This is a genomic window from Lichenibacterium ramalinae (assembly GCF_004137085.1).
Taxonomy (GTDB): domain Bacteria; phylum Pseudomonadota; class Alphaproteobacteria; order Rhizobiales; family Beijerinckiaceae; genus Lichenihabitans; species Lichenihabitans ramalinae.
The window spans coordinates 57,672-98,955 of record NZ_QYBC01000022.1; the positions used below are offsets into that span (position 1 = coordinate 57,672).

Here is a 41,284-nt window from a genome sequence, read left to right on the forward strand (position 1 = left end):
GAGCCAATTTGTTCAGATACAGCTATCACTTTACGTGTCTAGGACGACCGATCATACAATATCCGCAGGACATTGTGGCCATTCAGGAGTTATTATGGAGCACCAAACCTGACATTGTCGTAGAAACTGGGATCGCGCATGGCGGATCCCTGCTTCTCAGTGCGTCAATGCTGGCCCTACTCGACTGCGCGGAATCGCTCGCTGTTGGTGGCCAATTGGACTTGCACGCCAGCCGGCGACGGGTCATTGGCGTAGATGTCGACATTCGCAAGCACAACCGGAGCGCGATCGAGGCGAACCCATTCAGTCGCTACATAGAAATGATCGAGGGTTCCAGCATCGCTTCGGATATCATCGAGAGCGTCAAGAGCAGGATCGAGCCCGGCAGCAAGGTCCTCGTGATCCTGGACTCCAATCATACGCACGACCACGTCCTTGAAGAGTTACGCGCTTATGCCCCCCTTGTGTCACGCGACAGCTACTGTGTTGTGTTCGACACTGTGATTGAGGACATGCCGGCTGACAGCTTCCCTAACAGGTCCTGGGGCGTCGGCAACAATCCGAAGACTGCGGTGCGCGCCTACCTCAAGGAGCTTCAGGCTCAGGCTATAGGTTCGTCGACACCTCCCCTCCGCTTTGAGGTGGATCGGTCCATTGAAGACAAGCTCCTCGTTACGGTCGCGCCCGAGGGTTTCCTGCGGCGCGTCGGCTGACGATCGCCCGAGACGCTGGAATGGGAGACGCTGTGAACAAGCACCGCCTCCTTGTTTGGGGAGGATCGGGGCATGCAAAGATGCTGCGGCCGACCTTTGCCGCGGCTGGACTCGATGTAGTGGCGCTCGTCGAGCGTGATCCCGCCCTGGCTCCGTTGTTCTCGTCGGCTGTGCGTTTCTTTGGTTGGGACGACCTCGCTCCCTGGCTTGCTGCCGGTAACGCACTCGAACTTAGCTTCATCCTTGCCATCGGCGGGCACAACGGTTCCGTGCGATGCGAGTTGGCTGACCGACTCACGTCTTGGGGCCTCAAGCCGTTCGAGGCGATACACGAGCGCGCCTGGGTCGCCTCCACTGCAACCATGGGTGAAGGGTGTCATGTTTTGCCGATGGCGGCTGTTGGTGAGGACGCTAAACTTGGACGTCAATGTATCGTGAATACGAATGCTTCTGTTGATCATGAATGTATACTTGATGAAGGTGTGCACATTATGCCCGGCGCGACTTTAGCGGGTTGCGTAAGGGTAGGCGCTCACGCGACGGTCGGCGCGAACGCGACCGTTCTGCCCCATGTGAACATAGGTCGAGGTGCGATAGTGGGGGCGGGCGCCGTTGTTGTGCATGACGTTCCTGCCGGATCCGTCGTGGTCGGCGTTCCGGCAAGAGCTAAACATTGATCGCGAGTCGTGCTGCGAGTGACGCTGAACTTAAACGGCACCATAGATCATATTACCAGCTGATCCATATGGGGCTCTGCCCAGGCGTCGGCGTCGATCCCATCATCTTGTGTCCAACCGATGCGAGGCGTATCCGGTGCTCGATGATCCGCTGACACGAACCACGTGTGACCGTGTTCATTCAAAAGTGTGGCGAATGACCGCGGGAACGGCCCAACGAGGTGGGCGGCACGGTTCATCATCGTTGGATGCTCGCGCCGCATACATGTTTCGATTGACGCTGCAACAAGCAGCGCACGATGCAACCCGACCGGTACCTCCTCCGGCAGGTGCACTTTGATACGCAGCGCGAGGTAATAAGCGTCGACGTAGGAGCCTCGCTTGCAGCTCGCCCGCATTGCGACCAACTGCCTATGAGCCACGAATTCATCAACCTTGAGAAGGTATTTAACCAAATCTGAACGCTTTGCATTGCCTCGATCTTGAGCCGCGCCAATAAATACCTCGATGCCGCCGCGGTATGTATCCCAAGATGTCATCGCTTCAACATTGCCAGCCTGTTCTTGGCTACGCCGCCCGGTGGGATGATCGAGAAAGCTTGTATAAAAACAATTGTCCTTGCTTGCAATTACAATATCCCAGCGGCTCAATATTTTTGGCAATGAAACGAAATACCAGAATGCCGTTTTGGTGTGAGGAGGCAGTCCTGCAAGAGCTGATGTGCGATAGATAGCAATTTCAGGAAATAGATTGTTGTCTAATATCGTTTCCAACGCCCTTTGCAGTTCACCCTTTCGAAATCTTGTCGTCGGGATCGTATTAAAATATGAGAGTAGACGCTGTCCGGTTGAACCTCTCTCAAGCATCCAAGGGCTGTACACAGCCCCGACCGTATCGTCTAATTCCATCTGATCGACGATTCTCACGACCATCTTAAGGTCTATCTTATCATCATCGGCACAGTATACTACGAATGGGGTACGAGCAGATCGATAACAGTACAGCACATTGCTATACCCCCCTATATTGTGTTCCTGCCGAATGCTCTCAACGGGTATCGATCCGCTATAAGCCGCTAAAACAGTCTGGGTATTATCTTCCGAACAGTTGTCAGATACGAGTATTTTGAAGTACCCTTCCGGCAACATAGTCGCTTGTCGGCTTAGATCATCGAGTAGAAAAGACAACATACCGGCCCTGTTGAAGGTCGGCACACAAATCGTCACCTTGGAGTTCATGGTGATACCAGTCCTCAAGCTTGATTATCGACTAGCAACTTTGGGCGCGACTAGTCATCGGAAACCCAGACATGATACTGAGCCGGCGGTGTCAGTGTCGGCTCTTCCACCCCCCACCAGGACATGGCCGCGAGTGCCAGCACTACCGTGCCGCTCCCCAGCACGACCGCCCCGAAGTTGCTACCATCGAAAAACCGCGCCGTCGCGTAGCTCCCCACCGGGTAGGCGTAGAGGTAAATCCCATAGGACAGGTCGCCGAACCTTCGGTAGTGACGGCTGAACAGCAGCGGCGTGCGGCCGACCTCCACGGCGACGAGCGCGATGAGCAGGATAAGCCCCACGCGGCTCAGGGCCGGGTCAGGAGCGAGGGCCGCGAGGGCGGCCGGCACCGCGTGAGCGGTGAGGCGCCAGGGCGCCCCGTCGAGCCCTTCTGCTGCGGCAAGCAGCGCCCCGAATCCGAAGACTGCGCCGAAGCGCAGGAGGTTGAAGGCATTGTAGCGGGCGTAGAAGTCGGCCGCCTCCGGCAGCGGAACGCGAGCGAGGTGCCAGGCCGTGCCGGCGGCGAGCAGGGCGGTCACGGCGGCGAGCGTCGCCCGCGCGCCGAGCCGCGGGGCTGCGAGCCGGTGCAGGATGAGCGCGCCCGCGTAGCACAGGAGCTCGTATTTCAGGGTCCAGATCGGTGTGTCGACGTCGGGCCAACGGGCGTCGGCGAAGACGCCGGGCAGCGTGAAGCGCGTCGGGGGGACCAGGATAACGACGCCGTGCGCGAGGTAGGACCAGGTGTCCGGGCTCGACCAATAGGCGCCCTGCCCCAGCGTCGTGACGGCCGCGCCGAAAAGGACGCAGGCGAGGGCATTGGCGGCGGCGCCGGGGTAGATTCGCCGCAGGCGGGCCGCGACGAAGCGTCGGGGCCGCGGGTCGCGCTCCAGGCTGCGCCAGATGAGGTAGCCGCTCAGCGCGAAGAAGACGAAGAGGCCGACGTTCGACAGAGACACGCCGGCGGCGCCGAGCGCCGGCTCGGGCCGGCCGGCGAATTCGAGCTGGTGACCGAAGGCCACGGCCCCGGCGGCGATGAGCCGGACGACGTCGAAGGAGTTGCTCCGCCCCGCGGTGTCGCCGTCGCCCGGCCCAGCGCCCCCGTCGCTCAGCGTCGTGCGATGAAGCTGTCGATGAGCCCGAGTTGCCGGGGCAGGCAGACGGAGCGCAGATCGAACTGGGTGGCGGCGACGCGCCGCGCGGCGTCGCGCAGGGCGAAGAACTTTTCGGGGCGGGACAGGGCTTCCGACACCCGATCCGCCAGCGCGGCGTGATCGAAGAAGTCGACGAGCAGTCCATTCTCCCCGTCCGTGATGACCTCCTCGACTGGGGGTGTCTTCGAGCCGATGATGAGGCAGCCGTTGGCCATGGCCTCCACCAGCGACCAGGACAGGATGAACGGGTAGGTCAGGTAGATGTGCGCCAGGGACACGTTCATGGCGGCCCGGAACTGCGGCGGCTGGAGGTGGCCGGTGAAGTGGACTTTCGAGCGGTCGAAGTCGACCTCGGCCAGCATGCGCTTCTTGTAGCTGTCGCCTTCCGGCAGCTTCTGGCCGTAGCTGACGCCGTCGTTGCCGACGATGAGGATCTCGGCGTCCGGTTGCAGGCGCTGGATGCGAGGGATCGCGCGCATGAAGGTGTGGAAGCCCCGGTAGGGCTCGAGGTTGCGCGCCACGAAGGTGACGACCTTCTGCCCGGCGCGCAGCTCCTTGCCGCTTTCGGTGACGAAGACGGCTTTGGGGTCGGGCTTGATCGCCTGCGTGTCGACACCCTCGTGCATCACCGACATGCGGGACTGCAGGGCGGTCGGGTAGGTCGAATATTGCCACTGCGTCGGCGTGAACCCCCAGTCGCAGCCCGAGGCGGCGAGATGCGCGATGGTGTTCTTCACCCGCACGCTCAGCTGCGAATCGATGTTGGTCGGATATTCGGGGTCGAAACCGAGATCGCTGCCCTTGGCGTTGTAGTAGAACTCGAAATAGTTGAGCACCGGGACATCCGGCAGCGCGTCCTTGACGAACATGGTTTCGCCCCAGCCGGAATGGCCCACCACGACGTCGGGCTTGAAATTCAGCTCACGCTGTAGCCGCTGGATGCCGCGGAACACCCCCTGGCCGTTGAGGATGCCCTCCTCGGTCGAACGCAGATAGGGATGCAGCTCCTTGCCGACCTCGCGCGCGGGGGTATAGACGAGGTTGGTGACCCTCGAAAGCCGGTTGGTCTTGTTCTTGGTGATGAAGAAGACGTTGTGGCCCCGGTCGCGTAGATGCATGACCAGGTGCATGAACTGCCCGGGCATGTTCTGGTGGATGAACAGGTAGTTGCGAGGCGACATCGGGGCTCCGGCGGACTGGCTGAGGGCCGTCTAGCCGACCCGTCCCTGGGTGTAAACCGCGGATCCGGCGCGCGCTCGAGCGTCATGGATCGCGACGATGCGCTCGTAGAGCCGGTGATAGACGTCCCGGGCGAAATGGAGGTGGGACATCTTCCGCAATTCCGTGCGCGAGCGCAGGCATTCGGCAGTGTCGACCACGGCAACGTTGCCGTGCCGGGCCGCCACGGCACGCATCCAATCGTTGGCGCGCTCCTGGTCGGGGAACGCCACGGTCCCGCCGTCCGGCGCATCGGCGTAGGTCAGCGGCAGAATGACGACGAGCAGGCTGTCGGGCGGCACCGCCGCGGCGATCCGCTCGTAGAGAACCGGCAACCCCGCATCGTCGAAGGCGACAGGCGCCCAGTCGCGCTGGAGGGTGCGGATCCAGCCTCCGAAGGCCTCGGCCCGCTCGCCAGAAAGGCCGTTCGCCCGGCAGAAGCCGGCGATGGCGGCGTCGTCCGCCGGAGCCGCGAGGTCGATGCCGAAGAGCTTCACCGGAGCAGCGAGATCGAGACGGCGATGCCGGTAGAGGGGCACGTGGGCGTCGGCGGAGTTGCTCAGCACGAGGCAGGTCGGGCCCGTGGCGGGCTCGAAGAAACGCGACTCGAGGTCGTCGGGCCGAAAGCCGATCGCCGCCAAGGCGGCGGCGCCTTCCGCCGTGCGCGCCGCAGGCTGGGCGAACAGCGTCGCGGCGTGGCTGGCCCAAACGGTCTGCCCATGGCGTGGGAACACGAAGGCGCTCGACACCTCGCGGGCGGCGAAGCTGAAGAAGTGACGCAGCACCTCGAGTTCACAGCCGCCCCGCAGCCTGACACGCTCGGGCGCCGGCCTGCTGGCGGAGGCCTCGGAGGCTCCGCCGGCCGGCAGGTTGATCCAATCCGGCGCGTCGTCCAACGTCGACACGACGTCTCCCACGACGTCGAGCCTCGGCCGCCCGAGCCGTGCGTAGACCCATTGCTCGACGCCCATGCCGAGGACGCGGCACGAGAAGGCGAAGTGCAGCAGGTAGGGTTCGACCCATATGCCGTCCATCATCCAGAAGCCCACGATGCCGTAATCGCCGAAGCGATCCCGGACACGGACCACGGCGGCACGCCGTCCGGACGTGGCGTGGAGTTGAGCCTTCAGCTCCTGGCGGGCGACGTCCTTGTCCTCGGACAGGCGCGACTTGGTGAAGTTGAGCTGGTTGGTCCGATTGATCAGTTCGACAACCCGGTCGAGATGCGCCTCGACGTCGTGGTCGATCTCCACCCGGATCCCGCTCGTGCGGAGGAAGGACGCGTTGTCGTCGCCCTCGCGTCCGCGCTCGCGACTGCGGGCCTCGAGGAGCCGGTACTGCTTCAGGCGGCTCAAGCTGCCGTCGTCCTTGCCGGCCGCCAAGGGATGGTCGAGCAGGGCCGGCACCACGCTTTCGTCGCAGACCTGGATGCCCGGGACGGCCTCGGCCACCTCGGCGCGGTTCGAGGCGCTGTCGTCGATGAACAGAACGGTTTCGGCCCGCAATTGGATCGCGTCGACGATCGCCGCAACCCGGGCGCCCTTGGGGGTCCAGGCGATGCTCGGGAACACGAAGAAGTCCCACAGCCCGCGCTCGGTCAGGATGGCCTGCACGGCCGCATGGTCGTTCTTGGAGCAGATGGAGCTCACGATGCCCCGCCGCGCGAGTTCGCGCACGGTGTCCTCGGTCGCCGCCACATGTTCGGCGATCCCGCCTTCGGTCAGCGTGCCACGCCAGAATGTTTCATCGAGGTCCCAGACGACGAGGCGTATCGGTTCAAGGCGGGCGTCACTGGCGTCCAAACCATCCTCCACGGCCGCAGGGCGGCGCTGTCGCGGGCGGCACGTTATAGGGGCGGGCAGATCGGGCGACAAGGCGATGACGGCCGGACCAGCCCCGGGGTTTCCCGGGCCGACGGCATTGGGTTAAGGCGAGGGACGAGGGTCGCGACGAGGTCGCGGCTGTAAAGGGGCGCTCATGACCGACCTCCGCCGCACGGGACCGGACCGCAGAAACTCGTTCGACGTCGTGAGGCTGATCGCGGCTTTGTCGGTGGTGCTGGCCCATCAGTTGAACATCGCCGGTTATGCCCTGCCCGGGTACGGCCAGCCGTCGATCGGACTGGGCGGGCCCAAGCTCGCCGATGCCGGCCTCTACGTGTTCTTCGCGTTGAGCGGCTATCTTGTCTTCCAGAGCCTCGATGCCGACCCGCGGACCGGGCGCTTCCTGTCCGCCCGCGCCCTGCGGATCTACCCCGGGGTGGTGGTCAACGTCGCGATGTGTACTGTCGTGGGCGCCATCGTCAGCACCCTGCCGGCTTCCGCCTACTGGGGTGCGGCCGAGACTTGGCGCTTCCTCGTCCACAATGCCACGATCCTGGTGTCGCCGACCGAGTTCCAGCTGCCCGGCGTCCTCACCGAGTCACCCTGGCCGTCGGTCAACGTGCCGTTGTGGACGCTGAAATACGAAATCCTGTGCTACGTCGTGTTGTTGATCGTCTTCAAGGCGACCGGTGGATCGGACCGGATCCGTGCCGTCGTGCTCACCGTTTTGACCGCACTGGCCGTCGGCTGGTTCGTCTACGATCGGGGCCATCCGCCGCCCGCCACCGGGGGCCTCGACACCCTGGGGTCCTTCAGCGGGGTGCATGTCGTGCGCTTCTTCGCCGTATTCCTCTCGGGAGCGACCTGCGGCGCCTGGCGGTTGACGACGCCGCGGCGGCGCCTGAGCGTCACGGCCGTCATCGGCCTGGCCCTCGCGACCACGCCGACCGCCGAGTCCCGCTTCGTGGTGGCGGTTCTGGCGATCGGCCTGGGCGGCCTGATGATCGGCTCGTCGCGCCTGCTCTTCAGTCGCGCCTATCACGGCTTCGGAGACCTGTCGTACGGAACCTACCTGTATGCGTTTCCGATCCAGATGTTCACCATGACCCACTGGTTGAATGCGGAGAACTTCTGGGGCCTGACGGCGCTCGATGTCCTGCTGGCACTCGCCTGCGCCGCCCTGTCCTGGCGCTTCGTCGAGCGGCCAGCGCTGCGATGGAAACAGGGCCGTCGGCATGGCCCGATGCCCGACACCGCACCCTTGGCCCAACCGGTCTGAGCCGTCAGGTCATGCGGTCGCCGAAGCGGCCCTTGAAATTGAACGTGCCGACGTGCTGGATCTCATGGTCGACCGCGACCCAGATCTCGCCCCCGCAGGTCTCGGTCCAGCGTCGGCAGAAGGACAGGTCCTCGCCGAGCGGCAGGTTGTCGCTCTGGATGAGGGGCCGGAAACACTGCAGCAGCCGACCCGAATAGCCGTCGCGCCGCATGATCTCGGCGCCGCGGCCCATGAGTCCGGGCAACTCCGCCATGCGCTCGAACACGCGGCGCTGGATCAGCATGATGCCGGTGCCCGCCATCGTGGCGCGCACGAAAGCCCCGTTCTTGATGACCTCGCCGGCTTCGTCGCGGACGAAGGGCGGCAGCACATACCGCGAAGCCAGCGACTGCAGCTTCTCGGGTCCGTCGATGTTGCGCGCCACCGACCAAATCGTGCCGAAGTCGAGGTCGCGGGCGGGATACACGGTTCCGACCACCGGCTTGTCCAACGCCAGCATGTCGAAGATCAGCTCCGGACGAAATCCCTGGTCGGCATCGATGAACAGCAGGTGCGTATAGTTGCTGTTCTCGAGCATGTGCGTGGCGAAGTAGTTGCGCGCCATGTCGACGAAGGTGGACGTCAGCGTGCCCAATGTCAGGTCGATGCCGAGGTCGTTGCGCCGGATGTGCTTCTGCAGGCCGAAGAGGCTCTTCACATAGGAGAGCATCACGGTCTCGTTGAGCACCGGCGTGGCGATGAGGAGGTGGGGGCGCATCGTCATGCCCGGTGTTTAGCAAAGGTTCCACCCCGCCAGCAAGGCACCGTCGCGGTCCCGGCTTGCCCTGCCGGAGAGCGGGTCTCACACTGATCCGGGGACCGCGGTGAAGGATGTGTCATGAACCTCCGGGAAGACCAGCGACGTTGGCTGGCGGACGCACAGGCGCAATGGAACGACGTCATGCAGCCAGGGGCGCAGCCCCTCGGCACACATCTGTTCGGACCCCCGCTCTCGCCGCCCGATGCCGCCATGGCGTCGGCCCGGCTCTTTGCGACACGCTCGGCCGCCTTGCACGCCTTGCCGCGGGGCGGCGCCATCGCCGAACTCGGCACGCAGGCGGGACGCTACGCGCGGCAGATCCTCGACGTCTGCCAGCCGGAAGCCCTGCACCTGTTCGACCTCGAGTTCGACACGCTGCGGGCGAAAGCGCCGGAGGTGGCAGCGGACCCACGCGTGCACCTCCACGTGGGTGATTCGTCGACGAACCTCGAGGCCTTCCCGGACAGGTCGTTCGATTGGATCTACATCGACGGCGATCACTCCGAAGGTGGCGTGCAGCGGGACGCAAGCTGCGGAGCCGGCAAGATCCGCGACGATGGTCTTCTGGTGTTCAACAACTACACCGTTTGGAGCCCTCTCGAACTGACCGACTACGGCATCCTGCCCGTCGTGAACCGCATGCTCGCCAGCGGGGAATGGGAGGTGGCCTACCTGGCACTTCACCCGCTCATGTACTGCGACATCGCCCTGCGCCGTCCCGGCCGCGACTGACCCGGCGGGTGCGCGAGGACCGACCCCGGCCGGCCGAAAGCTGGCGGCTCGCGCGGGACGAGCCGTGGTGAAGGCGGTCGTCCGGCGGTCGCCGCGCCCCTCAATGCCTCCCGAACGCGAAGCGCACGAGAAACGCAAGATTGGCCAGGAAGGTGTCCGGACCGTCCTGGCCGTCGTCGATCGTCGCCTTGGCCCGCGTCGGTTCGACGGACAGGGCCGGGTCCGACACGGCGTCGCTCAGCTTGCCGCCCTGGTCCGGCGGTCGTGGATGGACGGTGAAGGTGAGATCGGGGGTCGACATGAGCGAGGGGCCTCGGGGCGAGCGATAGAGGACGGCTCCCCGTTGCGCCGAACCTATAGACGCACCGCGCTCGCAGCGCAGCCCCGACGGTCGAGGCGTGTCGGATCGGAGTGCCGCTTCGCCGCAGCCTCCGGACGCTGACCGGACCAGCCGGGCGCAGCGACAGGCCGGGCACGGGGTCGGCGCGCCCGGGCGCGGGCATCGACGGCCCACAGCGGCCCGGGCCGCGCTTCCGTCGGTCACGTCGCGTTTCGGCGCATCCGAAGGCCCACGCCAACTCCCGGGCAACCCCATCGCCGTCGATCCGCCACATGACGATGGAAGGGTCCCGCCATGAGATCCCTGCTCGCCCTGTCTGTCCTGGTCCTGCCCTTCATGGTCCCCGCCCCTGCGGAGGCGGAGGTGCTTTTCGATTGGCCGGTCGCCTGCGAGGTCGGCGCGACGTGCGAGATCCAGCATTACGTCGACCATGGCGAGGGCGGCGACGCCCAGGACTATCGCTGCGGGACCGTGACCTACAAGGGCCACAACGGCACGGACATCCGGGTGCCGACCATGGCGGACGAGCGACGCGGCGTCGATGTCCTCGCCGCCGCGCAGGGCCGGGTGCTCCGGGTCCGGGACGGGATGGACGACGTGTCGGTCGCCGTCGTCGGACACGATGCCGTGCGCGATCGGGATTGCGGCAACGCCGTCGTCGTCGCGCATGCCGAAGGCTTCGAAACCCAGTATTGCCACATGGCCAAGGGCAGCGTCCGGGTGAAGCCGGGCGACGCGGTCCAGGCCGGCCAGCCCATCGGGCGCGTCGGCCTCTCGGGCGACACCGAGTTCCCGCACCTGCACATCACCGTGCGCCACGACGGGCAGGTGATCGATCCCTTCGCCTATGGCGAGCCGGCGCGGGCCTGCGCCGGCGGGACCTCGCTGTGGCGGGCCGCCCTGCAACCCGCCCTCGCCTACAAGAACGGCACGGTGCTGAACTTCGGCTTCGCCCCGGGACCCATCACGATGGAGCAGGTCGACGACGGCGCGGGACACCTGCCGCTCGCCGCCGATTCGGCCGCCGTGCTCGCCTATGTGCGGGCGATCGACCTCAGGCGGGGCGACGTCCAGCACCTCGTCATCTCGGGTCCCGACAGCACGTTGATCGATCGCAGCGAGCCGCCGCTGGCCTCCAACAAGGATCAGGTCTTCATGGCGATCGGGCGCCGTCGCCCGCCGCAGGGCTGGGTCCCCGGCGCCTATTCGGCCCGTTACGAGGTGGTGCGGGACGGCAAGGTCGTGGTCGATCGCGCCATCGCCGAACGCATCGGTGCGGCTCGGGCGGACCCGCCGCAGCCCTGATGCGTCTCGACCCGCGGCCCCGCCCATGGCTCGAAACCGCTTGACCTCGGCGGAGCGTCGCGTGCTTGATCGTCCCGCCGCCCGCGCGTGCGACCCCGAACGGAGACCGGTTTGACCCGCATCGCCGCGATCACCGCCGCCCACCGCGAGCACCTCCGGCAGCTCAAGGCGGATTTCGACCAGGCCTACGCGGCCATCGAGGACCTGTCCGACCGGTCGAGCGCGAGCTTCCGCGAGGCCGAGAGCCTGTATCGGGTCTGGATCAAGGCGATCGACTCGCAGGCGCTGGCGCTGCTCGACGATCTCGACGCACTCGACATCGGCGGTGGTGGTCCCCGGCCTGCGCCGACGGCCCCGGGCACCTACTCCCCCGTCCTGTCCGTCAAGGCCGGCGACGTGGACCACGTGTTCTCGGAGATGGAGGACATGCTCCACGCGCGGGACCTGATCGAGGACGAGGAGACTGCCGCCCCCACGCTCGCCGAGCTGGTGGATGCCGAGCCGTCGCCGGGCGGCTTCCGCTGACACCATCCGACGTGGCGAACGTCCGGCCCGGCGCCCGCCGTTCGAACCATCGGCCACACCGGACCCGCTCGTCCATCCAGGGTCCCGCCGCCGTTCTCGGCGGGAACTCCCTGGCATCGGCAAAATGCCGATGTTAACAGGTGCGTCAGGCCCGCACGGCGAGGAGCGCCCGACGGCGCGCCTCGCTCAGCCCGATTCGCGCTGGAATACCGCCATCATGAGAAAAGCCTTCATCACCGGCATCACGGGTCAGGATGGCGCCTATCTGGCCGACCTGCTGCTCGGGAAGGGATACGAGGTCCACGGGCTCGTGCGTCGCTCGTCGACCGCGGACGTCAATGACCACCGCCTGCGCTGGCTCGGCATCGCCGACCGGGTCCGCCTCGTCGACGGCGACCTCACCGACCTGTCGGGCCTCATCCGCACCGTTCAGGAGGTGATGCCCGACGAGGTCTACAACCTCGCGGCCCAGTCCTTCGTGAGGTCGTCCTGGCAACAGCCGTTGCTCACCGGCACCGTCACGGGGCTCGGCACCGCCAACATGCTCGAGGCCGTCCGGCTCATCTGTCCCAAGGCGCGCTTCTACCAGGCGTCGTCGTCCGAGATGTACGGGCTGATCCAGGAGCCCGAGCAGAGCGAGACGACCCCCTTCTATCCCCGCTCGCCCTACGCGGCCGCCAAGCTCTACGCCCACTGGATGACGGTGAACTACCGCGAAAGCTTCGGCCTGCACGCGTCGAGCGGTATCCTGTTCAACCATGAATCGCCCCTGCGCGGCATCGAGTTCGTCACCCGCAAGGTCACGGACGCGGTCGCCCGCATCAAGCTCGGCCTCAAGGACGAACTCCGCCTCGGCAACATCGACGCCAAGCGCGACTGGGGCCATTCGCGCGACTACGTGCGCGCCATGTGGCTGATGCTGCAGCAGGACGAGGCCGACGACTACGTGGTGGCCACCGGCCGCACCGTGACGGTGCGGGACATGTGCCGCATCGCCTTCGGCCACGTCGACCTCGACCTCGACAAGCACCTCGTCATCGACCCGGACCTGTTTCGGCCCGCGGAAGTCGACGTGCTGCTCGGCAACCCGGCCAAAGCCAAGGCCAAGCTCGGCTGGGAAGCCACCGTCACGCTGGACGAGATGATCCGCGAGATGGTCGACGCCGACCTCGCGCGCCTGCGTCGCCACAACTGAGCCGCGGCGCGACCAGCATGCAGGGGCCGGATCGGATCCTCGTCACGGGCGCGGGCGGCTTCGTCGGGCGCTGGATGACGGGTCGTCTCGCCGCGGCACTGCCGGATGCCACCGTGGTGGCGGCAGGTGCCGGCGGTGTGACCCTCGACGTCACGCGGGAGGCGGACGTCGACGCGCTGATCGGATCGCTCCGCCCGACGGCGGTGATCCACCTCGCGGGCATGTCGTCTCCCGTCCGGGCGCGCGCCGAAACGCGCGTCGCCTGGGACACCAACCTGTTCGGCACCCTCAACCTCGCCCAGGCCGTGATGCGGCACGCTCCCGAGGCGCGCTTCATCCAGGCCGGCTCGTCGGAAGTCTACGGCGGCTCCTTCAAGGCGGCCGGCGGCCGGGTGGACGAGACCGCGGCGCTGGCGCCGCTCAACCCCTATGCCACCACCAAGGCCGCCGCCGACCTGCTGCTGGGCGAGATGGCCGAAGCGGGGCTGAACGCCGTGCGCTTCCGCCCCTTCAACCACACCGGCCCGGGGCAGGCCACGAGCTTCGTCGTGCCGGCCTTCGCCGCGCAGATCGCCGCGGCCGAGCGCGGCGAGCGAGAGCCGGTGATGCATGTCGGCAATCTCGACGCGCGGCGTGACTTCCTCGACGTCCGCGATGTCGTCGAGGCCTATCTGCTCGCCGTCACGGCACCGTCGCTGCCGCGAGGCGTCGTGCTCAATGTGGCGTCGGGACAGCCGCGGCGCATCGGCGACATCCTCGACACCCTGCTCGGCCTCGCTCGCATCGCCATTCGGGTCGAGCGAGACCAGGGCTTGATGAGGCCGAGCGATGTACCGGTGGCGGCAGGCGACGCCACCCTGGCCGGACGCCTCCTCGGTTGGCGACCGCGGATTCCTTGGGACGAGACGCTCGGCGACGTCCTCGACGACCATCGGCGGGGCTGAGCGCCTGCCCTGACGACGGACCGGCGACGTGTCGCCGGGCGATGCAGGCGAGCGGGCCGAAGCCGCACCCGGCCGCCGATGGCAGGATGGCGAGGTCCATGCGACGAAGCAGCCGTTCGGAACGAGGTCGCGCGCCTCGAGCGCAGAGCTGCCCGGGCGACCGGCCAAACGTCATGGGCTCCCATGGACCGGTGAACTGCGAGGCGATGCGGGATCGCGCAGCCCCGTCACATGCGTCGGCGATACGAGCCGGTCCATGCTCCGTTCCAATTCCCATGACCTTGGGGTAGGCAAACGCCAGCCGGCGCCTGGACCGGCCCGAGGAGACGGACGCATGGCTCGATGGTCGCCACGACGCCACAAGGCCGACGCGGGCGCGGCGGCGGCGGAGCCCAGCCTCGCCGAGCGCCTCCGCGACAGCGGCCTCGTCGACGACGCCTGGTACCGCGACACCTATGCCGACTTCCGGGCCTCCGGCCTCGACGCGGCCGCGCACTACGCCGCCACGGGCGCGGATCTGGGGCACGATCCCAACCCGGTCTTCAGCACGCGCCACTACCTCGACGCCAACCCGGACGTGCGCGCCGCCGGGATGAATCCGCTGCTGCACTATCTCGTGACCGGCTGCGCCGAGGGCCGCAGCATCGGGCCCGGCTTCGACACCGCCTATTACCTCGCGCAGAACCCCGAGATCGCCGCCGCCGACATCGATCCGCTGGTCCATTACCTCCGTTTCGGGCGGCACGAGGGGCGCATCGCCGTGCCCTACGACGAGGCGGAGGCCTTCGAGGTCGGGGTGCGGGCCAAGCGCCAGGCCCTCACCGGCCCGGCCGCGGCCTTGTTCCGCGGCCCGAGGGCCGACCACGTGCATTTCCCGCTGCTGACGCCCGACCCACCCGGCCCCGGCGGGGGCCTGCCGCTGCCGCCGTTGCGCCTCGCACAGCGGATCGGCTCCGTGACGCTGGAGGATTTCGACGCCAGCGGCCGGGCCATCCGCGACGCCATCGTGCGGGCCCTCCCCGGAGATTTCCGCTGGGACGGGATCCGCTGCCTCGACTTCGGTTCGGGCGTCGGGCGGGCCATCCGCCATTTCGCGCCCGAGGCGCAGCGCGCCGAGTTCTGGGGCTGCGACATCGACGGGCCCAGCATCCGGTGGTCGGTGCAGAACCTGTCGCCGCCGTTCCGCTTCTTCCAGATCGGCGAGGAGCCGACGATCCCGCTCGAGTCGGACAGCTTCGACCTCGTCTACGCCGTCTCCGTCCTCAGCCACATCCACTCGACCTGGCACCAGTGGCTGATGGAGATCCGCCGCATCCTCAAGCCCGGCGGCACCGTCTTCGTCACCTTCCTGGGTCCCACCCCCATGATGGACATGCTGGGCGAGCCCTACTGGACGCGCGGCGCCGACTTCGGCATGTACGTCAAGGGACCGCACCAGAACTGGAACGACGGCGGGCCGATGATCTTCGTGTCGCCGGAGTGGCTGAAGGCCTTCTGGGGCTCGCTCTTCGACATCGACTACATCGCCATCGACGGCCTGATGAACTACCAATCGTTCTGCGTCATGCGCAAACCGGCGATGGGCGCTCCCATCCGCACCGAAATCCCGGTGCTGAAGCTGGGCACCGAACAGCCCTTCGATGCCGACGCCTTCGGCTCCATCCTGCCGCAGTTCGACGCCGGGCGCCCCTTCCGCGACAGCTACGGTCTCGATCTCCCCACGGCCGGCCCGCACAGGATCGAGGGCTGGATCGTGTTCCGGGGGGACGCACCCGCCAGCCTCACCGTCGATGTGGACGGCCAGCCCGTGGCCGCGACGGTCGCCTTCGATCCCGGTCAGCCCTACCGCGACTGGGATGTGCCGCAGACGGCCTTCTCGGCCGATGTCGACCTGTCCGCGGTCGCGCTGGGCGCGCATCGCCTCACCGCGACGGTACGCAACCGCGCCGGCCGCTCGCACCCTCTGTCCATCCCGCTCACGTTGCGCTGACGGGCGGGAGGGCCAGACGGTTCAGCCGCGGCCGGCGGCGCCGCCTGCGTGCTGCGCCGGCTGCCCGGCCATCGCGGCACCCGCCGCCTCGAGTCCCCAGGCCACGAGGCGCTCGGCCTCGCCCGGCCCGGCGGCCTCGGCGTAGCAGCGCAGTTCCGGCGCGTTGCCGGACGCGCGGAAGTGGATGACGCGGTCGCCGTCGAGGCGGATTCGCAGGCCGTCGATCTCGTCGAGCCCGACCGCACGGCCGACCGGCGCCAGGAAGGCGTCCCGCAGGCCGGCGTCGCGCAGCCCCGCCAGGAAGGCGGCCGAGCGCTCGGCCGGCACCTCCTGCAGGCGGTGGCTGGCGGTGGGCCGGAAGCCGAGGCCGGCCACGACGTCGGCCAGGGAGCGGCCGGCGGCGCGGGCAGCCGCCAGGGTCGCCAGGATGGGCAGGATGCTGTCGCGCGTCGGCAGGGCCGCGATGGTGCGGCCGTCGACCTGGAGGGCCGAGCCCAAGAGGTAGCCGCCGTTGGACTCGAAGCCCGCCACGGGCGCGAGCCCGTCCGCCAGGGCCTGCTCCATGCCGGCGATGACGAAGGGGGAGCCGACACGGGTGCGGACCACGCGCGCGAAGCCGCCGCTCGCCTCGATGGCCGAGCCCGCCGTCACCGGCACCGCCACGGCCGCGACGCCGAGGTGGCGCGAAGCGATCAGCCCGACGACGTCGCCCGGCAGCACCCGGCCCGTGCCGTCGGCGATGAGCGGGCGGTCGCCGTCGCCGTCCGTGGTGACGATGGCGTCGAGCGTGCCCTCGGCGGCCGCCGCCTTCAGCGTCGCCAGGTCCTCCGGCCGATGGGCCTCGGTGTCGACGGGGATGAAGGCGTCGGCCCAGCCGAAGGGCACGGGTTCGCCGCCCAGCGCGCCCACGACCTCGACGAGGAGGTCGCGCGCAACGGAACTCTGCTGGTAGACGCCGACGCGCAGGCCCCGCAGCGCGTCCGGCGCCAGGGCCGCGATGCAGCGGGCGCGGAAACGCCCGAGCGCGTCGGGGTGGGGTTCGGCCCGTCCCGCCGCCGGCGTGACGCCGGTCGTCCGGAAGGCGCCATTGATGGCGGCCTCGTCGGCCTTGGTGATCTCGCCGGCGGCCGTGTAGAACTTCAGGCCGTTGCGGTCGTCCGGGATGTGGCTGCCCGTCACCATCACGGCCGGCCAGCCGCGCCGCAGCGCCTCGAGGGCGAGGGCGGGCGTGGGCAGCGGCCCGCAGTCGAGCGGGCGCAGGCCCGCGTCCCGCACCGCGGCCGCGACCGCATCCGCGATGGCGGGGCTGCTGGACCGCAGGTCGCGCCCGATCAGCACGGGCGTGCCCGGGGCGCCGCCGCTGGGACCCAGCGCCGCGATGAAAGCCAGCGTGTAATCGTAGGAGGGGCCGCCGACGAGATCGCTGACGAGCCCGCGCAGGCCGCTCGTTCCGAATTTTAGACTGCTCATCGACCACGCTCCACCATCGCCCGGGAACGACGAGGCGATGTTCGGTTGGCGATATTCGATTTCGGCCGCGATGGGAACTCGAAGCTCGGTCGGCCCGGTCAAGCCTGCACGGGCCCAGCCTGCTCGACCCGGACCGGTCAACCCCTGGCGCGCTGGCGGATCATGAAGTTGTCGAACGTGTATTCGCTCACCTGCCACCACAGGTACTGGTCGGCCCGGAAGGCCATGGCGGCGTCGAGCATGGATTTGAAGCGTGGATTGACGTCCGAGATCTCGCGATAGACGTCCCCGGCGGCCTTGAATGCCGCCTCGAGCAGGTCCTGCGGGAAGGCCCGCAGTTCCGCGCCCGCGATCACCAGCCGCTTCAGCGCGGCAGGGTTGGCGGCATCGTAGGAGGCCTGCACCTGCAGGTGGGTCGACAGCGCCGCCGTGCGCAGCGCCGCCCGGAAGGCTTCCGGCAGGGCATCGTGCCTCGCCTTGTTGAAGGCCACGTGGATCATCGAGCCCCCGCGCCACCACCCCGGGTAATAGTAGAAGGGCGCGGCCTTCTGCAGCTTTCCGGTGTCGTCGATCTTGGCATCGTCGTAGGGGCCGACCCAGGTGACGCCGTCGAGCGTGCCGCCCTGCAGCGCCGCCACGATCTCGCTCCGTGCCGTCTGTTCCGGCACGGCACCGAGCTTCTGCAGCACCCGGCCGGCGAGGCCGCCCGCCCGGATCCTGAGCCCAGCGAGGTCGCCCGCTGTCTTGATCTCGCGGCGGAAGAAGCCCCCCATCTGGGCGCCGGTATTACCCGCCGGGTAGCCGATGGCGCCGTAGTCGGCGAGGAGCGCGTTGGTGAGGTCGTTGCCGCCGCCGTCCAGCGCATAGGCGGCCTGCTCGCGGGCGTTCATGCCGAAGGGGAAGGCCGTCGGGATGGCGAAGGCCGGGTCCTTGCCATAGGCATAGTCGAGCTGCGTCTGGCAGGCGTCCACGGTCCCGGCCTGGACGGCGTCGAGCGCCTGCAGGCCCGGCACGATGTCGCCGGGCGGGAACACGTCGATGCGGAACCGCCCGCCCGTGATGTCGCCCACCTGGCGGGCGAAGAGTTCGGCGCCGCCGTAGAGGAGGTCGAGCGATTTCGGGAAGCTCGAGGTGAGGCGCCACGTCACCTCCGGCGCTTCGGCGGCGCGGGCCGGGCCGGCGCCCCCGGCCGCCAGCCCCGCGGCCGACAGTGCCGCCGCGGTCACGAACCGCCGCCGCCCGATGCGCTCGCCCATGACGGACCTCCCTTGCCACGGCAACCGGCCGCCTGCCCGAGGCTCCCAGATTGCCTGGGGCCGCGGTCGAAGGCCAGAGGTGAACGTTTATTATTCAGTGACGATGCGCGGCGCGGGCCTGCTGCGCGAGCCCTGCAGCGTGGCCATCAATCTCTGCGCGATCCCCATGTAGGCCTGGGCATGCGGCCCCTGCGGGTCCGCCACCACGATGGGCCGGCCGGCATCCGAGGTTTCCCGGATCGGCAGGGCCAGCGGCACCTCGCCGAGATAGGGCACGCCGAGCCGTTCGGCCTCGTGCTGGGCGCCGCCGTGCGAGAAGATGTCGGTCTTGGTCCCGCAGTGCGGGCAGACGAACGTGCTCATGTTCTCGACGATGCCGAGGATCGGCACTTCCGTGCGGCGGAACATGGCGATGCCGCGCCGCGCGTCGATCAGGGCGAGGTCCTGGGGCGTCGAGACGATGACGGAGCCCGCCAGCGGCACCGATTGCGCCATGGTGAGCTGGGCGTCGCCGGTGCCGGGGGGCATGTCGACCACCATGATGTCGACGTCGCCCCAGGCCACCTCGCGCAGCATCTGGGTGATGGCCGACATCACCATCGGGCCGCGCCAGATCATCGGCGTCTCCTCCTCGACGAGGAAGCCGATCGACATGATCTTGAGGCCGAAGGCCTCGAGCGGCCGCATGGTCTTGCCCTCGATCACCTCGGGCTTCTGCTTCAGGCCGAAGAGCCGCGGCATGGAGGGGCCGTAGATGTCGGCATCGAGCACCGCCACCTTCTGGCCGAGGTTGCGCAGCGCCAGTGCGAGGTTGGCCGACGTGGTGGACTTGCCCACGCCGCCCTTGCCCGACGCCACCGCGATGATGGTCCTCACGCCGGGCACGCCCTGCGCGGTGCGGGCGGCCTGGGCCTTGGGACCGGGGCCCGGCGCGGCGGCGGCATGGGAATGGCCGTGGTCGTGCCCATGGTGGTGGCCATGGTCATGTGCAGGGGTCGGTGCAGGGGTCGGCGCCGGGCGCGGCGCGGCGCCGGCCTCGCCCTTCGACGGCGTGGTCAAGGTGACGAAGGCCTTGCCGACCCCCGGCAGGGCCGACACGGCCCGTTCCACGGCCGCCCGCATCGGCTCGGCTTCGGCGGCCCGCACCGCCTGCACTTCCAGCGACACGAAGACCCGGTCTTCGCGCACGACGACGCCGCCGAGCACACCCGATTGCGGCAGCGGCGTGCGCCCGTCGGGGCCCATGATTCCGGCCAGCGCCGCGACGACATCCTGTTGAGACGGCATGGTGTTCCGATCAAGAGAAGACCCGCCCGGACGTCGCCCGGGCGGGTGTGGTTTCGCGCAGTCCTACAGGAGAGCGACCCGCCGCGCGACCCGCGGCGGAACGCTCGCCCGGCGTCACAGCTTTAGCGGCACCTTGGGCACCGACCCGCCGCCGCCGGCTTCCGACGACGGCGCCTCGGGCTCGTCGCCCTCCCCGCCCTCGTCCGCCGCGGCCTTGCCCTTGGCGCGCTTGCCTTCAGGGTCCCGCTTCTTGCCGGCCTCGACGATGTCGCGCTCCGGCCGCGGCAGCACCGGGCCCTCCGGGTAGACGAAGTCGAGGGTCTTGGTTCCGGCGTCGTCCGACACCACCACGATCTTCACGGCGCCGCCGTTCTTCAGTTTGCCGAACAGGACCTCGTCGGCGAGCGGCGTCTTGATGACCTTCTGGATGACGCGGGCCATCGGCCGCGCCCCCATCGCCTCGTCGTAGCCGTGCTCCACCAGCCAGGCGCGGGCCTCGTCGGTGAGCTCCACCGTGACGTTGCGGTCGGCGAGCTGGGCTTCGAGCTGCAGGATGAACTTGTCGACGACCTTGGAGATGACCTCCTCGGGGAGGCGGCCGAAGGGCACGATGGCGTCGAGCCGGTTCCTGAACTCCGGCGTGAACATCTTGTTGATGGCCTCGAGGTCCTCGCCCTCGCGCTTGGCCCGGGTGAAGCCGAAGGCTTCGCGGGCCATGTCGGCGGCGCCGGCATTCGTGGTCATGATCAGGATCACGTTGCGGAAGTCGACCGCCTTGCCGTTGTGGTCGGTCAGCTTGCCGTGGTCCATCACCTGCAACAGGATGTTGTAAAGGTCCGGATGAGCCTTCTCGATCTCGTCGAGCAGCAGCACGCAATGCGGATGCTGGTCGATGCCGTCGGTCAGCAGCCCGCCCTGGTCGAAGCCGACGTAGCCGGGAGGGGCGCCGATCAGCCGGCTGATCGTGTGGCGCTCCATGTATTCCGACATGTCGAAGCGGATCAGCTCGACGCCCAGCGAGGCGGCCAGCTGCTTCGCGGCTTCGGTCTTGCCGACGCCGGTGGGTCCCGAGAACAGGTAGGAGCCGATCGGCTTCTCGCCGTCGCGCAGGCCGGCGCGGGCCAGCTTGATGGCGGAGGTCAGGGCATCGATCGCCTTGTCCTGCCCGTAGACGACGCGCTTCAGATTCTCGTCGAGGTGGCCCAGCACCTCGGCGTCGTCCTTGGACACGGTCTTGGGCGGGATTCGGGCCATCGACGCGATGGTGGCCTCGATCTCCTTGATGCCGATCGTCTTCTTGCGGTTCTTCTCGGGCAGCAGCATCTGGCTGGCGCCCGTCTCGTCGATCACGTCGATCGCCTTGTCGGGCAGCTTGCGGTCGTTGATGTAGCGGGCCGACAGCTCCACGGCGGCCTGCACGGCCTCGGTGGTGAACTTAACCTTGTGGAATTCCTCGTAGTAGGGCTTGAGGCCCTTCATGATCTCGACGGCGTCCGGGATCGACGGCTCGTTGACGTCGATCTTCTGGAAGCGGCGGACGAGGGCACGGTCCTTCTCGAAATACTGGCGGTATTCCTTGTAGGTGGTCGAGCCGATGCAGCGCAGCGAGCCCTGGGCCAGGGCCGGCTTCAGGAGGTTCGAGGCGTCCATGGCGCCGCCCGAAGTGGCACCGGCACCGATCACGGTGTGAATCTCGTCGATGAAGAGGATCGCGTTCTTGTGCTGCTCGATCTCCTTCATCACCTGCTTCAGCCGCTCCTCGAAGTCGCCGCGGTAGCGGGTGCCGGCGAGCAGCGTGCCCATGTCGAGCGAGAACACGGTGGCGTCGGCGAGAACCTCGGGGACCTCGCTCTTGATGATCTTGCGGGCGAGGCCCTCGGCGATGGCGGTCTTGCCGACGCCCGGCTCGCCCACCAGCAGCGGGTTGTTCTTCTGGCGCCGGCACAGGACCTGGATGGTGCGGTCGACCTCGGCCGAGCGGCCGATGAGCGGGTCGATGCGCCCGTCCTTGGCCTTCTTGTTGAGGTTGACGCAATAGGCCTCGAGCGCCCCGTCCTTCTTCTTGGAGTCGGAGCCCTCCTTGCTCTCCTTGCCGTCGCGGTGGTCGTCCTCGTCGGCGCCGCGCGGCGACTTCGACGAATCCGACATGCCGGGGCGCTTGGCGATGCCGTGGCTGATGTAGTTCACGGCGTCGTAGCGCGTCATGTCCTGCTCCTGCAGGAAGTAGGCGGCATGCGACTCGCGCTCGGCGAAGATGGCGACGAGCACGTTGGCGCCCGTCACCTCCTCGCGCCCCGACGACTGCACGTGGATGTGGGCGCGCTGGATCACGCGCTGGAAGCCGGCCGTCGGCTTCGCGTCGTCGCGGCCGTCCGACACGAGGTTCTCGAGTTCGTGCTCGATGTAGTCGACGACCTGCTTCTTCAGCATTTCGACGTCCACCGAGCACGCCTTCAGCACCGCGGCGGCGTCGGTGTCGTCGATCAGCGACAGGAGGAGGTGTTCGAGCGTCGCATATTCATGGTGCCGATCGTTGGCCAGGGCCAGGGCGCGATGCAGTGACTGTTCGAGTGAGCGGGAAAACGCTGGCATGATGGCGACCGCCTTTCACTTCTTTTCCATGATGCATTGCAAGGGATGCTGGTGCTTGCGCGCGAAATCCATCACTTGCGTGACCTTGGTCTCGGCGACCTCGTAGGTGAACACCCCGCATTCGCCGACGCCGTGGTGATGGACGTGCAGCATGATGCGGTTGGCGTCATCCGCCCCCTTGTTGAAGTAGATCCGCAGCACCTCGACGACGAATTCCTGCGGGGTGTAATCGTCGTTGAGGAGCAGCACGCGGTACATGCTGGGCCGCTTGGTCAGGGTCTTCGGCCGGGTGATGACCGCAGTCCCGCTCCCGTCGCCGCCCCGCCGCGGCTCCTTGGGGCCGGCCGGCCCGGCGACGCTCGGTCGAGCGGCGGGTCGGGTACGGACATCCTCGGTCGAACGAACAGGCACGGTCCAGATATCCTCGTCGGCGATGGGCGAAGCGGAGAAGCCTCGTTCCTTCGTGTCCCAATGTACGGCTCGGATTCCCGCTTCGCTAGGGGGAGGACAGAGACGCTTCGTCATCCTTGAAAATCCCGTGACGGTCCCGACACGCCACCGACGCAGGCGAGTTTCGGGGGCGATCGTGGCTCGATCGAGGCCTTGCCGGCCCGGCCGGCCGGCAGGAATGCAGCCTTCGTGCCGCATTTCCCGGCGCTCGCCGGGCTCTCGACGTCGCAAGCCCCGAGACGCCGAAGGCCGCCGCGATGGCGGGGCCCTCCATCGCAGCACGATGCGGTCCGGGCGCGCCGGACCGCCGCGCCGACGTTCAGCGCGACGTCGCAGAAGAGGTGCCGTCTCCCTTTCGCAATCGGGCGTCGGCCGGTGGCGACCAGGACCGATCCGCGATCCATGTGCAGCGCACAATACCGTCACGTCGTTTTGTGCGATGCGGCAGATACGACCAATGCGAGTGCACCGGGCTACCCCCCGTTAACCGCCGTGTAACCGCGATCCCCTAGCCTCCCAGACTGTGCCCTTTCGATCACGGGTGGCGCCCCTCGTCGGGCGACGGACCGGGATCGACCATCGCGAGAACCTGACCGGCCCTGCGGCGGCGATAGCCGATCGCGGGGCGGGCCTGGCCAGCGGGGATGAGTTTCATGGTCGTGCGTGGCGTCAAGAAGTATCGCGTTGGACGTCTCGTTCCGGCCGCCACCATGGCCCTGGCGCTTCTGGCGGGGGGTGCACCGGCAGAGGCCCGCGGGCGGCACGCCTTTCATCGCTTCGCCCATAACCCGCATGTCGCCCATGCCGCCCGGGCGGCGCTCGGCGGCACGGCTCCGAACTTCTCCGCCATCGTGATCGACGCCAATTCGGGCCGCGAACTCTACGGGGTCAACGAGGACGCGCCGCGCCACCCCGCCTCGATCACCAAGGTGATGACGCTGTTCCTGCTGTTCGAGCAGATGGAGAAGGGCAGGATCGGCCTCGACACGCCGCTCCAGGTGTCGGCGCATGCGGCCGGTCAGTCCCCCACCAAGCTCGGCGTGCCGGCGGGCGGAAGCGTGACGGTCGAGACCGCCATCAAGGCCATCGTCACCCGGTCGGCCAACGACATGGCGGTGACGGTGGCGGAGAACCTCGCCGGCGACGAACTCACCTTCGCCAAGCTGATGACCGCCAAGGCCCATGCGCTCGGCATGCACCACACCTTCTACCACAACGCGTCCGGGCTGCCCGACATGCGGCAGATCACCACCGCACGCGACCTGACGATCCTGGGCCGCGCCATCCACGACCGCTTCCCGCACTACTACCGGTATTTCTCGACGCCGAGCTTCGTCTACCGCGGTGAAGTGATCACCAGCCACAACCACCTCATGGCCCGGATGCAGGGCATGGACGGCATCAAGACCGGCTACACCAACGCGTCGGGCTTCAACCTGCTGAGCTCCATCCAGCGCGGCGGCCGGCACGTGGTGGCGGTGGTGATGGGCGGCAAGTCCGCGGCCAGCCGCGACAACGTCATGCAGGGCCTGCTGGAATCGCATTTCGAGGAAGCCCAGGCCGGTCCCGCCAGCCATGTCGCCGAGGGCAGCCCGGTGGAGGAAGCCGCGGAGCCGCCGCATCGCGAGGTGCCGTCCCCGCCCCCGGTCGAGCGCGCGACGCCGCGCCGGCCGCCGGTCGAGATCGCCGACGGCGACGACGACGCGGCCGAGAACGCGCCCGACGACGAGCCCGTGCCGTTGCCGGTCGAGCGCCGCATCCCGCGCGGCCCGAGCCTGATCGCGCCCGAGATGGCGGTGCCGGTGCCCGAGCGCGCGCCCGAGCGGGTGCGCCTCGCCCGCAGCGCCGACGACCGGCCACGCCCGGCCTTCATCGCCGGCGCCCCGCGGCTCCCCGACCAGGCCCGCGCCGCCGGCAAGCTGGCGCCGGACGGTTCCACCAACCGGCGCACGGTGGCGGCCGCCTCGACCGGTGCCGCCGTCGCCACGGCCACGCCCTCGAGCCTCCGCTGGGTCACGGGGCCGCAGCCGGTCCGGCTCGGGCCGAGCGGGCCCGACGTGAAGGTCGCCCAGGCGAGCCGGGCCGCGCCGATCAGCTTCGGCCCGGCCTCGGAGGACCGCACCGACACGACGCCCGGGCCGCGCGAGACGGCCGGGCCGTCCCCCACCGACGCCCGCGGCCCGGCCGGCGCGCGTGGCGGCGTCGTCATCCAGATCGGCGCCACCGACAACCCGGGTGCCGCGGCGGAGCTGCTGAGCCGCGCCCGCAACGAGAGCCGCTCGGCCCTGGCCTCGGCACGGCCCTTCACCGAAAAGGTGCAGAAGGGCGACGCGACCCTCTACCGGGCCCGTTTCGCCGGCCTGGAGCCGGCCGAGGCCGAACTGGCCTGCAAGACCCTCAAACGGTCGGGCTTCGCCTGCTTCGCCACGCGCGACTGACCGGGCCTCGGCCCGCGTCACGCCCGGTCCGAGGCACCCGCGCGGCCAGCCCGCGCCAGCCACCCCATCCCATCATCCCTCCCAGCGGAACATCACTGATGTCGACGCATCAGGACATCTTTGGCTTCATTCACCCGGGCCGCCAGATCGGTGGAGCCGCCGTGGTCGGGATGGGCCGTCTTCATCACGCTCCGGTGCGCGCGCGCGACCTCCTCCCGGCTCGCGCCCTTCGCGAGGCCGAGAAGCTGGCAGGCCTCTTCCTCCGACATCGCGCCCGAGCGCGTGCCGCGGCGCGGGCCCGGGCCCGGGCCGGCGCTCCCCGGGTGCGGCTTGTCCTGTGCTGCTCCACGCCAGCCGGGAAACCGGCGGTCGAAATATGCCTCTAGCAGCCGGGCGCCCTCGGCGTCCGCCGACTGGCAGAAGTCGTAGAGCGAGGACAGGCTGTCGCGGTCGAGCTGGGCGAGCGGCGCGCCTTCGAAGGGCCCGGCCAGCACCAGGCCGCTCATGACCCCGCTGGAATGGTCGAGCTCCATCTCGATCGTGGCGGAGCGGACCCGCGACACGCGGGACTTGCCGGCGGCCCCCGGGCCGGCCCGGCGACGGGCGCCGCCGAAGAGGGAAGCGCGACGGCCGGTCAGCAGCCAGAAGCCGAGGGCGCCGAAGCCCAGCGCCGTGCCGACCTGGCCCTTCACGAGCAGCAGCAGCGCGAAGACGAGCAGCACCGTGCCGCCGCCCTGCTTCATGCGCCGCGCCACCACGGCCGGGGCCGCGTTGAGGAACTCACGCACCAGCATGGAGCCGATCCAGAACAGCACCAGGCCGGCCAGGAGAGGGATAAGCGGCATCGTCGGGGGCTCAGCGGATCTGCGACAGGAGGAGTTTGGCGGCGTCTGCGTCGCCGGTGCGACTCTGCGCTTCGAGCGCGAGCGCGCCGCCGGCCGCATAGGCGGCAGCCGCGGCCAGCAGGCGGCCGAGCCGCGCCGGGGCGGTGGCGTCGAAGGCCGCGTAGGCGCCGCCCGTCAAGCGGGCGATCTCCTTGAAGCAGCGCTCGGCGGCCCGGTCCCGACCCTCGTGGAACATGAAGCACTTCAGGCCCAGCAGCGCCAGCTCGCCGGCCTTGGCGCAGAGCGGGTCGACCCGCTCCTCGACGCAGTCCCCGACGTAGACCAGCGCCCCGGTGCGGGCCCGGCGGGCCTCGTCGCCGGCATGGTCGAGCACGCGGCCGATCTGCGTGTTGCCGCCCTCGACGCGGATGCGGCTCATGAGACGGTCGAGTCCGGCGCCGCCCGAGACGAAGGCGGAAGCCTTGCACTCGTGCAGCCCGCGGAAATACACGAGCTGGACGTCGAGCCCGCCGAGTGACGCCGTGGTGTCGAACATCTTGGCCTGCAGGCCGATGGCGACGTCCCAGGTCGGCTGGCGGCTCATGGTGGCGTCGAGCGCAAAGATGAGCCGGCCGCGGCCGCTCGCCGCCTGCGGCACCGGGGCCCGACGCGTGTGGTCGAGGAAGGCGTCGACCGCGGCCCGGCCGGAACCCGTCGAGGATGGAACGGCGCGGCGATCGTCGGTCGGCGGCAAGGCGGATCCTCGTTCGTCACGGGGGGAGACGCTTCCAACATCGTGCAGCCCAGGCCCTACCGCAAGCCGCCCCTCCGCCGCACACCCGCGGCGACGCGGCTTGACATCGGCGGCGTGGCGCCGCCAACCCCGACGTCGAGCCCCGCCGCGGTCGGCCCCGGGGCACCGTCCCTGCCCTGCCGACCTGCGAGGCCCGCTTGCCCGACCCCGCGATGGCGCGAGACGCGATGGTGACGCGGCCGGCTCGCGCCCGGCTGCTCCGGACCGCACTGCTGTTGGCGGTGCTGGCGGCGTTCTGGACGGCGCAGGTCGTCGCGGCGCGCGGGCTCCTCCACGCCTATCCCTGGACCTGGTCCTGGTCGGAACTTCTGGTGGACTACCAGGGCGGCTTCGTGAAGCGCGGCCTGCTGGGCGAGGCGGCCTTCCGCCTGCAAGGGGTGATCTCGCCCGCACGCCTCGTGGTGGACGCGGTCTCGGCCGCCTACCTCTTCTCCAGCGCCGGCCTGATCCTGGTGCTGCGCCTGCCGGAGCGCTTCGCCGGGCTGCTGTTCCTGCTTTCGCCCGCCGGCGGGCTGTTTCCCCTGCTCAACCCGGCGGCCTTCGGCCGCAAGGACGCCTTCGTGCTCGCCGCCGTCGTGGCCGCCCTCATGCTGGTGCGCTCCTGTCGCCGGCCGGGGGTCGCGCTGGCCGGCACCATGGCGATCTTCCTGGTGGCCGGGCTGCTCGTCGAGATCGCCTGGTTCTACTATCCGCTCGTCGCCGCCGTGCTGCTGGCCCGGTGGCGCGACACCGCGGTCCGCTGGCGCCTCGGCGCCGCCGCGGCCGCGGCCGCCTACACGCTCGGGTGCCTCGCCCTCACCCTGCTGGCGCCGAAAGTCGATACGGCCGCCATCGCGGCCTCGTGGGATCACGCGCCCTTCACCAGCGACAGCACGGGCGCGCTCTGTTGCCTCAACTTCGGCTTCGGGCAGGCGCTCGCCACCGCCCGCGCAACGCTGCCGAACCTGCGCGGCTACGCGCTGGCGGCCCTCCTCGCCGCCCTGCCGCTCGCGCTCCTAGGCCTGCGGCACCCGCCGCGGCGGCTGGAGCCGCTGGCCACCACGGTGGCCGCCCTGGGCCTGGTGAGCGCCGCCTTCCCCCTGGTCGTCACCGCCGATTGGGGCCGCTACATCACCCTCGCCGTGACGGCCGCGTTCCTGGCCTACTGGTCGGTGACCCGGGATCGCCCGCAGGCCGCCGCCCCGCGCCCGACCCTCGAAGGCCTCGTCGTGCGGGCGGCCCTGCTGGCCCTCTACGCCTCGACCTGGCAGGTCGTGCACTTCCAGTTCCCCGACAGGAGCGCGCTGATCCCCGGCCTCTTGTTCCGCCTGCTGGGCGCTTCGGGCCTGACGCCCCTGCCCGGCTGACGCTCCTGCCCGACTGACGCCCCTGCCCGGCTGTCGCCGGCCTCACAGCAGCCCGAGGTCGCGCAATTCGCGGCGCAGCGCTTCCGGCAGCGCGACGATGTCGGCCGGGCCCCGGCCGGCGTCCGGCGGCGCCGTCAGGGGATCGAGGTAGCGCCAGCCCTGGAAGGGACGGCAGGGCCTCGCCTCCACGGCGACGACCTCGGGTTCGAGCACGAGGTGGCAGCGGCCGACGCCCTCGCCGTCGGTGAACGGTCGCACGTCGAGCAGCCGCTGCCGAGCCGCGACCTGGCCCTTGATGACCCAGAAGAGCGAGCCGCCGTCCAGAAGCTCGACGACGCGCTTGGGCACCATGCGGGTGGTGTGGCGATGTTCCGCAGGGCTGCCGGAGCGCCTCTGGTCGGCGAGGCGCGACGCGATCCAACCGTCGAGATCGGCGATCGATTCGGCGCCGACGCAGAGTTTGAGGAGGTGAAGCGCCATGTCGCCCTTGTCGACGCAAACACGTGGCCGGGCAAGGCGGGCCCGTGACACGCCCGACCGACATTTTCGGCCGGCGCACCAGCAACCTTGACCCGAGCCATTGCGTTGTGAAACTTAAGTCGTGCTCAAACGGGCTACGGTCGGTGGCCGGCCCCGCCGTGCGCTTGGAGATGATGTCGATGCTCAAACACAGTCGCCGGTCCTTGCTCCTGGGGGGCGTCGCGCTGGCGAGCGTCGCCGCGCTCCCGCTCGGGACCGCCCTCGCCCAGGAAGTCGACGCCGATGAGATCTACGGTCCGGTCAAGACCGAGCCCTATCCCGTCAAGGGCATCGACGTCGGCCGGGTCAACCCGCGCTTCCTTCGCACCCTCGTCGACTACCCGACCGACCAGCCGCCCGGCACGATCGTCATCGATCCGGCGAAGCACTTCCTCTACCTCGTCATCGACAACGGCCAGGCCATCCGCTACGGCGTCGGCGTCGGGCGCGAAGGGTTCCTGTGGTCCGGCGACGCCCAGATCGGCGCCAAGCGCGAATGGCCGGACTGGTATCCGCCCAAGGAGATGTTCGCGCGTCAGCCCGAGATCATGAGCGCCATGTCCAAGCTGCAGAGCGGCATGGGCATGCACGGCGGCCCCGGCAACCCGCTCGGCGCCCGGGCCATGTACCTGTACCGGGACGGCAAGGACACGCTGTTCCGCATCCACGGCACGGTGGAGCCCTACACGATCGGCAGCAGCGTGTCGTCGGGCTGCATCCGCATGATGAACCAGGACGTGCTGGACCTGTATTCGCGGGTGGATGTCGGCACCAAGGTCATCGTGCTGGGCAACGCCCAACCGACGAACCAGCAGGTGGCCGAAGAGCGCCGCGCCTCGACGACGCGCCAGCGCACCCGCCGCATCGCCCGGCCCGAACCCGTCGACGCCCAGGATGCGGGCGTGCCGGATGCGGGGCAGCCCGTCGATGGCGGCGGCTATCAGCCGGGCGACCAGGACTATTGATCGGCGCTCGATGAGCGACGCGAGCGGCCCGATCCCCTCGGGTCGCCCCACCGTGATGCAGCGACGCCCCGGCCGGGAAACCCTCGGCCGGGGCGTCTGTCGTCATTCGGCCGCCTGGGGATAGTCCGCCGCGAAGGGGCGGGCTCCGGCCTCGTCCGCGCCGCGGTGGCCGACGGGGCCGGGCTCGTCGACCGGGCTCGGCTCGTCCTTGGCGCCCACGAAGCGTCCGAACAGCCGCTGCAGCAACCACCCGGCGTCGTCGAGGACTGTGAACACCGCCGGCACGAAGACCAGCGACAGCACCGTGGACACGATGAGGCCGCCGATCACCGCGATGGCCATGGGGGAGCGGAACTCGCCGCCGTCGCCGAAGGCGAAGGCCGAGGGCAGCATGCCCGCCACCATGGCGATGGTCGTCATCACGATGGGCCGGGCGCGCTTGCGGCCCGCTTCGACCAGCGCGTCGCGCCGCGCCGCGCCGCGCCGGATCTCCTCCACGGCGAAATCCACCAGCATGATGGCGTTCTTGGTCACGATGCCCATCAGCATCAGGATGCCGATGACGACCGGCATGGAGATCGGGCGTCCCGTGATCAGCAGCGCCAGGATGGCGCCGCCGATCGACAGCGGCAGCGAGAACAGGATGGTGATGGGCTGGGTGAAGCTGCCGAAGAGCAGGATCAGCACCCCGTAGACCATCATCAGACCGGCCCCGATCGCCAGGGCGAAGCCGGAGAACACCTCCGCCATGATCTCGGCATCGCCCGACTGGCGGAACGCCACGCCCTTGGGCAGGGCCTTGGCGGTCGGCAGCGCCATGACGGCGGCGAGCCCTTCGCCGAGCGGATGGTCTCCGGCGAGGTCGGCCTCGACGGTGACGCGGCGCGACCGGTCGTAGCGGCTGATCGCCGTCGGCCCCTGCCCGACCTTGAACTCGGCGACGGAGGACAGCGGCACGCTGCCGCCGGCGGTCGGGACCCGCAGGGCCTTCAGCACGTCGAGCTTGGAGCGCGCGCCCTGCTCGAGTTCGACCCGGATCGGCACCAGCCTGTCGCCGGCGTTGAACTTGGCGAGGTTGGCGTCGATGTCGCCGAGCGTCGCCACCCGAATGGTCTCGGACAGCGCCTCGGTCGACAGGCCGAGATCGGCCGCCAGACCCGCCTTGGGGACGATCTCCAGCTCCGGCCTGTCGAGGTCGGCGGTCGAGCGCGGGTTCACCAGTACCGGCAGGGTGCGCATCTCGCTGGCGAGCTGGTCGGCCGTGTCGTCGATCAGCTTGGTGTCGGTGCCCGCCAGGGTCAGCTGCAGGTCGCGCTGGCCATTGTCCTTCAGGAACCAGAAGCGGATGTCCGGCACCGCCTCCATGTCGCGGCTGATCTCGGACTGGATCTGCTTCTGGGTGACGGAGCGCTGGCTCTTGTGCGCGAGGTTGATGACGAGGGTCGCCTTGCGGACCTCGGCCGAGTCGCCCAGCACCTGCCCGCCGTAGACCAGCACCGACCTGATCTCCGGAATGGTCCGCAGCGTGTCGGTGATGCGCCGCGTCACCGCTTCGGTGTCGTCGAGCCGCGAGCCCGGCGGGAGCTCGACGGCGAGCAGCGAGCGCCCGGTGTCCTCGGCCGGGAGCAGGCCCGAGGGCAGCAGCGTGGTGGACCACAGCGACAGCACGAAGAGCCCCAGGCCGGCCGCCACCGTCACCCAGCGGTGGTTCACCGACCAGCGCACGAGCTCGGAATAGGCCTGGATGACCGGGCCATCGCCGGACGGAGCCGCGGCATGCGGGCGCAGGAAGTAGGCGGCGATGACCGGCGTGACCAGGCGGGCGACGATCAGCGAGAAGAAGACCGCGATCGCCACCGTGAGGCCGAATTGGCGGAAATACTGGCCCGGGATGCCGCCCATGAAGGACACGGGCGCGAAGACCGCCACGATGGTCATCGAGATGGCGATCACGGCGAGGCCGATCTCGTCGGCGGCCTCGAGCGAGGCCCGGTAGGCGGATTTCCCCATCCGCATGTGGCGGACGATGTTCTCGATCTCGACGATGGCGTCGTCGACCAGGATGCCGGTGACGAGCGTGATGGCGAGCAGGCTGACGGCGTTCAGCGAGAAGCCCAGCATCCCCATGATCCAGAAGGTCGGGATGGCGGACAGCGGCAGCGCGATGCCCGACACGACGGTGGCCCGGATGTCGCGCAGGAACAGGAACACCACCACGATGGCGAGGATGGCGCCCTCGACCAGGGTTTCCATGGCGGAATGGTAGTTGCCGATCGTGTAGTCGACTTGGTTGTCGACGCGCGTGATGGCATAGGCGGGATGGGCCTTCACCAGCGCCGCCACCTTGTCGGCGACCTTCTGGGCGACCTCGGCATCGCTGGCGCCCTTGGCGCGCGTCACCCCGAAGGCGACCACGGGCCGGCCGTCGAGCGAGGCGAACGTGCGTGGCTCGGCGGACGCGTCCGCCACGGTGCCGAGCTCGTCGAGCCGGGCCTTGCGGCCGCCGCCCAGCACGATGGGCAGGGCCGCGAGGTCCGCCACCGAGCGGGTGCCGGCGAGGGTCCGGATGGCCTGCTCCTGGCCGGCGATCTCGCCGCGGCCGCCCGCGAGGTCGACGTTGGTGGCCCGCAGCTGGGCCGACACGCTGGCGGCGGTGACGCCGAGCGCCAAAAGCTTGCGCGGGTCGAGCGCCACCCGGATCTCGCGGTCGACGCCGCCCGAACGCGCCACCTGGCCGACGCCCCGGATGGTCTGCAACTCGCGCGCCACGGTGTCGTCGACGAACCAGGAGATCTGCTCGGTCGAGCGGTCGTGGGCCGAGACCGCGTAGGTGACGATGGGCAGGCCCTCGACGTCGAAGCGCTTGACGATGGGCTCGTCGATGGTGCGCGGCAGCTCGACCCGGATCTTGGAGATCTGATCCTTCACGTCGTTCAGCGCGCGGTCGACGTTGGTGCCGATGTCGAACTGGATCGTGGTGGTGGAGGCGCCGTCCGACACGGCCGAGATGATGTGCCAGATGCCGGGCACGCCCGCGACGGCATCCTCGACCTTCTTGGTGACCTGGCTTTCGAGCTCCGAAGGCGCCGCGCCCGACTGGGTGATGGCGACCTGCACGATGGGGATGTCGATGTTGGGCAGGCGCGTCACCGGCAGCGACCGGAACGCCACGAGGCCGAGGATCACCAGCACGGCGAAGGCCACGAGGGCCGGCATGGGCCGCCGGATCGACCAGGCGGAGATCGGCAAGCTCATCGGCTGGCCTCCTTGGCGGGCATGGTCCCGTCGGACGGGCCCATGGGCCGTACCACGTCACCGGCCCGCAGGAAGGCTGCGGCCCGCGCCAACACGGTTTCGCCGGGGCGCAGGCCCTGGCGGATCTCGACCTCGGTGCCGTCGGCCAGCCCGCGCTGGACGCTGCGCCGCTCGACGCGGTCGCCCTCGCCCACGACCTCGACCGACCAGTCCCCGTCCTGGCCCGCCAGGGCCGTGGCCGGGACGGCGACGCCGTCGCGCTGGCCGACGTCGACCACCGCGGTAGCGAAGGCGCCGATCCGGGCCGCCGCGTCGCCGGCCAGCGCGATCCTGACGTGGCCGAGGCGGCTCGTCTTGTCGATCTCGCTCGAGATGAGCCGCACCCGGCCTTCGACCGGCGCGGGCGTGCCCGACACCGTCACGCCGGCCGACATGCCGAGCCGCACCCGCGTCAGGGCATCCTCGGGCGCCTCGGCATCGAGATCGATGGCGCCGTCCTGGGTCAGCCGGAACAGGGCGTCGCCGCCGTTCATGGCGAGCGCACCCAGCCGCGCCGTGCGGCGGCTGACGACCCCGGCCACCGGGGCCCGCACCTCGGTGCGGGCGATGCGGACGTCGAGCTCGCGCCGCTGGGCCTGCTGGGAGCGCCTGTCGGCCTCGGCCACGGCCAGGGCTGAACGGGCGCCGGCGAGCTGGGCGGCACCGGCCCGCGCGGCCGAGGCGCGGCTGTCGAGCGCCGATTGCGAGATCACGCCGGTTTCGAGCCGGGTGGCGCGGGAATAGTCGGCCTGCGCCTGGGCATTGGTGGCGTCGAACTGCGCGATGGCGTTCTGCGCCTGGGCCACGGCGGCATCGGCGCGCGCCAGGGCGGCGTCGCTTTCGGCCGCCAGGGCATCAAGCTGCGTGCGGTCGAGCCGCGCCAGGACCTGGCCCTTGGCGACACGGTCGCCGTCGTCGGCCAGGAGTTCGGTGATGCGCAGCCCGTCGATCTGCGGTCCCACCATGGCTTCCTCGCGCGCCACCAGCGTGCCGGAAACGTAGAGCCGGTCGCGGAACAGCCGCGTGCCGGCCCGCACCGCCGTCACGGCCGGCGGCAGCGGGCTCGCGGCACGCGGCGCCTCCCCCGGTGCCCCGGCATGGTCGGTCGGCCGGTCCGCCAGCGCCACGGGGCCGAGCCAGCGCTCAGCCGTCGAGCCGAGGCCCGCCCGGTCGAGGCCGGCCCGCAGCCCGGGCCGGGTGGAGGGCACCAGGGCGCCGAGCGCGACGAGGGCCGCCCCGATCAGCAGCACCGAGGCGAAGAGGCGGCGCAGCGCCCTCACGACGGCGACCCCCCGGTGGCGCGGGGCTCCGGCTTGATGGCGCCCGCGAAGAGGGCGCGGTAGACGGCAAGCGCCAGCGCGATCTCGGCCTCGCCGTCGAAGTCCGGCTCGGTCGCCCGGCGCTTGAACAGGCCGGCCGTCACCGTCAGCATGACGCGGACGGCGAAATCGGGCGTGAGGCCCGCGGCCGCGGCCGGAGCCGCCACGATGGCGGCGAGACGCGTCCTGGCGACGCGCTCGATCGCGCGGCAGACCTCCGCAACCGCGGGGTTGCGGCCGGCCTCGGCCCAGATCTCCAGCGCCAGGTGGCACCCCCCGATCGGCGCCGCGACGAGATGCTTGCGCAGCAGGGCCGCCATGGCGCCCAGCATGTCGTCGGCGGCCTCGAGCTGGCCGAAATCCTCCGCCAGCGCCGCCTGGTCGCGCTCGGCCAGGCCCGACACCAGAGCCTCCTTCGAGCTGAAGTACCGGTACAGGTTGCCGGCGCTCATGCGCGCCTCCGCCGCCACGATCTGCATCGACGCCGCGTGGAAGCCGTGGCGGGCGAAGGCCCGTTCCGCCGCTTCCAGGATCCGCGTGCGGCGGGCGTCTTCGGGTTCGACGGACAGAGCCGCGATGGACATGGATCGGCCTCGTCGTACTGGGAATGAACGTTCATTCTGGCATAACGGCAGATCGTGCCGGGATCAAGGCCCGGCGGCACCGGACGAGCGCCGCGTCGTCGCAGGGCATTGGCGAAGGTTCGGCGCGGAAGCCCGTGCACGCCGGCCGCCGTGGGCGATTCAGGGCTGGCATTCGTCGGCAGCGGCATGGCACACCTCGCGAAGAGGCGGCCCGTCTGGCGATGGCATGCCGCAGGCTCGTCGTCGGCGCCCCGACCGACCCGTCCGGATCCGCGCAGGATGAGCGACCCCGACCTCGGCGATCTCCAGGCCTTCGCCGCCGTGGCGCGGGCCCGCTCCTTCCGGGGCGCGGCGGCGCTCGGCGGCGTGTCGGCGTCATCGCTCAGCGAAGCGCTGCGCCGCCTCGAGGCGCGGGTGGGCGTCCGCCTGCTCAACCGCACGACCCGCAGCGTGACGCCGACGGAGGCGGGCGAGCGCCTGCTTGCGCGGCTCGGGCCGGCGCTCGACGCGGTCTCGTCCGCCCTCGACGTCGTCGAAAGCTACAAGCACACCGCGTCCGGCACCCTCCGGCTCAACGTCCCCACGGCGGTGTCGCGGATCGTCCTGCCGCCCATCCTGGCGGCCTTCCTGCTGCGCCACCCGGGCATCCGGGTCGAGGTCACGGTGGAGGACACGTTCATCGACGTGCTGGCGGCGGGGTTCGATGCCGGCATCCGCTACGAGGAGCGGGTCGAACGCGACATGGTGGCGGTGCCGATCGGCCCGCGCATCCAGCGTTTCGCCACCGCGGCTTCGCCCGCCTATGTGGCGCGGCGCGGCCGGCCCGGGCACCCGCGCGACCTGCTGCAGCACGAGTGCATCCGCCACCGCTTCGCCAGCGGGGCGATGCCGTCCTGGGAGTTCGAGCGCGGGGCCGAAACGCTGCGGGTCGCCGTGTCGGGGCCGCTCGTCGCGACCGCGGTCGACCTCGAAGTCGAGGCGGCGCTACAGGGCGTGGGCGTCATCTCGCTCTTCGAGGGCTTCCTGTCGGACGCCTTCGCCGACGGGCGGCTGGTCCCGCTCCTCGAGGACTGGTGGCCGAGCTTCTCGGGGCCGTTCCTGTACTATCCGGGCAACCGCCACATGCCGCCGGCCCTGCGGGCCTTCCTCGACCACCTGAAAACCGAGACGCGTCACATCGCGTCATAGGCGTCGTTGTGCCAGGGCTCGGCCGCGCCGCCGGCGATCCACGCCCGCCAGGCGGGGAGCGCCATCACGGCCTCCATATAGGCCCGCGTTTCGGGCCGGACCGGCACCGCATAGGTATCGAGCCGGTTGACCACCGGGGCATACATGGCGTCGGCGGCGCAGAAGGCGCCGAACAGGAAGGGCCCGTCCTGCCCGAAGCGCGCCCGGGCATCGGCCCAGAGGGCCTCGATGCGGTCGACGTCGGCGCGAACCTCGGCCGGGATGGGCATGGCTCGGCGGGGGCGGCGGAAGTTCGTCGGGCAGGCCTGGCGCAGGCGGAGGAATCCGGCATGCATTTCGGCGCTGACGGCGCGGGCCAGCGCCCGGGCGGCCCGGTCCCGCGGCCAGATGGGAAGGTCGGGGAAGGACTCGGCGAGGAATTCCACGATGGCGATGGATTCGCTCACCACGAGGTCGCCCGCATGCAGCGCCGGCACCTTGCCGTTGGGGCTGACCGCCAGCATGGCGTCCCGGGTTTCGGCCCGGTACATGGGGATCACGGTCTCGTCGAAGGGGATGCCGAACGCGGTCAGCAGCAGCCAGGGGCGCAGCGACCAAGACGAATAGGCCTTGTTGCCGATGTAGAGGTGCAGCGTCACGGGGCGAATCTCCGGGCGGGATCGGGACCGCATTGGGCGGCGGCGGGGCATGCGGCACAAGTGACGATTCTTGATGCCGGCCATCGGCGGAAGCGATGGCCGGCGGATGGCGCCGGGGCGGCGCCCCGCCTATAAGGCCGCCACCCCGACGCGGAAGAAGGCGCCATGCTGCTGTCCCCCCTCGACATCGCCGCGCTGGCGATCTTCCTGTTCGGCTGGATCGCCTACCACGGGCTGGTCGAGCGCTCGCGTTTCGGCCGCCACGCGCTGAACAACCGCATGAACGAGTACCGGCTGCGCTGGATGCTGGAGATGCAGGCGCGAGACGCCCGCATCGTCGATTCCTCGATCATGTCGACGCTGCAGAGCGGGACGTCGTTCTTCGCCTCGACCTCGCTGCTGGCGCTCGGCGGCTCGCTGACGCTGCTGCGCGGCGCCGACGACGCCCTGCGGATCCTGTCGGACTTCCCGCTCGGCACGGTGGCGAGCCGCACGGTGTGGGACTTGAAGGTGGTGGGACTGACGGCGATCTTCGGCTACGCCTTCTTCAAGTTCGCCTGGTCGTACCGCCTCTTCAACTACGCCTCGATCCTGATCGGCGCCACGCCCGCCGCCAAGTCGGGGCGCCCGGAGCAGCGCCGGCTGACGGCGCTGCGGGCCGCCGAGATGAACATCGTGGCGGGGCGGCACTTCAACCGCGGCCAGCGTGCCTTCTTCTTCGCCCTCGCCTATCTCGGCTGGTTCATCGGGCCGGTGGTGCTGATCGGCACCACGGTCGTGGTGGTGGTGGCGATCCTGGTCCGCCAGTTCGCGTCCGATGCCCTGCGGGCCGTGTCGCTCGAACTGCCGCTCGACGACCTCCTGCCCGAGGCTCAGGGCGACGGGAACAGAGTCGAGATCCTGCCCGACAGCCGGTAGGCCACGAGGCCGATCCATTCGCGGGTCGCGCCGTCGAGCGTCACGAGGCCGGCGGCGAGGTCCGAGGACGGCAGCAGGTCGCGCCAACCGCCCGTGCTGCGGTAATCGACCGGGACCGGCACGACGTCGAATCCCGCCGCCCGGAACAGGCCGACCGACCGTGGCATGTGGTAGGCGGAGGTCACCAGCAGCCAGCGCTGCCCGGCGACGGGCCCGACGAGCGCACGGGTCATGCGCGCGTTCTCCTCCGTGTTGCGGGACTGGTCCTCGATGCGGATGCGGGCCGGATCGACGCCGAGGTCGATCCACAGGCGCCGGGCATCCTCGGCCTCGCCGCCGATCTGCCGCACGAGCGCGTTCGAGCCGCCCGTATAGACCAGTTCGGCTTGCGGGAAGCGCCGGGCGAGCGCCGCCCCCTCGGTCAGACGGGCGGCGGCCTGCCCCAGGGTGACCTGGCTCCGAGCGGCGCCGATCACCTGGTCGATGGCGCCGCCCAGCACCACGATGCCGGCGGGCGGGGCCGTGCCGTCGAGCGCCGCCTGCGGGAAACGGTCCTCGAGCACCCGCAGCAGCAGGCGGCCGACCGGCAGGGCGCCGCAGAGCAGCAGCGCCGCGACCGCTGCGAAGCACAGCCGGCGCCCCCAGCGGCGTCCCGCCAGCGCCGCGGCGGCGCCGACGCATGCGAGCCCGACCATCACGTTGGTGGGGGCGGCCGCGACCCACAGGACCTTGGACAGGACGAAGAACACGCTCGGGCCATGCCTTTCTCGGACGGGATGCTGGCCCCGGGCGCCGTCCCGGGCGATGATGGCCGGGCAGCCCCCCGCGGCCCAGGACGACGAGACCATGCCGACACACTACCCTGCCGGGACGCGCCGGGCCACGATCCCCGTGCCGCCGCGGGCGCGCCGGGCCCTGCTGGCGGCGGCGGCCGTCCTGTCGCTGTCGGCGCCCGTTCGCGCCGACGACGCCCCACCGGCACTGACCGGGGCTGCCGCCTGGGCGCGCCTCGTCGGCAACACCGTGTCGGGCACCACGCCCGACGGCCCCTACGACGAGGTCTTCGTGCCGGACGGCACGCTCGCCATCGTGGACGGCGACGGCAAGGCGGGCGGCACCTGGCACTGGCGCGACCCGACCCTGTGCACCCGCGTCGACGGCGAGGACGACGAGGAGTGCCGCACCGTCTCGGTGACAGGCACCACCGGCGCCTTCACCGATGCCGCCGGCAGCCGCTACCCCTTCGAGATCCGGCAGGGCAACGCCAAAAACCTCTGAAGAAGAGCCTGTGAAGGAAGGCCTGTTGAGCTTCGGCAGTCGCCACATCGGGCGGCGCCGGGGTGCGCCCTCAGAGTGGCAGGTCGGTCCCCTGCAGGAAGTCGGCGAACTGGCCGGGCGAGCCGAAGAAGGCATTGCGGTCGACCCGGCCGCGGATGCCCGCCACATGCGCATCCGACTGGTACTGCCAGAAGTGCCACCGGCGGCCGGGATAGCGGACGCTGGGGTGGTACTTGGTCGATCGGACCCAGATTGGGAAATCGTTCAACGCGCCGCCCGCCAGGATGCCGGCGTAGAAGTCGACCGTCGCGTAGATGACGGGCTTGCGGCCGTAGAAGCGCTCCATCTCCTCCAGCATGATCCGCATCTCGCGCACCGTCTGCTCGCGGTAGAGCGTGCGCTTGCAGGTGGGCGAGGTCGGGGTGAGCTCGACGTCGAGGACGGGCGGCAGCATGCCGGGCTCGTTGGGGACGTTCTGCTCGAACCAGCGCATCTGCTCCAGGGGCGAGCGGCACCAGTAGACGAAGTGGTAGGCGCCGCGCGGCACGCCGGCCGCCCTGGCGTTCTCCCAGTTCTGCCGGAACTTGTCGTCGACGCGGTCGCCGCCCTCGGTGGACTTGATCCAGGCGAACTGGACGCCGGAGTCGCGGACCGCCGACCAGTCGATGTTGCCCTGGTATTTCGAAACGTCGATGCCGTGGATGGCGAAGGCGTCGGGCAAGGGGCCGCCGAAGCTCGTCGTGGGAGGGGGCGTCCCCGCGCAGCCCGCCAGGGACAGGGCCGCAGCCAGAATGCCGAGAACTCGCTTGAACGTCATGAACGGGACCGCAACTCGCATGGGCTGACGTTCCGAGGATTAGAAGCGATCCCGTAACGGCTGCTTAACGGGGCGGCAAGGGCGGCCCCCCGTGTCATGAGATTGCCACGGGGGGCCCCCAAACCCGCATCATGGTTTCTCCTTCACGAACGCTCCTCGCGGCCGCGACGCTGCTGGGCCTGGCCTCGGGCGCTCCGGCCGCCACCACGCCTGCGGCCCAAAGCTGTCACAATCCGGACGCACTCGGCACCTCCCGCGTCGTCGCGGTCGGCGGCACGCCGGAACTCGGGCTCAAGACCTATCCGCAGACGCTGGATCTCGCCGACCACGAGGTCGTCCTGACCTTCGACGACGGGCCCTGGGCGCCGACCACGCCGGCCGTGCTCGACGCCCTGAAGGCGCAATGCGTGTCCGCCACCTTCTTCCTCATCGGCCGCAACGCCGAGGCCCATCCGGCCCTGGTCAAGCGCGAGGTGGCCGAGGGGCACAGCGTGGGGCACCATACCTACGACCACCCGGCCGTCACCCTGCACTACGTCGAGGACGGGGCGGCGGTGCGGGATATCGAGAGGGGCATGGAGGCCGACGACAAGGCGGCCGGCTACGGCCCCTGGACGGGCGCGCCGCACGTGCCCTTTTTCCGCTTCCCGGGCTTCGGCTATTCGCCGGCCACGACCGCCTATCTGCACGCCCACGGCATCGCGACCTTCGGGGCCGACCTGTGGGCCTCCGACTGGATCCCGATGACGCCCGAGGCGGAGTTCGACCGGCTCATGGGGCGGCTGCGCGCCGCGGGGCGCGGCATCATCCTGCTGCACGACATCAAGCGGCAGACGGCCGACATGCTGCCTCGCTTCCTGGCGGCGCTGAAGGCCGAGGGCTTCCATGTGGTACACATGGTCCCGGGCGGCACCGCGGCGCCGACCCGTCCCGCCCCGGCAGGTTGGGAGTCCGAGACGGAGCGCACGCTGGTGCATCTGTGGCCGAAGCCCCGGGCTGCCGGCCTCGCCGCCAAGCTCCCCGCCGCCGCGGGGCCGTCCTCGAGGCCCAGCCAGGACTGAGCCGGCGCTGGGGGGCCCGGCATCGTCGTCGCGTCCCCTGCCTGCCGCTGTCCCGCCCGGGCCTGGCGACGGCGGCGGCCCGACAGCGAATGCCGGCACAGGCGCCCGCCTACCCGGCCCTGTCCCGAACGCCTTCGGCCCCGCGCTGTCGGGCGCGGGGCTGATGGGTCGGTTCGGTGATGTGGTTGCGGGGGCAGGATTTGAACCTGCGGCCTTCAGGTTATGAGCCTGACGAGCTACCGGGCTGCTCCACCCCGC

36 protein-coding genes (1 of these 36 running past the window's edge) are annotated in these 41,284 nt (G+C 69.8%); 16 read left to right on the plus strand and 20 right to left on the minus strand.

All coding sequences use genetic code 11. The annotated features are described in order from the left end of the window. Window positions 1–713, plus strand: the 3' portion of a protein-coding gene (locus D3272_RS22205; RefSeq protein WP_129221439.1) for a cephalosporin hydroxylase family protein. Its footprint begins 100 nt before the window's first position; the window shows 713 of its 813 coding nt (coding positions 101–813); its start codon lies beyond the left edge, outside the window; the stop codon is at window positions 711–713. A gap of 32 nt (window positions 714–745) precedes the next feature. Beyond that, entirely contained in the window at window positions 746–1,390 is a 645-nt protein-coding gene (locus tag D3272_RS22210) for an acetyltransferase (RefSeq protein WP_165361473.1), read from the plus strand. A gap of 47 nt (window positions 1,391–1,437) precedes the next feature. Here D3272_RS22210 and D3272_RS22215 read toward each other — a convergent pair whose 3' ends face one another. From D3272_RS22215 to D3272_RS22230, 4 genes are read right to left on the minus strand one after another with little or no spacing between them, the layout of a single operon-like run. Then, window positions 1,438–2,628: a glycosyltransferase family 2 protein gene (locus tag D3272_RS22215; protein WP_129221404.1), complete on the minus strand. Its 1,191-nt coding sequence runs from the start codon at window positions 2,626–2,628 to the stop codon at window positions 1,438–1,440. 50 nt (window positions 2,629–2,678) lie between these two features. Further along, entirely contained in the window at window positions 2,679–3,824 is a 1,146-nt protein-coding gene (locus D3272_RS22220; RefSeq protein WP_129221440.1) for an acyltransferase family protein, read from the minus strand. Beyond that, complete coding sequence (locus D3272_RS22225; protein ID WP_129221405.1) at window positions 3,773–4,999, minus strand: glycosyltransferase family 4 protein; 1,227 nt, start codon at window positions 4,997–4,999, stop codon at window positions 3,773–3,775. Before D3272_RS22225 ends, D3272_RS22220 begins: the two co-directional genes overlap by 52 nt. A 30-nt stretch (window positions 5,000–5,029) precedes the next feature. Beyond that, on the minus strand, window positions 5,030–6,838 hold the full coding sequence (locus D3272_RS22230) for an HAD-IIIC family phosphatase (RefSeq protein ID WP_165361475.1): 1,809 nt from the start codon (window positions 6,836–6,838) through the stop codon (window positions 5,030–5,032). Window positions 6,839–7,013: 175 nt separating this feature from the next. Between D3272_RS22230 and D3272_RS22235 the strand changes: the two genes are divergently transcribed. Beyond that, window positions 7,014–8,138 carry an acyltransferase family protein gene (locus D3272_RS22235; RefSeq protein ID WP_129221407.1) on the plus strand — a complete coding sequence of 375 codons (1,125 nt, stop codon included), beginning with the start codon at window positions 7,014–7,016 and terminating at the stop codon, window positions 8,136–8,138. 4 nt (window positions 8,139–8,142) lie between these two features. Here D3272_RS22235 and D3272_RS22240 read toward each other — a convergent pair whose 3' ends face one another. Next, window positions 8,143–8,901 (minus strand): hypothetical protein, encoded by a 759-nt coding sequence (locus D3272_RS22240; RefSeq protein WP_129221408.1) that lies wholly within the window; start codon window positions 8,899–8,901, stop codon window positions 8,143–8,145. A 114-nt stretch (window positions 8,902–9,015) separates the two neighbouring features. Between D3272_RS22240 and D3272_RS22245 the strand changes: the two genes are divergently transcribed. Further along, window positions 9,016–9,669, plus strand: a complete 654-nt coding sequence (locus tag D3272_RS22245) for a class I SAM-dependent methyltransferase (protein WP_129221409.1) — start codon at window positions 9,016–9,018, stop codon at window positions 9,667–9,669. A gap of 100 nt (window positions 9,670–9,769) precedes the next feature. Here D3272_RS22245 and D3272_RS22250 read toward each other — a convergent pair whose 3' ends face one another. Then, window positions 9,770–9,970, minus strand: coding sequence for a hypothetical protein (locus D3272_RS22250; RefSeq protein WP_129221410.1), 201 nt, complete (start codon window positions 9,968–9,970; stop codon window positions 9,770–9,772). A 333-nt stretch (window positions 9,971–10,303) separates the two neighbouring features. Between D3272_RS22250 and D3272_RS22255 the strand changes: the two genes are divergently transcribed. From D3272_RS22255 to D3272_RS22275, 5 genes are all read left to right on the plus strand, one after another. Beyond that, complete coding sequence (locus D3272_RS22255) at window positions 10,304–11,314, plus strand: M23 family metallopeptidase (RefSeq protein ID WP_129221411.1); 1,011 nt, start codon at window positions 10,304–10,306, stop codon at window positions 11,312–11,314. Between the two features lie 111 nt (window positions 11,315–11,425). Beyond that, window positions 11,426–11,839 (plus strand): hypothetical protein, encoded by a 414-nt coding sequence (locus D3272_RS22260; RefSeq protein WP_129221412.1) that lies wholly within the window; start codon window positions 11,426–11,428, stop codon window positions 11,837–11,839. A gap of 217 nt (window positions 11,840–12,056) precedes the next feature. Continuing rightward, window positions 12,057–13,034 carry a GDP-mannose 4,6-dehydratase gene (gmd, locus tag D3272_RS22265; protein WP_129221413.1) on the plus strand — a complete coding sequence of 326 codons (978 nt, stop codon included), beginning with the start codon at window positions 12,057–12,059 and terminating at the stop codon, window positions 13,032–13,034. Between the two features lie 17 nt (window positions 13,035–13,051). After that, on the plus strand, window positions 13,052–13,978 hold the full coding sequence (locus D3272_RS22270; protein ID WP_129221414.1) for an NAD-dependent epimerase/dehydratase family protein: 927 nt from the start codon (window positions 13,052–13,054) through the stop codon (window positions 13,976–13,978). Between the two features lie 334 nt (window positions 13,979–14,312). Further along, window positions 14,313–15,968, plus strand: coding sequence for a class I SAM-dependent methyltransferase (locus tag D3272_RS22275; RefSeq protein ID WP_165361477.1), 1,656 nt, complete (start codon window positions 14,313–14,315; stop codon window positions 15,966–15,968). A gap of 21 nt (window positions 15,969–15,989) precedes the next feature. Here D3272_RS22275 and D3272_RS22280 read toward each other — a convergent pair whose 3' ends face one another. The 5 genes from D3272_RS22280 to clpS all read right to left on the minus strand — a co-directional run bounded on the left by D3272_RS22280 (window position 15,990) and on the right by clpS (window position 22,984). Further along, window positions 15,990–17,438, minus strand: a complete 1,449-nt coding sequence (locus D3272_RS22280; RefSeq protein ID WP_129221416.1) for a phosphohexomutase domain-containing protein — start codon at window positions 17,436–17,438, stop codon at window positions 15,990–15,992. 137 nt (window positions 17,439–17,575) lie between these two features. Further along, window positions 17,576–18,682 (minus strand): TRAP transporter substrate-binding protein, encoded by a 1,107-nt coding sequence (locus D3272_RS22285; RefSeq protein WP_129221441.1) that lies wholly within the window; start codon window positions 18,680–18,682, stop codon window positions 17,576–17,578. A gap of 102 nt (window positions 18,683–18,784) precedes the next feature. Then, entirely contained in the window at window positions 18,785–19,981 is a 1,197-nt protein-coding gene (locus tag D3272_RS22290) for an Mrp/NBP35 family ATP-binding protein (protein WP_129221417.1), read from the minus strand. Between the two features lie 114 nt (window positions 19,982–20,095). After that, the gene (gene clpA / locus D3272_RS22295; RefSeq protein WP_129221418.1) at window positions 20,096–22,573 is read right to left on the minus strand and encodes an ATP-dependent Clp protease ATP-binding subunit ClpA; all 2,478 of its coding nucleotides are present in this window, start codon (window positions 22,571–22,573) and stop codon (window positions 20,096–20,098) included. Between the two features lie 15 nt (window positions 22,574–22,588). Next, window positions 22,589–22,984, minus strand: a complete 396-nt coding sequence (clpS, locus tag D3272_RS22300; RefSeq protein ID WP_428978010.1) for an ATP-dependent Clp protease adapter ClpS — start codon at window positions 22,982–22,984, stop codon at window positions 22,589–22,591. Between the two features lie 692 nt (window positions 22,985–23,676). On the opposite strand from clpS, the gene D3272_RS22305 reads away from it, so the two are divergent. Beyond that, window positions 23,677–25,461: a D-alanyl-D-alanine carboxypeptidase family protein gene (locus tag D3272_RS22305; protein WP_245496727.1), complete on the plus strand. Its 1,785-nt coding sequence runs from the start codon at window positions 23,677–23,679 to the stop codon at window positions 25,459–25,461. A gap of 92 nt (window positions 25,462–25,553) precedes the next feature. Here D3272_RS22305 and D3272_RS22310 read toward each other — a convergent pair whose 3' ends face one another. Together D3272_RS22310 and D3272_RS22315 are read right to left on the minus strand one after the other, a co-directional pair. Beyond that, the gene (locus tag D3272_RS22310; RefSeq protein ID WP_129221419.1) at window positions 25,554–26,306 is read right to left on the minus strand and encodes a J domain-containing protein; all 753 of its coding nucleotides are present in this window, start codon (window positions 26,304–26,306) and stop codon (window positions 25,554–25,556) included. 10 nt (window positions 26,307–26,316) lie between these two features. Further along, entirely contained in the window at window positions 26,317–27,039 is a 723-nt protein-coding gene (locus tag D3272_RS22315) for a VWA domain-containing protein (RefSeq protein WP_129221420.1), read from the minus strand. Window positions 27,040–27,236: 197 nt separating this feature from the next. On the opposite strand from D3272_RS22315, the gene D3272_RS22320 reads away from it, so the two are divergent. After that, window positions 27,237–28,445: a hypothetical protein gene (locus D3272_RS22320; protein WP_129221421.1), complete on the plus strand. Its 1,209-nt coding sequence runs from the start codon at window positions 27,237–27,239 to the stop codon at window positions 28,443–28,445. A 42-nt stretch (window positions 28,446–28,487) separates the two neighbouring features. On the opposite strand, the gene D3272_RS22325 is transcribed toward D3272_RS22320, so the two are convergent. Beyond that, window positions 28,488–28,925, minus strand: a complete 438-nt coding sequence (locus D3272_RS22325; protein ID WP_129221422.1) for a DUF1489 family protein — start codon at window positions 28,923–28,925, stop codon at window positions 28,488–28,490. 179 nt (window positions 28,926–29,104) lie between these two features. Here D3272_RS22325 and D3272_RS22330 point away from each other — a divergent pair, with 179 nt between their 5' ends. Beyond that, window positions 29,105–29,929 (plus strand): L,D-transpeptidase, encoded by an 825-nt coding sequence (locus D3272_RS22330; RefSeq protein WP_245496728.1) that lies wholly within the window; start codon window positions 29,105–29,107, stop codon window positions 29,927–29,929. A 102-nt stretch (window positions 29,930–30,031) separates the two neighbouring features. On the opposite strand, the gene D3272_RS22335 is transcribed toward D3272_RS22330, so the two are convergent. Genes D3272_RS22335 through D3272_RS22345 form a run of 3 tightly spaced genes read right to left on the minus strand, consistent with a single transcriptional unit; the run spans window position 30,032 to window position 35,126 of the window. Continuing rightward, on the minus strand, window positions 30,032–33,184 hold the full coding sequence (locus D3272_RS22335) for an efflux RND transporter permease subunit (protein ID WP_129221424.1): 3,153 nt from the start codon (window positions 33,182–33,184) through the stop codon (window positions 30,032–30,034). Further along, window positions 33,181–34,503 (minus strand): efflux RND transporter periplasmic adaptor subunit, encoded by a 1,323-nt coding sequence (locus tag D3272_RS22340; protein ID WP_129221425.1) that lies wholly within the window; start codon window positions 34,501–34,503, stop codon window positions 33,181–33,183. The genes D3272_RS22335 and D3272_RS22340 overlap by 4 nt, the downstream gene beginning before the upstream one ends. Next, the gene (locus tag D3272_RS22345; RefSeq protein WP_129221426.1) at window positions 34,500–35,126 is read right to left on the minus strand and encodes a TetR/AcrR family transcriptional regulator; all 627 of its coding nucleotides are present in this window, start codon (window positions 35,124–35,126) and stop codon (window positions 34,500–34,502) included. Before D3272_RS22345 ends, D3272_RS22340 begins: the two co-directional genes overlap by 4 nt. 279 nt (window positions 35,127–35,405) lie before the next feature. Between D3272_RS22345 and D3272_RS22350 the strand changes: the two genes are divergently transcribed. Next, complete coding sequence (locus D3272_RS22350; protein ID WP_129221427.1) at window positions 35,406–36,314, plus strand: LysR family transcriptional regulator; 909 nt, start codon at window positions 35,406–35,408, stop codon at window positions 36,312–36,314. On the opposite strand, the gene D3272_RS22355 is transcribed toward D3272_RS22350, so the two are convergent. Further along, window positions 36,299–36,952 (minus strand): glutathione S-transferase family protein, encoded by a 654-nt coding sequence (locus D3272_RS22355; protein ID WP_207210288.1) that lies wholly within the window; start codon window positions 36,950–36,952, stop codon window positions 36,299–36,301. The two genes, D3272_RS22350 and D3272_RS22355, sit on opposite strands and share 16 nt — an antisense overlap. 165 nt (window positions 36,953–37,117) lie before the next feature. Between D3272_RS22355 and D3272_RS22360 the strand changes: the two genes are divergently transcribed. After that, on the plus strand, window positions 37,118–37,870 hold the full coding sequence (locus D3272_RS22360) for a DUF599 domain-containing protein (protein ID WP_129221429.1): 753 nt from the start codon (window positions 37,118–37,120) through the stop codon (window positions 37,868–37,870). Here D3272_RS22360 and D3272_RS22365 read toward each other — a convergent pair. Beyond that, window positions 37,825–38,619, minus strand: coding sequence for a YdcF family protein (locus tag D3272_RS22365; RefSeq protein ID WP_245496729.1), 795 nt, complete (start codon window positions 38,617–38,619; stop codon window positions 37,825–37,827). The genes D3272_RS22360 and D3272_RS22365 overlap by 46 nt on opposite strands. Before the next feature lie 97 nt (window positions 38,620–38,716). Between D3272_RS22365 and D3272_RS22370 the strand changes: the two genes are divergently transcribed. After that, window positions 38,717–39,148: a hypothetical protein gene (locus D3272_RS22370; protein WP_129221431.1), complete on the plus strand. Its 432-nt coding sequence runs from the start codon at window positions 38,717–38,719 to the stop codon at window positions 39,146–39,148. A 70-nt stretch (window positions 39,149–39,218) separates the two neighbouring features. Here D3272_RS22370 and D3272_RS22375 read toward each other — a convergent pair whose 3' ends face one another. After that, complete coding sequence (locus tag D3272_RS22375) at window positions 39,219–39,986, minus strand: GH25 family lysozyme (RefSeq protein ID WP_129221432.1); 768 nt, start codon at window positions 39,984–39,986, stop codon at window positions 39,219–39,221. A 110-nt stretch (window positions 39,987–40,096) separates the two neighbouring features. Between D3272_RS22375 and D3272_RS22380 the strand changes: the two genes are divergently transcribed. Further along, entirely contained in the window at window positions 40,097–41,026 is a 930-nt protein-coding gene (locus D3272_RS22380) for a polysaccharide deacetylase family protein (RefSeq protein ID WP_129221433.1), read from the plus strand. Window positions 41,027–41,284: the final 258 nt, after the last annotated feature.

Excerpts from the sequence above, each read along its gene's own strand:
- D3272_RS22215 (WP_129221404.1), bottom strand. The coding sequence starts at position 2,628 with ATGAACTCCAAGGTGACGATTTGTGTGCCGACCTTCAACAGGGCCGGT.
- D3272_RS22225 (WP_129221405.1), bottom strand. The coding sequence starts at position 4,999 with ATGTCGCCTCGCAACTACCTGTTCATCCACCAGAACATGCCCGGGCAG.
- D3272_RS22235 (WP_129221407.1), top strand. The coding sequence starts at position 7,014 with ATGACCGACCTCCGCCGCACGGGACCGGACCGCAGAAACTCGTTCGAC.
- D3272_RS22240 (WP_129221408.1), bottom strand. The coding sequence starts at position 8,901 with ATGACGATGCGCCCCCACCTCCTCATCGCCACGCCGGTGCTCAACGAG.
- D3272_RS22245 (WP_129221409.1), top strand. The coding sequence starts at position 9,016 with ATGAACCTCCGGGAAGACCAGCGACGTTGGCTGGCGGACGCACAGGCG.
- D3272_RS22250 (WP_129221410.1), bottom strand. The coding sequence starts at position 9,970 with ATGTCGACCCCCGATCTCACCTTCACCGTCCATCCACGACCGCCGGAC.
- D3272_RS22255 (WP_129221411.1), top strand. The coding sequence starts at position 10,304 with ATGAGATCCCTGCTCGCCCTGTCTGTCCTGGTCCTGCCCTTCATGGTC.
- gmd (WP_129221413.1), top strand. The coding sequence starts at position 12,057 with ATGAGAAAAGCCTTCATCACCGGCATCACGGGTCAGGATGGCGCCTAT.
- D3272_RS22270 (WP_129221414.1), top strand. The coding sequence starts at position 13,052 with ATGCAGGGGCCGGATCGGATCCTCGTCACGGGCGCGGGCGGCTTCGTC.
- D3272_RS22275 (WP_165361477.1), top strand. The coding sequence starts at position 14,313 with ATGGCTCGATGGTCGCCACGACGCCACAAGGCCGACGCGGGCGCGGCG.
- D3272_RS22280 (WP_129221416.1), bottom strand. The coding sequence starts at position 17,438 with ATGAGCAGTCTAAAATTCGGAACGAGCGGCCTGCGCGGGCTCGTCAGC.
- D3272_RS22290 (WP_129221417.1), bottom strand. The coding sequence starts at position 19,981 with ATGCCGTCTCAACAGGATGTCGTCGCGGCGCTGGCCGGAATCATGGGC.
- clpA (WP_129221418.1), bottom strand. The coding sequence starts at position 22,573 with ATGCCAGCGTTTTCCCGCTCACTCGAACAGTCACTGCATCGCGCCCTG.
- D3272_RS22305 (WP_245496727.1), top strand. The coding sequence starts at position 23,677 with ATGGTCGTGCGTGGCGTCAAGAAGTATCGCGTTGGACGTCTCGTTCCG.
- D3272_RS22310 (WP_129221419.1), bottom strand. The coding sequence starts at position 26,306 with ATGCCGCTTATCCCTCTCCTGGCCGGCCTGGTGCTGTTCTGGATCGGC.
- D3272_RS22325 (WP_129221422.1), bottom strand. The coding sequence starts at position 28,925 with ATGGCGCTTCACCTCCTCAAACTCTGCGTCGGCGCCGAATCGATCGCC.
- D3272_RS22330 (WP_245496728.1), top strand. The coding sequence starts at position 29,105 with ATGCTCAAACACAGTCGCCGGTCCTTGCTCCTGGGGGGCGTCGCGCTG.
- D3272_RS22335 (WP_129221424.1), bottom strand. The coding sequence starts at position 33,184 with ATGAGCTTGCCGATCTCCGCCTGGTCGATCCGGCGGCCCATGCCGGCC.
- D3272_RS22345 (WP_129221426.1), bottom strand. The coding sequence starts at position 35,126 with ATGTCCATCGCGGCTCTGTCCGTCGAACCCGAAGACGCCCGCCGCACG.
- D3272_RS22350 (WP_129221427.1), top strand. The coding sequence starts at position 35,406 with ATGAGCGACCCCGACCTCGGCGATCTCCAGGCCTTCGCCGCCGTGGCG.
- D3272_RS22360 (WP_129221429.1), top strand. The coding sequence starts at position 37,118 with ATGCTGCTGTCCCCCCTCGACATCGCCGCGCTGGCGATCTTCCTGTTC.
- D3272_RS22370 (WP_129221431.1), top strand. The coding sequence starts at position 38,717 with ATGCCGACACACTACCCTGCCGGGACGCGCCGGGCCACGATCCCCGTG.
- D3272_RS22375 (WP_129221432.1), bottom strand. The coding sequence starts at position 39,986 with ATGCGAGTTGCGGTCCCGTTCATGACGTTCAAGCGAGTTCTCGGCATT.
- D3272_RS22380 (WP_129221433.1), top strand. The coding sequence starts at position 40,097 with ATGGTTTCTCCTTCACGAACGCTCCTCGCGGCCGCGACGCTGCTGGGC.